The sequence below is a fragment of the Streptomyces sp. 130 genome, assembly GCF_007096885.1.
In the GTDB taxonomy this organism is placed as follows: Bacteria; Actinomycetota; Actinomycetes; order Streptomycetales; family Streptomycetaceae; genus Streptomyces.
Genome location: NZ_VJNO01000011.1, coordinates 1 through 57,671, shown reverse-complemented (window position 1 = coordinate 57,671; position 57,671 = coordinate 1). Strand labels below are relative to the sequence as shown.

Sequence of the window (57,671 nt, the reverse complement as noted above, 5' to 3'; positions counted from 1 at the left end):
GCCGCACGGCTGTGGCTGCGTATATCATCCGACGCGTATTCGCCGCGGTGTTGCTGCTGCTGGTGGTCAGCGCAGTCACGTTCGCGATCTTCTTCCTGGTGCCCCGCCTCGGCGGGCAGACCCTCGACTCCATGGCCGCCCAGTACGTGGGGAAGAGCCCCGACCCCGACGTCATCGCCGCGGTCAAGAAGAACCTGGGGCTGGACCAGCCCCTGTACCTCCAGTACTGGCACTTCATCAAGGGCATCGTGGCCGGCGCCGAGTACCAGTTCGGCCCGGACCCGGTCACCTGCAACGCCCCGTGCTTCGGTTACTCGTTCAAGACCCACACCGAGATCTGGCCGCAGCTCGTGGACCGGGTCCCGGTCACGCTCTCGCTGGCCGTCGGTGCCGCCGTCATCTGGGTCGTCTCCGGTGTCGCGATCGGCGTCGTCTCCGCGCTGAAGCGGGGCTCGCTCTTCGACCGCCTCTCCATGGGCGTCGCCCTCGCCGGCGTCTCCCTCCCGATGTTCTTCACCGGCCTGGTGGTCCTGGCGCTCTTCGGCAACGGGGAGTACGTGCCCATCACCGAGGACCCGGTCGCCTGGGCGGGCAGCCTGGTCCTGCCCTGGTGCACGCTCGCCCTGCTGTACTCCGCGCTCTACGCCCGGCTCACCCGGGCCGGGATGCTGGAGACCATGGGCGAGGACTACATCCGCACCGCGCGCGCCAAGGGTCTCCAGGAACGCAAGGTGGTCGTCAAGCACGGACTGCGGTCCGCGCTCACCCCGCTGGTCACGATCTTCGGCATGGACTTCGCGCTGCTCCTCGGCGGCGCGGTCATCACCGAACGCGTCTTCTCCTTCCAGGGGCTCGGCGCCTTCGCGATCCAGGGCGTGACCACCGCCGACCTGCCCAAGGTGATGGGCGTGACCCTGGTCGCGGCCTTCTTCATCGTCATCTGCAACCTGCTGGTGGACCTCGTGTACGCCGCGATCGACCCCCGGGTGAGGCTCTCATGAGCGGCGCGACCAAGAAGGACTCCCAGCAGGCCGGGACCGTGCCGGCCCCGCGCGAGGGCGACGGCCGCCCGTTCCTCTCCGTACGCGACCTCAGCGTCCACTTCGACACCGACGACGGCCTCGTCAAGTCCGTGGACGGCGTCAGCTTCGACCTGGAGGCCGGCCAGACCCTCGGCATCGTCGGCGAGTCCGGCTCCGGCAAGTCCGTGACCTCGCTGGGGATCATGGGCCTGCACACCTCGGAGCGGGCCCGGATCGGCGGCGAGATCTGGCTGGACGGCGAGGAGCTGATCGGCTCGGGCGGCGATCGCGTGCGCAGGCTGCGCGGCCAGAAGATGGCCATGATCTTCCAGGACCCGCTGTCCGCCCTGCACCCGTACTACACGATCGGCGCGCAGATCGTGGAGGCCCACCGGGTCCACCACAAGGTCGACAAGAAGACCGCGAAGAAGCGGGCCATCGAGATGCTGGACCGGGTCGGCATCCCCGAACCGCACCGCCGGTACGACGACTACCCGCACCAGTTCTCCGGCGGCATGCGCCAGCGCGCGATGATCGCGATGGCCCTGGTCAACAACCCGCAGCTGCTCATCGCCGACGAGCCGACGACCGCCCTCGACGTCACCGTCCAGGCGCAGATCCTCGACCTGATCCGCGATCTGCAGAAGGAGTTCGGCTCCGCGGTCATCATGATCACCCACGACCTCGGTGTCGTCGCCGAGATCGCGGACGAGATCCTCGTGATGTACGCGGGCCGGTGCGTCGAGCGCGGCTCCGCCGAGAAGGTGTTCTACGAGCCCCAGCACCCGTACACCTGGGGCCTGCTCGGCTCGATGCCGCGGATCGACCGGGAGCAGACCGAGCGGCTGATCCCCGTCAAGGGCTCGCCGCCCAGTCTCATCAACGTCCCGTCGGGCTGCGCCTTCCACCCGCGCTGCCCGTACGCCGACGTCCCGCCCGACAACATCACCCGCACCGAGCGTCCGGAGCTGCAGCAGGTCGGCGACGGGCACTACTCCGCGTGCCACATGTCGCGCGAGCAGCGGGAACGGATCTGGACCGAAGAGATTGCGCCGAAGCTGTGACTGAGCTGAACAAGAAGACTCCCGCGCCGGCCGCGGCCGGGTCGGACGGGTCCGGCCCCGAGCCGCTCCTCAAGGTGGACGGCCTGGTCAAGCACTTCCCGATCACCAAGGGCGTCCTGAAGCGCAAGGTCGGCGCGGTCCAGGCGGTCGACGGGCTCACCTTCGACGTGCGCCCCGGGGAGACCCTGGGCGTCGTCGGCGAGTCGGGCTGCGGCAAGTCGACCATGGGCCGGCTGGTGACCCGGCTGCTGGAGCCGACCGGCGGCAAGGTCGAATTCCAGGGCCGCGACATCACCCACCTGTCCGCCGGACGGCTGCGGCCGATGCGGCGCGACATCCAGATGATCTTCCAGGACCCGTACGGCTCGCTGAACCCGCGCCACACGGTCGGCGGCATCGTCTCCACCCCCTTCCGGCTCCAGGGCGTCAAGCCCGAGGGAGGCGTGAAGGCGGAGGTCCAGCGGCTGCTGGAGCTGGTCGGGCTCAACCCCGAGCACTACAACCGCTACCCGCACGAGTTCTCCGGCGGCCAGCGCCAGCGCATCGGCATCGCCCGGGCGCTCGCGCTCAAGCCGAAGCTGGTCGTCGCGGACGAGCCGGTCTCCGCGCTGGACGTGTCGATCCAGGCGCAGGTGGTGAACCTGCTGGACGACCTCCAGGACGAGCTCGGGCTCACGTACATGATCATCGCGCACGACCTGTCGGTGATCCGCCACGTCTCGGACCGGATCGCGGTCATGTACCTCGGCAAGATCGTCGAACTGGCGGACCGCAAGTCGCTGTACGAGGCGCCGATGCACCCGTACACCAAGGCGCTGATGTCCGCGGTGCCGGTGCCGGACCCGCGCCGGCGCGGTGCCAAGAGCGACCGCATCCTGCTCAAGGGCGATGTGCCGTCACCGATCTCGCCGCCCGCCGGCTGCCGGTTCCACACCCGCTGCTGGAAGGCGACGAAGGTCTGCGGGACGACCGAGCCGCCGCTGCTCCAGCTGAAGACCGGGCACCAGGTGGCCTGCCACCACCCGGAGAACGGCGAGGACCAGGTGCCGGGCGACGCGCCGCTGGCCACGGACGTCATCACGGTCAGGTCGGCGCCCGCGGAGCCGTCCGCCAAGCCCGCGGAGGCGGCCCAGCCCGCCCCGGACGGTACGAAGGAGCAGTAAGGGCACAATTGCCCGGTGCTCAACGAACTGTTCACGCCCTCCGTCCAGCACGCGCTCGACATCGTGGGGATCTTCGTCTTCGCGATCTCGGGCGCCCTGCTCGCCGTACGCAAGAACTTCGATGTCTTCGGCATCGCGGTGCTCGCCGAGGTGACCGCGCTGGGCGGAGGGCTGTTCCGTGACCTGATCATCGGAGCGGTGCCGCCCGCGGCCTTCACCGATCTGGGGTACTTCACCACCCCGCTGCTCGCCGCCGGACTGGTCTTCTTCCTCCACCCGCACGTGGAGCGCATCCAGGTCGGCGTGAACGTCTTCGACGCGGCCGGTCTCGGGCTGTTCTGCGTGGCCGGCACGGTGAAGGCGTACGACTACGGGCTCGGCCTCACCTCGTCGGCGGCGCTCGGCCTGGCCACGGCGGTCGGCGGCGGTGTCCTGCGGGACGTCCTGGCCAACGAGGTGCCGTCGCTGCTGCGCTGGGACCGGGACCTGTACGCGGTGCCCGCCATGGTGGGCGCCACCATGATCGTGCTCTGCATCCGCTTCGACGCGCTCAACGCCCTGACCAGCGGCGCGGCCGTGATCACCGCGTTCGTCCTGCGGCTGCTCGCGCTCCGCTTCCACTGGCGGGCGCCGCGCGCCTACAACCGGCGCTCGGCACGGGCGGACGAGGCGTGACCCACTCGGGGCCGCAAAAAGCTACCGCTCAGTAATACAATCGGTGTACGGTGCCCCCATGGCACAGGCAACCATCGGGGACAGCGAGTTCGACCGGGACACCGCGGTCACCCTGCGCGAAGAGGGCGTCTACGACGCGGAGCTCTCGGCGGGCTGGACGATCATCCAGGCCGTCAACGGCGGCTATCTGCTGGCGATGCTGGGCCGCGCGCTCGGCGAGGCCCTGCCGCACGCGGACCCGTTCTCCGTCTCCGCGCACTACCTCACCGCGTCCGTGCCCGGCCCGGCGGTGATCCGGACCCAGACCGTCCGCACCGGCCGGACCCTCTCCACCGGTCAGGCGTCCCTCTTCCAGTACGCCGAGGACGGCACCGAGGTCGAGCGCATCCGGGTCCTCGCCACCTACGGCGACCTCGACGCGCTCAGCGACGACGTCCGCACCTCCGCCAAGCCGCCGGCCATTCCGCCGCGCGAGCACTGCCTCGGCCCCGCCGACGGACCGGCGCCGATCCCGGGCAGCTCCGCGATCACCGACCGGCTCGACATCAAGCTGGACCCGGCGACCATCGGCTGGGCGATCGGGCAGCCCTCCGGCAAGGGCGAGATGCGCGGCTGGTTCGGGCTGGCCGACGGCCGCGACCCCGACCCGCTCTCCCTGCTGCTCACCGTGGACGCCCTCCCGCCGACCTCGTTCGAGCTCGGGCTCAAGGGCTGGACGCCCACCATCGAGCTCACCACGCACATCCGCTGCCGCCCGGCCCCGGGCCCGCTCCGCGTCTCCATCACCACCCGCAACCTGGCGGGCGGCTTCCTGGAGGAGGACGCGGACGTGTGGGACAGCGCCGACCGCCTGGTCGCCCAGTCCCGCCAGCTCGCCCGGGCCCCGCGCGGCTGACGTATCCCCTTCCCTTCCTCAGGCGCCCTGGGCCGGCTCGTCGAGCCAGTGCAGGGCGCCCAGTGCGATGAGCCGGAGCCGGCGCCCCGCCGTCCGGGCCACCCGCTCGTCGTCCGCCGGACCCGCGTCCAGCAGCGCCGACGCGGTGATCACCATGTGGTCCACATAGAGGCCGCCCAGCATCAGCAGGTCCTCCTCGGCCCAGCCCTCCGCCCCCGGCTCCGCCGCGAGGGCCGCCGCCACCTCCTCGGCGAACAGCCGCAGCTGCGCCGCGATGGCCTCCCGGACGGGGCCGACCCCGCCGTGCCGCTCCCGCGCGATGAAGCGGAAGTGCGCGGGCTGCTCCCGCACATGACGCCGTATCAGCTCCACGCTGCGGTCGAGCCGGACCTCACTGTCGCCCGTCCCGGCGAGTATCGCGCCGATCATGCCGTGCAGGCTGCCCAGGGTCTGTTCGACCAGGGCCACCCCGAGCGCGGGCACGTTCTCGAAGTGCCGGTAGAAGGCCGTGGGCGCCAGGCCGGCCGCCCGGGTCACCTCGCGCAGCCCGAGGCTGCTCAGGCTCTGCTCATCGAGCAGCCCGAGGGCCGCGTCCAGCAGCGCCTGGCGCGTGCGCAGCTTCTGGTTCTGGCGGACCCCCGCGGTGTGACTCATGCCATTCAGTAAACAACTGTTCTCCGAGGCGGGGAAGAGCCGCACGGGTTTAGACTCGTGAGTCAGTGAACAGTCGTACTCCCAATGGTCCTCCCGCACACGGAAAGGCCGAACATGATCGTCCTCGTCGCCGCCCTGCTCCTGCTGGGGATCGTGCTGGGAGTGGTGGCCCAGATCCCACTTCCCCTGTCGCTGGCCCTCGGCGCCCTCATCGGCTGCTGGCTGCTCGTCTTCGCCGTACGCGAGCGGGCGCGGGGTTCCCGATGAGCGCGCCGGCCCCCGCCGCCCCGCGCTCCCGCCGGGACGCCGACGGGCTCGCCGTCGCCTCGTTCGTGCTCGGGCTCGTCGGGCTGCTGGTGATGAACCTCCTGCTGGGCCCCACCGCCATCGTGATGGCGCTCGTCGCCCTGGCCCGCTCCACCGCCCGGCGCGCCCGCGCCCTTCTCGGCCTCGCGCTCGGCGTCGCCGACCTGGTGGTCCTCGCCTGCCTGGTCACCGCGGACGACACCGTCTCCTGGGGCTTCGGCGGCTGACCGGCGCGGCGGAGCGCGGTGCGCGGGGCCCCGTGCGCCCGCCGTACGTCTCCGGCCTGATCCAGACGTCGGGCCCGGGCCCGGGGCTCGTAGAATCGAGCCCACCATGGCTTACCTCGACCACGCCGCGACCACGCCGATGCTTCCCGAGGCGATCGCGGCGATGACCGCGCAGCTCGCCGTCACGGGCAACGCGTCCTCACTCCACGCCGCCGGGCGCCGGGCCCGCCGTACCGTCGAGGAGTCCCGGGAATCCCTCGCCGACGCCCTCGGCGCGCGCCCCAGCGAGGTGGTCTTCACCTCCGGCGGCACGGAGTCGGACAACCTCGCGGTGAAGGGCCTCTACTGGGCCCGCCGCGACGCCGACCCCCGCCGCACCCGGGTCCTCGCCAGCCCCGTCGAGCACCACGCCGTGCTCGACGCCGTCGACTGGCTCGCCACCCACGAGGGCGCCACCGTCGAATACCTCCCCGTCGACCGGTACGGGCGCGTCCACCCCGAGGCGCTGCGCGAGGCGGTCCTGCGCGACCCCGGCGACGTCGCGCTGATCACCGTCATGTGGGCCAACAACGAGATCGGCACGATCCTGCCGGTACGCGAACTGGCCGAGGTGGCCCGGGAGTTCGACATCCCGATGCACGCCGACGCGGTCCAGGCCTTCGGCCAGCTCGACGTGGACTTCGCCGCGTCCGGGCTCGCCGCGATGACCGTCAGCGCGCACAAGATCGGCGGGCCCACCGGTGTCGGCGCGCTGCTGCTCGGCCGCGAGTACGCCCCGGTGCCCGTGCTGCACGGCGGCGGGCAGGAGCGCCATGTGCGCTCGGGCACCCTCGACGTGCCGGGCATCGCCGCGTTCGCCGTCGCCGGACGGATCGCCGCCGACCGGCGCGAGGACTTCGCCCGGGAGACCGGCGCGCTCCGCGACGAGCTGGCCGCCGCCGTCCTGGCGGAGGTGCCCGACGCCCTCCTGGGCGGCGATCCGGCACCGGGCGGCCGTCTCCCGGCCAACGCGCACTTCACCTTCCCCGGCTGCGAGGGCGACTCGCTCCTGCTGCTGCTGGACGCCCAGGGCATCGAATGCTCCACCGGCTCCGCCTGCACCGCCGGGATCGCCCAGCCCAGCCACGTGCTGCTGGCCACGGGCACCGATCCGGACCTGGCCCGGGGCACCCTGCGCTTCTCGCTCGGCCACACCTCCACCGGGCAGGACGTCGAGGACGTGGCCCGCGCGATCGGCCCGGCGGTGGAACGGGCGCGGTCGGCGGGGCTCAGCTGAGGGGTGCCCCGCGATCACCGGGGGCGGGCGGCGCCACTCCCGCCTCGCCCCCTACCCCCGCTCCCCGGACGTGACCGCGCGGCGGACCAGCTCCATGTAGCGGTCCCAGTCCCAGCCGCGGCCCGGGTCCGTGTGGTCGGCGCCAGGCACCTCCACGTGCCCGATGATGTGCTCGCGGTCCACCGGGATGTCGTACCGCCCGCATATCGCCGCGGTGAGCTTCGCCGACGCCCCGTACATCGCGGCGGTGAAGTCCTGCGGGCGCTCCACGAAGCCCTCGTGCTCGATGCCCACACTGCGTTCGTTGTACGAGCGGTTGCCCGCGTGGAACGCCACGTCCAGCTCGCGGATCATCTGCGTCACATGCCCGTCCCGGCGCACCACGTAATGCGCCGCCGCCCGGTGCCCGGGGTCCTGGAAGGCGCGGACCGCGCTGCTGAAGCTGCCCTGGGTGACATGGACGACCACCCGGTCGATGCCGTAGTCGTCGGGGCGGTCGGCCCGCCGCCAGTTCGCCTCCGCCGCCGCCACCCACGTCGCCCCCGCGTAGTCCACCGCGCCGGGGGTGCGCGGCTTCTCCACGCCCGGCAGCCGCCACCAGGCCCGCTTCAGCTGGTCCCGGGCCAGCGCGGCGGTGCCCACGGCCGTGACGGCACCGCCGATCAGCACCGAACGCCGGCTGATCCCGGTCCCGGTGCCACCGCCGTCCGTCCCCTTGGTCCCCATGTGGTGGACAACGCTTGTCCGCGAGCTTTCGGTTCCCGCCCCCACGTACTCTGGTGGGGCTATGACTGAGACTCCCCAGCGCCCCCTCCGCGTCCTCGCCGCCATGTCCGGCGGTGTCGATTCCGCCGTCGCCGCGGCCCGTGCCGCCGAGGCGGGGCACGACGTGACCGGTGTGCACCTCGCCCTCTCCGCGAACCCGCAGTCCTTCCGGACCGGCGCCCGGGGCTGTTGCACCATCGAGGACTCCCGCGACGCCCGCCGCGCCGCGGACGTCATCGGCATCCCCTTCTACGTCTGGGACCTGGCGGAACGCTTCCGCGAGGACGTCGTGGAGGACTTCGTCGCCGAGTACGAGGCCGGGCGCACCCCCAACCCGTGCCTGCGCTGCAACGAGAAGATCAAGTTCGCCGCGCTGCTCGACAAGGCGCTCGCGCTCGGCTTCGACGCCGTGTGCACCGGCCACTACGCCACCGTCGTCACCGGCGCGGACGGCAGCCGCGAGCTGCACCGCGCCTCGGACATGGCCAAGGACCAGAGCTACGTGCTCGGCGTCCTGGACGAACGCCAGCTCGCCCACGCGATGTTCCCGCTCGGCGACACCCTCACCACCAAGGACGAGATCCGCGCCGAGGCCGAGCGCCGGGGCCTCGCCGTCGCCAAGAAGCCCGACAGCCACGACATCTGCTTCATCGCGGACGGCGACACCCAGGGCTTCCTCGCGGACCGCCTCGGCGGCAGGGCGGAGGGCGACATCCTGGACGAGTCCGGCACGAAGCTGGGCACCCACGACGGCGCCTTCGGCTTCACCATCGGCCAGCGCAAGGGCCTGCGCATCGGCCACCCGGCCCCCGACGGCAAGCCGCGCTACGTCCTGGACATCTCGCCGGTGAACAACACGGTGACCGTCGGCCCCGCCGAGGCCCTGGACGTCACCGCGCTCACCGCGATCAAGCCCCGCTGGTGCGGAACGCCCCCGTCCGGCCCGGGGGCGTACACCGCGCAGCTCCGCGCCCACGGCGGCGAGACCGAGGTCACCGCCGAGCTGACCGGCGACACCCTGCGGGTGGCGTTCGCCGAGCCGGTGCGCGGGGTCGCCCCCGGCCAGGCGGTCGTGCTGTACGACGGCACCCGCGTGGTCGGCTCCGCGACGATCGCGACGACGGTGCGCCGGGAGCGCGCGGCGGCGGGCTGAGCCCCGTACGGCAGCGAACCCCGCGCCGCCACGCCCGACCCCAGTACGGGCGTGGCCGCGCGGGGCGCACCGGAGCGCGCCGCGGGTTCCAGGGTCCGCCGCAGCGGCTCTCGCCGCATCCCGGCGGCCATGGCCCCCTGTCGGTGGTCAGCGGGCGATCAGCTCCGTCTCGTAGAAGCAGAAGTGGTCCCTGACCGCCTCGACCCCGGCCTTCGGCTCCTCGTACACCCAGGCCAGGTCGGCGGCTCCGGGCAGCGACCAGTAGGACGCGTCCCCCTTGAACGGGCAGTGCGTGCGGGTGTCCGACGGCGTCAGCAGCTCCGTACGGACGTCCTCGGGCGGCAGGTAGTAGCGGACCGGACAGCCGGTCTCGCGCAGGACGAGCGGGCGCCGGCTCTCTGCGAGCAGCAGCCCGTCGTGTACGACGCGGACGTGCTCCGCGCCGGGCTCGACGGTGATGCGGTGTCCTCGGATGGAAGTCATACCTGTCACAGCCGCTCCAGGCGCGTGATTCTTCCCCCCGCCGCCGGCCCTCCGGCGGCGGGCTCTACCGTGGCAGCCATGAGAATCTGCGTCTTCCTCTCCGCCGCCGACCTCCCCGACCGCTACACCGTGCCCGCCCGCGAATTCGCCGAGCTGCTGGGGCGCGGCGGGCACACCCTGGTCTGGGGCGGCTCCGAGAGCGGCCTGATGAAAGTCGTCGCCGACGGCGTCCAGGAGTCGGGCGGCAAGCTGGTCGGGGTCTCCGTGGACTTCCTGGCGGCGAAGGCGCGGACCAACGCCGACGAGATGGTCATCGCCCGCGACCTCGCCGAGCGCAAGGCGCTCCTGCTCGCGAAGTCCGACGCGATCGTGATCATGGTCGGCGGCACCGGGACGCTGGACGAGGCGACCGAGATCCTGGAGCTGAAGAAGCACGGGAAGCACACCAAGCCGGTCGTCCTGCTCAACACCGCCGGCTTCTACGACGGCCTGCGCGAGCAGTTCCGGCGGATGGAGGACGAGGGATTCCTGCCGCTCCCGCTGACCGAGCTGGTGTTCTTCGCGGAGGACGGCGTCGGCGCCCTGGCCTACCTGGAGGAGTCGGCCGGCCTGCAGTGATGTGACGTACGGGGCCCGGGCGACGGATGCGACGATGGGGGCCATGTCCACTCACCTCATCACCGGTGCCGGCTCCGGCATCGGCGCAGCGGTCGCCCGGCGCCTCACCGAGCGCGGCGACGACCTCGTCCTGCTGGCCCGCGACGCCGGCCGGGCCAAGGAGCTCGCAGCCCTCCACCCCGGCGCCCGCACCCTCGTCGGCGACCTGTCCAACCCGGACCGGCTCTCCTGGGCCCTCGCCCAGCAGACCGTGCCGGAACGCCTCGACTCGCTGCTGCACATCGCGGGCGTGGTCGAGCTCGGCCCGGTCGGTGAGCTGACCCCCAAGGCGTGGCACCACCAGCTCAACGCCAACCTCGTCGCCCCCGCCGAGCTGACCCGGCTCACCCTGCCGCAGCTCCGCGTCGCCCAGGGCCACGTGCTGTTCGTCAACTCCGGCGCCGGGCTCTCCGCGAGCCCCGAGTGGAGCGCCTACGCCGCCAGCAAGCACGGCCTGAAGGCGCTCGCGGACTCGCTGCGCCACGAGGAGCACGGCAACGGCGTCCGCGTCACCACCGTGTATCCCGGCCGCACCGCCAGCCCCATGCAGGAGAAGGTCCACCGGCAGGAGGGCAAGGAGTACGACCCCGCCCGCTGGATCGACCCCGAGTCCGTCGCGACCACCATCCTGATGGCGCTCGACCTGCCCCGCGACGCCGAGGTCAACGACCTCACCGTCCGCCCCGGCCGCTGACCACCGGGCCTTACGGCCTCGCCCGCGGTCGTTACCCTTCTCGCGTGAGCGAGATCAGCGTGTTCAGTGACTGCCCGGCCACCGGGATCGGTTCGATGCCCGGGGGAGACGCCCGGGAGGCCGCCAAGACCGTCACCGGCTCCTTCGGCGACGGCGAGGGCATGCCGTACCTGGCGGAACTCCCGGCGCGCGGGCCGGGCGCCGACATGACCGGCCGCACCGTCGGGCTGCTCTCCGAGCTGTACGGACACGTCGAGCCGAGCGGCTGGCGGATCAGCGACCGGCCCGGCCGCGACACCCGCCGGGCCCGGTCCTGGCTGGGCGAGGACCTGGACGCCCTGGAGGAGTTCACCCAGGGCTACGAGGGCCCGCTCAAGGTCCAGGCCGTGGGGCCCTGGACCCTCGCCGCCGCCCTGGAGCGCCGGGGCGGCGAGGCGTTCCTCGGCGACCCGGGCGCCTGCCGCGACCTCGCGGACTCGCTCGCCGAGGGCCTGCGCGGCCACCTCGCCGAGGTGCGCCGCCGGGTGCCCGGGGCGCGGATCGTCCTCCAGCTGGACGAGCCCTCCCTCACCGCCGTGCTGCGCGGCCGGGTCCGGACCGCCAGCGGCTACCGCACCTACCGGGCCGTGGACCGCCAGGTCGTGGAGGCCACCCTGCGCGAGGTGCTGGCGGCGGCCGGCGGGACCGCCACGCTCGTGCACACCTGCGCCCCCGAGGTGCCGTTCGCGCTGCTGCGCCGGGCCGGGGCGGACGGCATCTCCTTCGACCTCTCCCTGCTCACCGAGCGTGAGGAGGAGGCGGTCGGGGAAGCCGTCGAAGGCGGCACCCGGATGTTCTTCGGGGTCGTACCGGGCACCGACCCGGCCTCGGGCCGATTGTCCGACCCGGGCGGTAGCGTCATGGGTGTCAGGACGCTGTGGCGCAGGCTGGGGCTGAATCCGGGGACTCTGACCGAGTCCGTGACGGTCACCCCCTCGTGCGGTCTCGCGGGTGCGTCGCCCGCGTACGCACGGGCCGCGCTCGCCCACTGCGCCCGGGCCGCGAGATCGCTCGCGGACAACCCTGAGTAGCGGGACGCTGGGTAACGGGAGGACGGGACGATGGCCGGCGAAGAGCAGACGGCGGTGCCAGCCGAGGCACGGGAGAGGCACAAGCTCCTCGCGGAGCGGATCGAGGAGCACCGCTTCCGGTATTACGTGACCGACCGGCCGGTCGTCAGCGACGCCGAGTTCGACCGGCTGCTGCGGGAGCTGGAGGCCCTGGAGGAGGCCCACCCCCCGCTGCGCACCCCGGACTCGCCGACCCAGAAGGTCGCCGGCCCGTACCGCACGGAGTTCACATCGGTCGAGCACCGCGAGCCCATGCTGTCCCTGGACAACGCCTTCGACGCCGAGGAGCTGGCCGCCTGGGGCGAGCGCGTCGCCCGGGACGCCGGCTCGCCCGGCTACCACTTCCTGTGCGAGCTGAAGATCGACGGCCTCGCCGTCAACCTCACGTACGAGCACGGCGTGCTGACCCGCGCCGCGACCCGGGGCGACGGCCGCACCGGCGAGGACATCACGCCCAACGTCCGCACCATCCCGGACATCCCGCACCGGCTCAAGGGCGACCGGGTGCCCCCGCTGGTCGAGGTGCGCGGCGAGGTCTTCTTCCCGATGGAGGCGTTCGAGGAGCTGAACGCCCGGCTGGTGGAGGCCGACGACAAGCCCTTCGCCAACCCCCGCAACGCGGCGTCCGGTTCGCTGCGCCAGAAGGACCCCAAGGTCACCGCGGTGCGCCCGCTGCACATGGTGGTGCACGGCATCGGCGCCCGCGAGGGCTTCGACATCGACTGCCTGTCGCACGCCTACGAGCTGCTGAACGAGTGGGGCCTGCCCACCGCCAAGCACAACAAGGTGGTCGACTCCCTCGACGGCGTACGGGAGTTCATCGAGTACTTCGGCGAGCACCGGCACTCCGTGGAGCACGAGATCGACGGCGTCGTCGTCAAGCTGGACGAGATCCCGCTCCAGGGCCGCCTGGGCTCCACCTCCCGCGCCCCGCGCTGGGCCATCGCCTGGAAGTACGCGCCGGAGGAGGTCAACAGCAAGCTGGTCAACATCCGGGTCGGCGTCGGCCGCACCGGCCGCGTCACCCCGTACGCCCAGGTCGAACCGGTCGTGGTGGCGGGCTCCGAGGTGGAGTTCGCCACCCTGCACAACCAGAACGTGGTGAGGGCGAAGGGCGTCCTGATCGGCGACACGGTGGTGCTGCGCAAGGCCGGCGACGTCATCCCGGAGATCCTCGGCCCGGTCGTCGACCTGCGCGACGGCACCGAGACGGCGTTCGTCATGCCGACCCACTGCCCCGAGTGCGGCACGGAGCTGAAGCCCATGAAGGAGGCGGACGTCGACGTCCGCTGCCCCAACGCCCGCTCCTGCCCCGCCCAGCTGCGCGAGCGCGTCTCCTACCTCGCCGGCCGCAAGTGCCTCGACATCGACCACTTCGGTTACGTGGCCGCCGCCGCGCTGACCGCACCGCTGGAGCCCGCCGAACCACCGCTGCGCGACGAGGGCGACCTCTTCGGACTGACCATGGACCAGCTGCTGCCGATCCGGGCCTACGTCCGCGACCCGGACAGCGGGCTGCCCAAGCGCGACCCGAAGACCGGCGAGGAGAAGATCGCCCGCGTCTTCGCCAACCAGCAGGGCGAGCCCAAGAAGAACGCCCTGGCGATGCTCGACGCCATCGCGGCGGCCAAGGAGGCCCCGCTGGCCCGCGTCCTCACCGGGCTCTCCATCCGCCACGTCGGCCCGGTCGCGGCCCGGGAGCTGGCCCGTCAGTTCCGGTCCATGGACCGCATCGAGGAGGCCACCGAGCAGGAGCTGATCGACGCCGACGGGGTCGGGCCCATCATCGCGGCCTCGGTCAAGCAGTGGCTGGCCGAGGACTGGCACCGCGAGATCCTGCGCAAGTGGCGCGAGGCCGGAGTCCGGATGGAGGACGAGGGGGCCGGTGAGGACGAGGGCCCCCGGCCGCTCGAAGGGCTCACCGTCGTCGTCACGGGCACGCTGACCGGGCACACCAGGGACGGCGCGAAAGAAGCACTCCAGAGCCGGGGTGCGAAGGTCACGGGCTCCGTCTCCAAGAAGACCTCCTTCGTGGTGGTCGGCGACAACCCCGGATCGAAGTACGACAAGGCGGTTCAGCTGAAGGTCCCGGTCCTGGACGAGACCGGTTTCGCCGTCCTCCTCACCGAGGGCCCGGACGCGGCCCGCGAGGCGGCGGTCCCCGCCGGGGAACCGGCCCCGGAGGAAGGCGGCGCCCCCGGAGAGTGAACGGCCGCCGGCGCTCGGCCGGCGTCACCCGATCGGCGGGGACACGCCCTACCAGATGCTGACGGACAGTCGGTTCGCATTCGGGCAAGAGCGGTAGACCGCTGCCCGTAGCAGCCTTCCGCGGCCTACTGTGGTCAGACGTGCCCCCGTTCCCGGCCACCGGGCGGGCCGGGGCACGTCGTGGCACGGAACGCATTCATCGGGTGACATCGGCATCGCCGGCTGTGAGAGGGACGGAATGAAACCGACCGAGAGCGCCGCACCGGTGGTACGGCTGCAAGGTTTCGTGGGACCCGCGCCCAGAGTGGGTGCCGTCCTGGTGGCCCTCGCCACGATCCAGCTCGTGACCGGTTTCTCCCACGCCCTCGGCCAGGGGCACGCCCTCTTCCCGGACGGCCGGGCCGGCTGGTCGCTGGCCGTCCTCACCGGCATCGTCGTCGGCCACCTCGTCGCGCTCGGCCGCGACCGCTGGTGGGGCGGCACCGGCTCCGGCGCCGCCCTCACCCTGGCCGTCCTGCTGCTCTACGGCTGGGTGCCCGCGGGTCTGGTCAGCCTCGTCGTGGTCGTCCTCGTCGGCGTCGCCCGCCGGCACCGCTGGTGGCAGGGGCTGCTGCACGGTGCCGTGGACATCCTCGGGATCGGCGCGGCGGCCCTGGTGCTCGCCGCGTTCGGCGAGGTGCAGTCCGTCGAGACGCCCTGGCGGCCACTCGACTGGGGCATCGACGCCGTCCCGGAAGTCCTGCTCGCCGCCTCCACCTATCTGCTCGTCACCCGGGTCCTGCTGTGGTACTCACGGGCCCAGCCCGGCGGCGGCCTGCCCACCGTCGCCCGCACCGCGATGCTGCGCCAGGGCCTCGTCGCGGTCGCCCTGCTCGGCATCGCCCCGCTGATCTGCGTCGTCGCGATGGCCCGGCCGGTCCTGCTGCCGCTCTTCGCGGTGCCGCTGATCGCGCTCGACTCCACGCTGTGGATCGCCCGCGCCCGGGCCGAGGAGCAGCTGAAGGACCCGCTGACCGGGCTGCCCAACCGGCAGTGGCTGCTGGAGCGGACCTGGACCGCGCTGGAGGAGGCGGAGAGCGTCGGCACCCGGGCCGCCCTGGTCCTCATCGACCTCGACCGCTTCCGGGCCGTCAACGACACCCTCGGCCACCTGGCCGGTGACCGGCTGCTGCTCCAGATCGCGGAGCGGCTCCGGCTCGCCCTGCCGCGCGGCGCGGAGGCGGCCCGGCTCGGCGGCGACGAGTTCGCGGTCCTGCTGCCCACCGCCGACTCCACCACCAGCGCCCAGCGCGTCGCCCGCCACCTGGTCGCCGAGCTGTCGTCCCCGCTGGACCTGGACGGGCTGACCCTGGTCCTGGAGGCCAGCGCCGGCGTCGCCGTCTTCCCGGACCACGCGGTGGACGCCGAGGGGCTGCTGCGCCGGGCCGACGTGGCGATGTACCAGGCCAAGCGGGACCGCACCGGCGTGGAGGTGTACGAGTCCAAGCGGGACAGCAACACCCCGGACCGGCTCGGCCTCCTCGGCGACCTGCGCCGCGCGCTGGACGCGGGCGAGGTGGAGCTGCACTACCAGCCCAAGGTCCGCTTCGACGGCCAGGTCGCCGGTCTCGAGGCGCTGGTGCGCTGGGTGCACCCGGAGCGCGGAAGGGTGCCCCCGGACGAGTTCATCGCCATCGCGGAGTCCTCCGGGCTGATGCCGCACCTCACGGAGTACGTCCTGGAGACGGCGCTCGCCCAGGTCGCCCGGTGGCGGGCCCAGGGCCTCTTCGTGCCCGTCGCGGTCAACGTGTCGCCGCGCGATGTGCACACCCCCGGGTTCGCCGGCGGCGTCGCGGCCCGGCTCGCCCGGCACGGCGTCCCGGCGGGCGCGCTCCAGCTGGAGATAACGGAACACGTGCTCCTGGAGGACCCGCAGCGGGCCGCGGACACGCTCGCCGGACTGACCGGGCACGGCGTGAAGATGTCCCTGGACGACTTCGGTACGGGGTACTCCTCCCTGGTCCATCTGCGCCGGCTGCCGGTCAGCGAGCTGAAGATCGACCGCTCCTTCGTGGCGCGGCTCGCCATCGACCAGGAGGACGCCGAGATCGTCCGCTGCACCATCGACCTGGCCCACTCGCTGGGCCTGCTCGTCGTGGCCGAGGGCGTCGAGGACGACGAGACCTGGGAGCGGCTGCGGGACCTGCGGTGCGACGCGGTCCAGGGCTGGCTGGTGGCGGCGGCGATGCCGCCCCAGGAGACCACCGCCTGGCTGCGGGCCCGGGGCGAGCACGGCTGGCGCCGCCCGGCCGAGCCGGCGCCGGCCGCGGCCCCGCCGTCCGAGCTGGAACAGCGCCCCTCCGGCCGCACCACGGGCCCGCGCCCGGCGACGACGTAGCGGCCTGCCGTGCGGACGGCGTAGCGGCATCCCGTACAACCGTGTCCTCCGGCGTGTGGCCGACCCCATAGGATTGGGCCAAAACCACACACCAACCCCTGAGGATCGCTGCATGCCTGGCATCACGCGCGAGGAGGTCGCCCACCTCGCCCGGCTGGCGCGTCTGGAGCTGAAGGGCGAAGAGCTCGACCACTTCGCCGGACAGCTCGACGACATCATCGGCGCGGTCGCCCGCGTCTCCGAGGTCGCCGACCAAGACGTACCGCCGACCTCCCACCCGCTGCCGCTGACGAACGTCATGCGGGCGGACGTCGTCCGTCCGTCTCTCACCCCCGAGCAGGCGCTCTCCGGCGCCCCGGCCCAGGAGCAGCAGCGTTTCAAGGTGCCGCAGATCCTGGGGGAGGACTGACAGCCATGACCGACACCAGCAGCATCATCAAGCTCACCGCGGCCGAGATCGCCGCGAAGATCGCCTCCGGCGAGCTCACCGCCGTCCAGGTCACCGAGGCCCACCTCGCGCGGATCGACGCCGTGGACGAGAAGGTGCACGCCTTCCTGCACGTCGACCGCGAGGGCGCGCTCGCCCAGGCGCGTGCCGTGGACGCCAAGAAGGCGGCCGGCGAGAAGCTGGGCCCGCTGGCCGGCGTCCCGCTCGCGCTCAAGGACATCTTCACCACGCAGGACATGCCGACCACCGTCGGCTCGAAGATCCTGGAGGGCTGGGTCCCGCCGTACGACGCGACCCTCACGCGGAAGCTGAAGGCCGCCGACGTCGTCATCCTCGGCAAGACCAACATGGACGAGTTCGCCATGGGGTCCTCCACCGAGAACAGCGCCTACGGCCCCACCGGCAACCCCTGGGACCTCACCCGCATCCCCGGCGGCTCCGGCGGCGGCTCCTCGGCCGCCCTCGCCGCCTACGAGGCCCCGCTCGCCATCGGCACGGACACCGGCGGCTCCATCCGCCAGCCCGCCGCCGTCACCGGCACGGTCGGCGTCAAGCCCACCTACGGCGGGGTCTCCCGCTACGGCATGGTCGCCTTCTCCTCCTCCCTCGACCAGGGCGGCCCCTGCGCCCGCACGGTCCTGGACGCGGCCCTGCTGCACGAGGCGATCGCCGGGCACGACCCGATGGACTCGACGTCGATCGACGCGCCGGTCCCGCCGGTCGTGGAGGCCGCGCGCAACGGCTCCGTCCAGGGCATGCGCGTCGGCGTCGTCAAGCAGTTCTCCGGCGAGGGCTACCAGGCCGGTGTCGTCCAGCGCTTCAACGAGTCGGTCGAGCTGCTGAAGTCGCTCGGCGCCACGGTCGTGGAGCTGGACTGCCCGACGTTCGACCTCGCCCTTTCGGCGTACTACCTGATCGCGCCGTCCGAGTGCTCCTCGAACCTGGCCCGGTTCGACGCCATGCGCTACGGGCTGCGCGTCGGGGACGACGGCACGAAGTCCGCCGAGGACGTCACCGCGCTCACCCGCGAGGCCGGCTTCGGCGACGAGGTCAAGCGCCGCATCATCCTCGGCACGTACGCGCTCAGCTCCGGCTACTACGACGCGTACTACGGCTCCGCGCAGAAGGTCCGCACGCTGATCACGCGCGAGTTCGAGCAGGCGTTCGAGCAGGTCGACGTGATCGTCTCGCCGACCACGCCCACCACCGCCTTCCCGATCGGCGAGCGCGCCGACGACCCGATGGCGATGTACCTGGCCGACCTGTGCACCATTCCGACCAACCTCGCCGGCAACGCCGCCATGTCGCTGCCCTGCGGCCTGGCCCCCGAGGACGGCCTGCCCGTCGGGCTCCAGATCATCGCCCCCGCGATGAAGGACGACCGGCTGTACAAGGTCGGAGCCGCCGTCGAGGCCGCTTTCGTGGAAAAGTGGGGACACCCGCTGCTCGAGGAGGCTCCGTCGCTATGAGCGCCATGACCAAGAAGGCCAAGAACTTCAAGAAGTCGAAGACCGGGCTGTACGTGTCGATGGGCACCACCGCCTTCGGCGCGCTCAGCGTCGCCAAGCAGGCGAAGCTGGCCCGCTCGGACAACGACACGCTGCGCCTCATCGACGCCGCCGTGTCCGCCGCGGCGATCGTGACCGGCCTCGCGATCCTCTATCGCGAACTGAAGCGTCTCGGCGACGACGACGTACTGCTGGGCTGAGAGGGAAAGTTTTCCGTGACTGTCATCGACCTGGAGTCGTACGAGGACGCCCTCGCGACGTACGACCCCGTCATGGGCCTTGAGGTCCATGTGGAGCTCGGCACCAAGACGAAGATGTTCTGCGGCTGCTCCACCGAGCTGGGGCAGGACGCCAACACGCAGACCTGCCCGGTCTGCCTCGGGCTGCCCGGCGCGCTGCCGGTCGTCAACGAGATCGGCGTGGAGTCCGCGATCAAGATCGGCCTCGCGCTGAACTGCGAGATCGCCGAGTGGTGCCGCTTCGCCCGGAAGAACTACTTCTATCCGGACATGCCGAAGAACTTCCAGACCTCCCAGTACGACGAGCCGATCGCCTTCAACGGCTATCTGGACGTCCAGCTGGAGGACGGCGAGGTCTTCCGGGTGCAGATCGAACGCGCCCACATGGAGGAGGACACCGGCAAGTCGACGCACGTCGGCGGCGCCACCGGCCGTATCCACGGCGCGTCCCACTCCCTGCTCGACTACAACCGCGCGGGCATCCCGCTCATCGAGATCGTCACCAAGCCGATCGAGGGAGCGGGCGCACGCGCCCCCGAGGTCGCCCGGGCCTACGTCTCCGAGCTGCGCGAGCTCATCAAGGCGCTCGGCGTCTCCGAGGCCCGCATGGAGATGGGCCAGATGCGCTGCGACGTCAACCTGTCGCTGCGCCCGCACGGCACCGAGACCTTCGGTACGCGCTCCGAGACGAAGAACGTGAACTCGCTGCGTTCCGTCGAGCGCGCCGCCCGCTTCGAGATCCAGCGCCACGCCGCGGTGCTGAACTCCGGCGGCACGGTCGTCCAGGAGACCCGGCACTTCCACGAGGAGGACGGCTCCACCACGGCCGGCCGCATCAAGGACAACGCCGAGGACTACCGCTACTTCCCCGAGCCCGACCTCGTGCCGGTCGCCCCGGCCCGCGAATGGGTCGAGGAGCTGCGGGGCGGCCTCCCGGAGCTGCCGCGGGTCCGCCGCGCCCGGCTCAAGGAGGAGTGGGGCGTCTCCGAGCACGACATGCAGTCCATCCTCAACGCGGGCGCGGTCGACCTGATCGTCGCCACGATCGAGGCGGGCGCCCCCTCGGACCAGGCCCGGAAGTGGTGGATGGGCGAGCTGGCCCGCAACGCCAACGAGACCGGCCGCGGCCTGGACGAGCTGCCCGTCACCCCGGCGCAGGTCGCCCGGGTCGCCGAGCTCGTCGCCGCGGGCGACCTCAACGACAAGCTGGCCCGCCAGGTCCTGGAGGGCGTGCTCGCCGGCGAGGGCGACCCGGACACCGTGGTCGAGAAGCGCGGCCTGAAGGTCGTCTCCGACGAGGGCGCGCTGTCCACCGCCGTGGACGAGGCCATCGCGGGCAACGCGGCCATCGCGGACAAGATCCGCGGCGGCAAGGTCGCGGCGGCCGGCGCGCTGGTCGGCGCGGTCATGAAGGCGACCCGGGGCCAGGCGGACGCGGCCCGGGTCCGCGAGCTGATCCTGGAGAAGCTCGGCGTCGAGGGCTGACCCCCCGCACGGCCCGAAGGGGCGGGGCCGCCGGTCGGGAGACCGCCGGCCCCGCCCCTTCGGCGTGCTTGGACTTTCGGGCGGACCTGTTGGACGTTAACCACCGGTCCGCGCGCAGTCCTTCCCCGCGCCACCCGGCCTGCATAGCTTCCCCGCTGTAACCACCGGAATGGGGAGGCTCTTTTGACCACGGACATGTCACGGCGACGGCTCTTCGCGCTGGGCGGCGGCGCACTCGGCGTCGCCGCGGCGGGATCGTTCCTGCCGCCGTCCCTCCAGGCCGCCATCGCCGCGCAGCCCGCCCACCCGGGGCCCGGCGGCGGAGGGCTGCGGGACATCAGGCACGTGGTGATCCTGATGCAGGAGAATCGTTCCTTCGACCACTACTTCGGCACCCTGCGCGGTGTGCGCGGCTTCGGCGACCGCAACGCCGTCGAACTGCCCGGCGGCACATCGGTGTTCGAGCAGCCCGGCGCGGCCGGCTCCACCGTGCTGCCCTTCCCGGTCCGCGAGGCCGCCGCGGAGCAGCAGAAGGACCTCCAGTACATCGGCGCCCTCGACCACTCCTGGAACGGCGGTGCGAAGGCGTGGGCCGGCGGCTGGATGAACGGCTGGATCAGCGCCAAGACCGCGGCCACGATGGCGTACTACGACCGCCGCGACATCCCGCTGCACTACGAACTGGCCGACACCTTCACCGTCTGCGACGCGTACCACTCCTCGATCCACAGCTCCACCAGCCCCAACCGCAACCATCTGTGGAGCGGGAAGACCGGCTTCGAGCCGAACGGCAAGCGGGCCGTCGGCAATGACGCGTACAGCGAGGGCACGCACCCCGGATACGACTGGTCGACCTATGCCGAGCGGCTGGAGAAGGCCGGGCGCAGCTGGCGCACGTACACCGAGTGGGAGAACTTCACCGACAATCAGATCGAGTTCTACGCCACCTTCAAGGCGGTCGCCCGCAAGGCCCTGTCGAAGACCGGCGGCCATACCTACATGGAGTCCTTCTACGCGCAGGTCCGGGGCGCCTCGGAGACCGAACGGGAGCGGCTTCTCGGGCTGCTGGAGGAGGGCGTGGCCACGCTCACCCGGCAGGAGCGCAGCCTCTTCGAGCGGGGACTGCGCCGGGTGCCGACCGGGAAGCTGGCCGAGGAGTTCGCCAAGGACGTGGCGGCCGGAACGCTGCCCGAGGTCTCCTACCTGGTCCCGTCGGCGATCGACTCCGAGCACCCGAGCGTCTCCTCGCCGGTGCACAGCGCCACCGTCGTCTACAAGATCCTCGACGCGCTCGGCAAGCACCCGGACGTCTGGCGGCACACCGCCGTGCTGATCAACTACGACGAGAACGACGGCTTCTTCGACCACGTCCCGCCGCCCGTCGCGCCTCCCGGCGTGACCGACGAGCAGTGGGAGGGCCGTCCGACCGGCCTCGGCGTCCGGGTGCCGATGCTCGTCGTCTCGCCGTGGACCGTGGGCGGCTACGTCTGCTCCGAGGTCTTCGACCACACCTCCGTCATCCGCTTCCTGGAGCGCTGGACGGGCGTCGAGGAGCCCAACATCGGCGACTGGCGGCGGCAGGTCACCGGCGACCTCACCTCCGCGTTCGACTTCACCCGCAAGCGGCGGCAGCCGGCCGTGCAGCGGCCCGGGGCGATCCCGCCGCTCAGCGGCCGCTGGTCGCCGAAGCCGCCCGCCGTGCAGCGGCTGCCCGAGCAGGAGCCCGGCGTACGCCCGGCGCGCCCGCTGCCCTACCAGCCCGACGCCCAGGTCCGGCGGACCGGCGGCGGTCTGCGGGTGGAGCTCGCCAACAGCGGCCGGTCGTCCGTGCACTTCGCGCTGTACCCGTACGCGGGTGAGTTCACCGCCCCGCAGCACCAGGACGTCCGGCGCGACGGACACTGGACCGTACCGGTCGCGGGGGAGGCGTACCGCTTCACGGTCACCGGGCCGAACGGCTTCCGGCGCGAGTTCGAGGGGGCGGCCGACGGCGGGGCGGAGGTCACCAGCCGGGTCGACGGCCGCGACCGCGATCTGCACCTCACCCTGAGCAACAACGGCCGCCGGGCCCTGACCTTCCTGGTCCGGCCGCTCGGTTACGTGGACGAGGCCGACCTGAGGGGCTGGACCCGCCGCATCACCGTCAAGCCGGGCCGCAGCCGTACGGTCGTGCACTCGGCGGCCGACGCGCACGGCTGGTACGACCTGGTGGTCACCGCCGAGGGCGAGAGCGGCTTCCGGCGGCGGCTCATGGGGCACATCGAGAACGGCCGGGCGAGCGTCTCCGGCTGACGGGCGCAGGTCACAGGGTCTGATCCATCCCGGTGCGGTTGCGGACCGGACCCTGTGACCATGGCCACGAAAGGGACAAAGATCCCGGTCGGCCGGATGTACGAGGAGTGGCCGGAGACCCGTGACAACCGGCGGGCGGTCCGGGTGGGCCTCGCCGAGACCAGCCGGGTGATCAACTCGGCCGCTGTGATCATGATCTCGGTGTTCCTCGCCTTCGTCCTGAGCGGCGACCGCGTGATCGCGATGTTCGGCATCGCCCTCGCGGCGGCCGTCGCCCTGGACGCCTTCGTCCTGCGCACCCTGCTCGTCCCGGCCCTCATGCACCTGCTGGGCGGCGCCAACTGGTGGCTCCCCGGCCGGCTGGAGGGCCGTCTGCCCCGGCTGAGCATCGAACCGCCGGACCGCCCGGCGGCACGGGTGCCGGTGCCCGGCGTGCGGACGTACGAAAGCGAGCCGGCCGAGCGTGTCCACTGAGCCCCGCCGGGGCGACCGGAGGCGTTAAGGGGCCTCTCATCTGCGGCACCTAGCGTGCGCCGCATGAACCGCAGCACGCCCGAGACCGTCATCGACGGCGAGAAGACGACCGACGAGACCGACCGCGCCGCGGCGCGGAACCCGGAACCGCAGGGCCGGGACGAGACGCGCCCCGGGGCCGAGCCGGAGGCGGTCGAGGAGACCGACGACGCGGACGACACCGACGAGCAGACCTCCGGCCGGCTCGCAGCCGCCTCCGCGGCCGTCGTCTCCGCCGGACTCGGCGTCGTCGGCCTCACCGGCGCCTGGAGCGGCCGGGTCGCCGCCGAGCGCGAGACCCTGATCGGCCAGATCAAGACCTCCTCCGGCGGCTCGGCCGCCCAGCAGATCAACGAGATATACGGCGACGCCTGGCACGCCACCGCCCTGGTCAACGGCCTCTTCGGCCTCCTCGCCCTGCTGGTCGGCAGCTACGTCCTGGTCCGGCCCGCGTTCGGCGCCCCGGCCCCGCGGCCGCAGGCCGGATGGGTCCGCGCGGTCGCCCGCGGCGGCATCGCCCTCGGCGCCCTCGGCATCCTGATCTCCCTCGCCATGTACTTCGACCTCATCGTCGCCCTGCCCACCACGACGGCCGGATGAGCCGGATAGGAGGGTTCCGCCGCCCGGACACCACGCCCTAAGGCATGCCCGGGCGGTTTCACCGGCCCTGAGCGGTGGCGGGGCCCCCGGCCTAAGGCGCCCGTACGCCACAGATGCGGAACACGCCCGATGCGGCGCACCCCCCTGGGAGACGAGAGTGGTGGCACGGCAGAGGAACTGCCGCCACCGAGGCCCGCAAGGGCCCTCACCCCAGGGGGACATGCCGTGTTCGAGTACGAACTCCACAAGGTCATGCACGCCGAACTCATCCGCCGCGCCGGCCTCCAGCGCCTCGCCCGTGAGGCGTACCGGGCCCGCCGCGCCCGCCGGAACCTCCCCGAGGAATCCGGAAGGACGGTGAGTACCAGCGGCGTACGGGACCGGTTCACGCCCGCCGCGTAACGCGGTGGCCGTGGACCGGGGGCCGCTCGCCGCACGGCTCGTTCCGTCCGCACTGTCGGACCAGTGTGCGATGCTCGCCCACGTGGAGACCAGGTCAGTCAGCCCCGTGTTCGTCGGCCGCACCGGCGAACTCAACTCGCTCACCGGCGCGCTCACCCGCGCCACCAAAGAACCCTCCGGCGCCGCCGGAGGGTTCTGCGGCGCACCGCAGGCCCTGCTCATCGGCGGCGAGGCCGGAGTCGGCAAGACCCGCCTCGTCGAGGAGTTCATCGCCGTCGCCGCCCGCCGCGACGCGGTCGTCGCCGTCGGCGGCTGCGTCGAGATCGGCGCCGAGGGACTGCCGTACGCCCCCTTCTCCACCGCCCTGCGCGCCCTGCGCCGCGCCCTGCCCGACGAGATGGCCGCCGCCTGCGCCGGCCAGGAGGGCGAACTGGCCCGGCTGCTCCCCGAGCTGGGTGAGACCGGCCGCGACGGCTCCGACGAACTCGGCACCGCCCGCCTCTTCGAACTGACCGTCCGGCTCCTGGAACGCCTCTCCGCCGACCGGGCCGTCGTCCTCGTCCTGGAGGACCTGCACTGGGCGGACTCCTCGACCCGCCACCTCCTCGCCTACCTCTTCCGCACCCTGCGCAGTGGACGCCTCGTCGTCGTCGGCACCTACCGCGCCGACGACATCCACCGCCGCCACCCCCTGCGCCCCCTCCTCGCGGAGATCGACCGGCTCCGCACCGTCCGCCGCATCGAACTGGCCCGGTTCACCCGGTCCGAGGTCCGCCGCCAGCTCGCCGGCATCCTCGCGCAGACCCCCGAACCCGCCCTGGTGGACGAGATATTCGAGCGCTCCGACGGCAACGCCTTCTTCGTGGAGGAGCTGGCCTGCATCCTGGAGTGCGGCGACGGGGACGGCGACGGCCTGCCCGAATCGCTGCGCGACCTCCTCCTCGTCCGCGTCGAGACCCTGTCCGCCGACGCCCAGAAGGTCGCCAGGATCGTCGCCGAGGGCGGCTCCGCCGTCGAGTACGAACTGCTCGCCGCCGTCGCCGGACTCAGCGAGGACGACCTCATCGCGGCGCTGCGCACCGCCGTCGGCGCCAACCTGCTCCTGACCACCCCGGACGGCGACGGCTACCGCTTCCGCCACTCCCTGGTCCGCGAGGCCGTCAGCGACGACCTGCTCCCCGGCGAGCGCTCCCGCCTCAACCGGCGGTACGCACAGGCTCTGGAGGCCGACCCCGCCCTCGTCTGCGACGACGAACGCGCGACCCGCCTGGCCAGCTACTGGTACGGCGCGCACGACCCCGCCAAGGCGCTGCCCGCCGTGCTGAAGGCATCGGTCCGGGCCCGCCACCGCAACGCCTACGCCGAGCAGCTGCGCCTCCTGGAACGCGCCCTCGAACTGTGGGACGACGCCCCCGAGGACGTCCGCCTCACCCTGCGCCCCATCGACTACGCCGAGGTCTACCCGACCTGCGGGCGGGACGCCTCGTCCCCGCTGACCTACCTCGACCTGCTGGCCGAGGCCACCGTCGCCGCCCGCCTCGGCGGGGAACGCGAACGGGCCTTCACCCTCTGCAAGAAGGCCCTGCGCAGCCTGGAGGGCGAGGACGACGCGCTGCGCACCGCCTGGTTCTGGGTCCAGCGCTCCCGCCTCGTCCAGGACCTCACGCGCGGCGACGGCTGGGAGGAGCTGGCCACCGCCGAGCGGCTGGTCCGGGGCCTGCCCCCGTCGAAGGTGCACGCGTTCGTGCTGATGCTGGTGGCCGGCTGGGGCGCCCTGCACCGCCCCGGCGCCGAGACCCTGGCCGCCGCCGAACGGGCCGTCGAGTACGCCCAGCTCGTCGGCGACGAGTACATCGAGCTGCACGCCCGGCTCACCCGCGGCTGGCTCAACGCGGACGCGGGCGCCGTGGACGAGGGCATCGCCGAGATGTACGCCGTGCGCGACCGGGCCGACGAGCTGGGCCTCATCGACATCATGGGCCGGGCGAGCATCAACCTCCCCTCCACCCTGGAGGCGATGGGCCGCTCCCGGGAAGCGGTGACCGCCGCCGACCACGGCATCCGCGTCTGCCACGAGCACGGCGTCGCGGACATGGAGGCGTGGGTCCGTACCAACCAGGCGATGTCGCTGTTCTCGCTGGGCCGCTGGGACGAGGCCGAGGCCACCACGGAGGCCGCCGCCCGCAAATCGCTGTCCCGCAAGTCCCAGGGCCTGGTCGCCTCACGCCGCACCGAACTCGCCCTCGCCCGGGGCGATCTCGCCGAGGCCGAGAGGCAACTCGCGGTGACCCGGCGCTGCTTCGGCTCCAGCGACCCCCAGCCCCAGCACTTCATCAACCCCGTGCGCCACACCATCCAGATCGCCGCGGCGCAGGGCCGGCTGCCCGAGGCGCGCGCCGCCTTCGAGGCGCAGGCCGCCGAGGGCTTCCCCACCGGCACCCAGCGCTACGCCTTCCCGCTGCTGCACGCCGTCGCGGCGGCCGAGGCCGACGCCCGGGGCCTGCCCGCCACCGAACCGGGCCGCCCCGCCGTCCTCGACCTGGTCCGGGGCCACCTCAAGCGGCTGCCGGTCCTCGTCCCGGTCTGGTCCGCCTACGCCCTCCTGGTCGAGGCGGAGCTGGCCAGGGCCGAGGGCGTCGACACCCCGGACCACTGGCAGGGCGCCGCCCGGGCGTTCACCCCGCTGCACCGCCCGTACGAGCTGGCGCAGATCCACCACCGCTGGGCGGAGGCCCTCCTCGTCGCCTCCCACGACCGGGCCGCCGCCACCAACCTGCTGCGCGACGCGCACACCACCGCCGTCCGGCTCCGGGCCCGCCCGCTCGCCGAGACCATCGAGCTGCTGGCCGGCCGTGCCCGCCTCGACCTGGCCGGCGCGGGCGGCGAGGCCGGGGAGACACCGGCCGCGGCCGTCGTCCCGGACGGGTCCGGGCCCGTCCGGGACCCCTCCGAGGAGCAGCTGCGCGCCGCCGCTGCCGCGGTGGAGTCCTTCGGGCTGACCCCGCGCGAGCAGGACGTGCACCGGCTGGTGGCGGCGGGCCTCACCAACCGCCGGATCGCCGAGGAGCTGTACATCTCGCCCAAGACCGCGAGCGTCCACGTCTCCAACATCCTGGCCAAGCTGGGCGTGACGGGCCGCGGCGAGGCCGCCGCCCTGGCCCACCGGCTGCGGCTCTACCCGGTGCCGGAGCAGCGGACCGGCCCTACGTGACCCGCACCAGCAGAATCCTGTCGTCGCCCGGCTTCGGAGTGCCCCGGCCGTCCGTCTCGCTCGTCACCAGCCACAGCTTGTCGCCGCCCGCCGCGAGCACCGTGCGCAGCCGGCCGTGGTCGCCCTCCAGGAACGCCTGCGGACCGGCCAGGGGCTCCTGCGCGGCCCCGCCCTCGCGGGAGAGCGGGATGCGCCACAGCCGTTCGCCCCGCAGCCCGGCCATCCAGATGGAGCCCTTGACGTACGCGATGCCGCTCGGCGACGCCTCGGAGGTCTTCCACTGGGCGACCGGGTCGCGGAAGCCCTCCTCGTGCGCGGTGCCCTCGACGTCCGGCCAGCCGTAGTTGCCGCCCGGCTCGATCAGGTTCAGCTCGTCCCAGGTGTCCTGGCCGAACTCGGAGGCCCACAGCCGCTTCTCCGCGTCCCAGGCGAGGCCCTGCACGTTGCGGTGCCCGTACGAATACACCACGGAGTCGCCCTCCGGGTTGCCGTGCAGCGGCTCGCCGTCGGGCGTCATCCGCAGGATCTTGCCCGCCAGCGACTCCTTGTCCTGGGCGCGTCCGTCGTCGCCCGTCTCACCCGTGCCCGCGTACAGCGCCCGGTCGGGGCCGAAGGCGATCCGGCCGCCGTTGTGGATCTGGCCCTTGGGGATGCCGCGCAGGATGGTGTCCGGCGCGCCGAGCAGCCGGCCGGGCGAGCCGTTCTCGTCGTAGATCATCCGGGCGATGCGGTTGTCCGAGGCGGTGGTGAAGTACGCGTACACCTGGTGGTCCGTGGCGAAGTCGGGCGACACGGCGAGGCCGAGCAGTCCGCCCTCACCGGCCGGGGCGACCCCCGGGACCGTGCCCAGCAGCTTCTTCTCGCCGGTCTCCGCGTCGATCCGGGTGATCGTGCCCTTGTCCCGGGAGCCCACCAGGAGGTCGCCGCCGGGGAGCGCGGCCAGTCCCCACGGGGAGTCCAGCCCCTCGGTGAGCGTCGACACCACCTCGGCCGAGCCCTTGGCCGGGGGCCGGCCGGCCGGGGGGCGCGAGACGGACGGCGACGGGGACCCGGCGGCCGACGCGGTGGGGGAGTGGGCCGGCGGACTCGCGCCCCGGCCCGCCGAACTCTCCATGCCCTCCTGGGAGCTGCACCCGGCGGCCATCAGCAGGGCTCCGGCCGCCAGCACGGCCACCGCACCCCGCCGTGCCCCCGGGCCGCCCCCGCCGTGCCCCGCCCGACGCCCCCCGGGGCCCTGCACTGATCCCAACACCGCACCTGATCCCTTCAACGGCCGCCTGTCCCCCGTTCTTACACCGAGCCGGCCCGGACCGTGGCGCTTTCGGGACCGCGCGACACGCCCCGAGGGGTGTCCCGCCACCCCCGGCGGGCGCCCGACGACGGCCACGGCACCTCGCCGCGTTGTCGAAACGCCCGCATACGTCCGGTGAGCGGGCGCCCCTCCGCCTCGCGACGCACGGCATCCGACGCCGCGCGCCGATCCACCGGTGATGACGGGAGGGAACCCCTAGTCCCAGGACTCGCGCGGCGGCGGCAGCCGGTCGATCTCCGCCAGGTCGCGTTCCGTCAGGGTCAGCCCGGCCGCCCCCGCGTTCTCCACCGCCCACTCCGCCCGCTTCGTGCCGGGCACCGGCACCACCTGGGGCCCCTGGCGCAGCACCCAGGCCAGGGCCACCTGCGCGGGCGTCGCCCCGTGCCGCTCGGCGACCCGGCGCAGCCCCACCACCAGCGGCTGGTTCGCCGCCATCATCTCGGCCGTGAACCGGGGGTGCCGGGCCCGCAGATCGTCCGGCTCGAACCCCTGCCCCGGAGTCAGCGTCCCCGTGAGGAAGCCGTTGCCCAGCGGCATCGCGGCCAGAAAGCCCACCCCCCGGGCCGCGCACCACGGCAGCAGCGACTCCAGCGCCTGCGGCGACCACACCGAGAGCTCCGCCTGCACCGCGCTGACCGGGAACACCTGCTGCACCCGCTCCAGCTGCCGGATCGTTCCGTCGTGCGTCCGGGAGCCCGTCCGCCGCGACGCCCGCGCACCGACCGCGCACAGGCCCAGCGCCCGTACCTTGCCCGCGCTCACCAGCTCCGCCATCGCGCCCCACGTCTCCTCGACGGGCACCTCCGGGTCGGCGCGGTGGAGCTGGTAGAGGTCGATCACATCGGTCTGGAGCCGCCGCAGCGAGGCGTCGCAGGCCCGGCGTACGTAACCGGGCCGGCCGTTGGCCACGATGTGCTGGTCGCCCACCAGGAGCCCGCACTTGGTGGACACGAAAGCCTCGGCCCGACGGCCCTTCAGCGCCCGCCCCACCAGCAGCTCATTGGTGAAGGGGCCGTACATGTCCGCGGTGTCGAGCAGACCGACGCCCGCGTCCAGGGCCGCGTGCACCGCCCGCAGCGCACGGTCGCCCCGCTGCTGCGAGGCGCTGTACGCCCAGCTCATCGGCATGCAGCCGAGACCGACCGCACCCACGGCGAGCGCCGCCGCACCGAGACTCCTGCGCTCCAACTCCCGTACCCCTCTCGCACCGCCCAACAACCTAACCTCTGCCTCCCGGAGGGCTTCGCATAGCCTCCTGGCCATGACTTCCACCACGCACCCCGCCCCCGCCCCCGAGGTCTGGCTGCCCCTCCCGGCCGACGGGATCGAGGGCCTTCCCGAGGGCCTGACCTACCACTTCTGGGACGGCGGGGAGGACTACCCGGCCGACCCCGCCGACTGCGCCTACTACGTCGTCCCCTACATGAAGGGCATGGAGGTCGCGGTCCGGCCGCTCGGCGCGATGAGCCGCGTCCAGGTCGTGCAGACCCTCTCGGCGGGCACCGACCACGTCGAGCCCGGCCTCGCCGGACTCCACGCCGGCGTACGGGTGTGCAACGCCAAGGGCGTCCACGAGGCGTCCACCGCCGAGCTGACCCTCGCGCTGATCCTGGCCTCGCTGCGCGGGTTCCCCGGCTTCGTGCGCGGCCAGGACGACGAGGAGTGGCGGTCCGGCTTCTACCCGGCCCTCGCCGACAAGTCCGTGCTGATCGTGGGGTACGGGTCGATCGGCGCGGCCATCGAGGACCGGCTCGCGCCGTTCGAGTGCGCGCGGGTCGCACGCGTCGCGCGCTCCGCACGGACAACCGCACGCGGCCCCGTACACACGCTCGACGATCTGCCGGCCCTGCTGCCCGAGGCCGATGTGGTCGTCCTCTCCACCCCGTTGAACGCCTCCACGCAGGGGCTGGCCGGTGCCGAGTTCCTCGCCGCGATGCGCGACGGGGCGCTCCTGGTCAACGTCGCCCGGGGCCAAGTGGTCGACACCAAAGCCCTGTTGGCCGAACTCGAGTCCGGCCGGCTGCGTGCCGCTCTCGACGTCACCGACCCGGAACCGCTGCCTTCCGGCCATCCCCTCTGGCATGCTCCGAACGTCCTCATCACCCCGCACGTGGGCGGCAGCACCTCCGCGTTCCTGCCGCGCGCCAAGCGGCTGATCGCCGGACAGCTCACGCGGTTCGCCGCAGGAGAGCCGCTGGACAACGTCGTACGCACCACCGGCTGACCACCCAGCGAGCACGTCCGGCTTCCCTCCGTGGCCACAACACCGCAGGTCGTCACGGAGAGTAGAGGAACTATGTCCCTGAGTGACGAGTCTGGTGTATCGTCCCGAAAGGGGTGTCGCGCCGTGGCAGGAACGGCGCCGGGGAGCCAGCCACACGCGAGGGGGCGACGGGCGATGGACGGCCGATGGGCGAACGATCCGACACGGCAGGGCCGGAGACGGCGCGCGGAGGGCCCGGTGAGCCGGCGCCGCAGCCGGCCGGGGACCTCGGGAGAGCCGCGGTGAGCGCCCCGGTGAGCACCCGCGGAGCGTTCCTCGCCCGGCGGTCCGGGACGGGCCGCACCTCCGCGCTGCTCCCGCAGCTCGTCCTCGGCCTCGTCTGCGGCGGTTACGCGGCGGGCGCGGCCACCGGCTGGGGCTCGACCCGGGTCGCCCTGTTCATGGGGGACTTCGGCCTCAGTGCCGCCGCCCTCGCCGCCGCCGTCTCCTGCCTCCTCTTCGCCCGCGTCGCCGACCCGCGATTCCGCCCGGCCTGGCTGCTGTTCGCGCTCTCCTCGCTGATGGCCTCGGGCGGCAACGCCGTCTGGGGCTGGTACGAGTGCGTGCGCGAGGTCCGGGTCCCGAGCCCGTCCCTCGCCGACGTCTTCTTCCTCTGCTTCGCACCGCCCGCGATCGTCGGACTCCTCGTCCTCGCCAAGCGGCCCGTCACCCGGGCCGGCTGGGTCTGCCTGGCCCTCGACTCGTGGCTGATCGGCGGCTCGCTGCTCACCCTGTCCTGGAGCCTGGCCCTCGCCCACACCGCGCACGTCGCGGACATCGAGGGCGACAGCGTGGCCCGTGCCGCGCTCTCGCTGGCCTACCCGCTGCTCGACATCGTGCTCGTCTCGATGGTCCTCGCCCTGCACTTCCGGCGGTCCAGCGTCAACCGCGCCGCGGTGAACACCGCCATCGCCGCGCTCGCCCTGACCGTGCTCTGCGACGCCCTGTTCACCTCGCCGCTGCTGCGCCAGTCCTACCACTCCGGCCAGTTGCTCGACGCCGGCTGGTTCGCCGGCTCGCTGCTCCTCGCGTACGCCCCCTGGGGCGCCGCGCGCGACGCGGACACCGCCGTCCGGGACGAGGACGAGGACCCGGCCGCCACGCCCACCACCAGCCGCCCCATCGCCGGCTCCCTGGCCGCGCTGACGCCGTACCTCGCCGCGGCGGTCTGCACCCTGGGCATCCTGTACAACGTCATCGAGGGCCGCCGGGTGGACCGCGTCGTCGTCCTCACCGGGTGCACGGTGGTCCTCGCGCTCGTCGTCCGCCAGGGCATCATGCTCCTCGACAACATCGCCCTCACCCAGGAACTGGCCCAGAAGGAGAACCACTTCCGCTCCCTGGTGCAGGGCTCCAGCGACGTCATCATGATCGCCGCCCCCAGCGGCGTCCTGCGCTACGTCAGCCCCGCCGCCGCCGGGGTCTACGGGCGCGACGCGGACGAGCTGGTCGGCGCCGAGCTGTCCTCGATCATCCACCCCGACGACCTCGGCCGCGTCGTCCACGAGGTCCGCCGCTTCCTCGCAGCCCCGCCCGGCGAGGAGCCCGCCACGCGCATCGAGTGCCGCATCCGGTCCGGCTCCGGCGACTGGCTCAACGTCGAGTCCACCGTCAACCGCCACCAGGGCGGCCTGCTCCTCAACAGCCGGGACGTCACCGAACGCGTACGCCTCCAGGCCCAGTTGCAGCACAACGCCGAGCACGACCCGCTCACCGACCTGCCCAACCGGGCGCTGTTCACCGCCCGGGTCCGCCAGGCGCTGTCCGGCCGCCGCGCCGGGGACGCGGGCACCGCGGTCCTCTTCATCGACCTGGACGGCTTCAAGGCGGCCAACGACCGGCTCGGCCACCAGGCGGGCGACGAACTCCTCGTCCAGGCCGCCCGCCGCCTCCACGAGTCCGTCCGCTCCGGGGACACCGCAGCCCGCCTCGGGGGCGACGAGTTCGCCGCGCTCATCGTCGGCGACGCCGGCCGGGAGCAGGACGCCCGCGAGTGCCAGGTCCACGAGATCGCCGACCGGCTCCGCCTCACGCTCTCCGACCCCTACCGCGTCGGCGACGGCGAGGTCCGGGTCACCGCCTCCATCGGCGTCGCCTTCGCCGAGCCCGGCATCACCCCCACCGACCTCATGCGCAACGCCGACCTCGCCATGTACCGCGCCAAGGCCGGCGGCAAGAACCGCGTCGAGCTGTACGCCCCGCAGATGCAGGCCGACGTGGTCCGCCGCTCCGAGCTGGCGACCCGGCTGCGCGGCGCCCTGCGCGACGGCGAGTTCGCGCTCCTCCACCAGCCCGTGGTGCACCTCGCCACCGGCCGGATCGCCGCCGTCGCCGCCCAGGCCCGCTGGCGCTCCGCCCAGGGCATCCTGTTCACGCCCGCCGAGTTCCTGCGGATCTCCGAGGACGGCGACCGCACCGCGGAGCTGGGCCGCTGGCTCCTCGAAGAGGCCGTCGAGCAGGCCGCCGACCGGGCCGCGGCGGGCCACCGGACCGCGGTGTCCGTCCGCCTCCCGGCCCGCCGGCTCCTCGACCGGGGCTTCCCGTCCGGCTCCGTCGAGGCGCTGCTCACGCGGCACGGGCTGCCCCCCGGGGCGCTCGTGATCGAGGTCTCGGACAGTGACCCCCGGGTCCCCTTCGAGGACCTGGAGCAGCGCCTGGCCGCCCTGCGCCGCCTGGGCGTCCGCATCGCGCTGGACGGCTTCGGCAGCGGCTACGCCGCGATCAACGCCCTGCGCCGCCTCCCCATCGACGTGCTCAAGCTGGACCGGGGCCTGGTGGAGGGCGTCGTGGAGTCGGCCCGGCTGCACAAGATCACCAGCGGGCTGCTCCGGATCGCGTGCGACCTCGGCATGCAGTCCGTGGCCGACGGCGTGGACGTCCCGGAGCAGGTCCTCGCCCTGCGCGCGATGGGCTGTACGCACGGCCAGGGCGCCGCGTTCTCGGGGCCGCTGGACGAGTACCGGCTGCGCCGCGCCCTGGTCCGCGGGACGTTCCCGGTGCCCGGCGGGGCGCCCGCGCAGCCGGTCCTGACGGGCGGCGCGGCCCCCACCTTCATCCGCTCACATGGTGAGACACCCGTCCCACCCACTTGACACTTCGCGTGCGTCGGAGAGAGGGTCAATGCCATGCGCACCCGAATTCTCGTACTTGGAAAGCGCGTCGGCTGAAGCAGGGTCCACCATGACACTCTGCGGACCACACCGACGCGCTCCCCTCGCTTGCCTCACGGCACGAGGGGTTTTTTGTTGCACCGGACCAGGCAAAACGTCGTAAAACACTCGCAAACCTCAGCTTCGAGAAGAGAATGCCGATGACCGAGCAGGCCACCGGGGCCCACCATCCCCAGCCGCGGGCCCGTAGCGGCGGATCGCCCTCCGCCACCGTTGAGCACCTCACGGGTGCGCAGTCCCTCATCCGCTCCCTCGAGGAGGTGGGGGCCGACACGGTATTCGGCATTCCGGGCGGCGCGATCCTTCCGGCGTACGACCCGATGATGGACTCCCAGCGCGTCCGTCACGTCCTGGTCCGCCACGAGCAGGGCGCCGGCCACGCGGCCACCGGCTACGCGCAGGCCACCGGCAAGGTCGGTATCTGCATGGCCACCTCGGGCCCCGGCGCCACCAACCTGGTCACCCCGATCGCCGACGCGTACCTGGACTCGGTGCCGATCGTCGCGATCACCGGCCAGGTGGCCTCCGCCGCCATCGGCACGGACGCCTTCCAGGAGGCGGACATCTGCGGCATCACGATGCCGGTCACCAAGCACAACTTCCTGGTCACCAAGGCCGAGGACATCCCGCACACCATCGCCGAGGCCTTCCACATCGCCGCCTCCGGCCGCCCGGGCCCGGTCCTCGTCGACATCGCCAAGGACGCGCTCCAGGCGAAGACCACCTTCAGCTGGCCGCCGGTCATGGACCTGCCCGGCTACCGCCCGGTGACCAAGCCGCACGCCAAGCAGATCCGCGAGGCCGCCAAGCTCATCACCCAGGCCAGGCGCCCGGTGCTCTACGTGGGCGGCGGCGTCATGAAGTCCGGGGCCACCGCCGAACTCAAGGTGCTGGCCGAGCTGACCGGAGCGCCCGTCACCACCACCCTGATGGCGCTCGGCTCCTTCCCCGACAGCCACCCGCTGCACGTGGGAATGCCCGGCATGCACGGTTCGGTCACCGCCGTCACCGCGCTGCAGAAGGCCGATCTGATCGTCGCCCTCGGCGCCCGCTTCGACGACCGCGTCACCGGCAAGCTCGACAGCTTCGCCCCGTACGCCAAGGTCGTCCACGCGGACATCGACCCGGCGGAGATCGGCAAGAACCGCGCCGCCGACGTCCCGATCGTGGGCGACGCCCGCGAGGTCATCGCCGACCTCGTCCAGGCCGTCCAGGCCGAGCACACCGAGGGCAACACCGGCGATTACAGCGCCTGGTGGAAGGACCTCGACCGCTGGCGCGAGACCTACCCGCTCGGCTACGACCTCCCCGAGGACGGCAGCCTCTCGCCGCAGCAGGTCATCCAGCGCATCGGCGAGCTCGCCCCGCCGGACACGATCTTCGCCGCGGGCGTCGGCCAGCACCAGATGTGGGCCTCGCACTTCATCCAGTACGAGCAGCCCGCCACCTGGCTCAACTCCGGCGGCGCCGGGACCATGGGCTACGCGGTCCCCGCCGCGATGGGCGCCAAGGCCGGCATGCCCGACCGCACGGTCTGGGCGATCGACGGCGACGGCTGCTTCCAGATGACCAATCAGGAGCTCACCACCTGCGCCCTGAACAACATCCCGGTCAAGGTCGCGATCATCAACAACGGCGCGCTCGGCATGGTCCGCCAGTGGCAGACCCTGTTCTACAACCAGCGGTACTCCAACACCGTGCTGCACTCCGGCGCCGACACGGAGGGCAACGAGGCGAAGGGCACCCGGGTGCCCGACTTCGTGAAGCTCTCCGAGGCCATGGGCTGCCACGCGATCCGCTGCGAGGACCCGGCCGACCTGGACAAGGTCATCGCCGAGGCGAACGCGATCAACGACCGTCCGGTCGTCATCGACTTCATCGTCCACGAGGACGCCATGGTGTGGCCGATGGTCGCCGCCGGCACCTCCAACGACGAGGTCATGGCCGCCCGGGGCGTCCGCCCCGACTTCGGCGACAACGAAGACGACTGAGAGACAGAGAGAGACCGACTGCCATGTCCACCAAGCACACGCTCTCCGTCCTGGTCGAGAACAAGCCCGGTGTCCTCGCCCGGATCACCGCCCTGTTCTCCCGCCGCGGCTTCAACATCGACTCGCTCGCGGTCGGCACCACCGAACACCCCGACATCTCCCGCATCACCATCGTCGTGAATGTCGAGGACCTGCCCCTGGAGCAGGTCACCAAGCAGCTCAACAAGCTGGTCAACGTCCTCAAGATCGTCGAACTCGAGCCGTCCGCTGCGATCCAGCGCGAGCTCGTCCTGGTGAAGGTCCGCGCCGACAACGAGACCCGCTCCCAGATCGTCGAGATCGTCCAGCTGTTCCGCGCCAAGACCGTCGACGTCTCGCCCGAGGCCGTCACGATCGAGGCGACCGGCGGCGCCGACAAGCTGGAGGCGATGCTCAAGATGCTGGAGCAGTACGGCATCAAGGAGCTCGTCCAGTCCGGCACCATCGCCATAGGGCGCGGCGCGCGCTCGATCACCGACCGGTCCCTGCGCGCCCTCGACCGCACGGCGTGACAGCCGCGGGCCCCGCCGCCGCGCTCGCATGGCGAGACCCGAAACCTTCATCGACGCACCCCGCCGTACGGTGGGACGCAAAACCTGCACACCAAGGAGAAGACCCAGTGGCCGAGCTGTTCTACGACGACGATGCCGACCTGTCCATCATCCAGGGCCGCAAGGTCGCGGTCATCGGCTACGGCAGCCAGGGCCACGCCCACGCGCTGTCGCTGCGTGACTCGGGTGTCGACGTCCGTGTCGGTCTGCACGAGGGCTCCAAGTCCAAGGCCAAGGCCGAGGAGCAGGGCCTGCGCGTGGTGACCCCGTCCGAGGCCGCCGCCGAGGCCGACGTCATCATGATCCTCGTCCCGGACCCGATCCAGGCCCAGGTCTACGAGGAGTCCATCAAGGACAACCTGAAGAAGGGCGACGCGCTGTTCTTCGGCCACGGCCTGAACATCCGCTTCGACTTCATCAAGCCGCCGGCCGACGTCGACGTCTGCATGGTCGCCCCCAAGGGCCCGGGCCACCTGGTCCGCCGTCAGTACGAGGAGGGCCGCGGCGTCCCGTGCATCGTGGCCGTCGAGCAGGACGCCTCGGGCAACGGCCTGGCGCTCGCCCTGTCGTACGCGAAGGGCATCGGCGGCACCCGCGCCGGCGTCATCAAGACGACCTTCACCGAGGAGACCGAGACCGACCTCTTCGGCGAGCAGGCCGTCCTCTGCGGTGGCACCGCCGCCCTGGTCAAGGCCGGCTTCGAGACCCTGACCGAGGCCGGTTACCAGCCGGAGATCGCCTACTTCGAGTGCCTGCACGAGCTGAAGCTCATCGTGGACCTCATGTACGAGGGCGGCCTGGAGAAGATGCGCTGGTCCATCTCGGAGACCGCCGAGTGGGGCGACTACGTCACCGGCCCGCGCATCATCACGGACGCCACCAAGGCCGAGATGAAGAAGGTCCTCGCCGAGATCCAGGACGGCACCTTCGCCAAGAACTGGATGGCCGAGTACCACAACGGTCTGCCCAAGTACAACGAGTACAAGAAGGCCGACGGCGACCACCTGCTGGAGACCACCGGCCGTGAGCTGCGCAAGCTCATGAGCTGGGTCAACGACGAGGACGCGTAACACCCGGCGCCGGGGGCGGGTCAGGCCCGCCCCCGGCACCCACGCACTCGTGCGGGTGATCCTTCCGAAGGGGCGCTGACCGGGGTCCCACGCATGACTACACTGCTCCACATACACGCGTCAGGCCCACAGTGTCGTGCGTCTTCCACGCGGCAAGCCCCTCCACGCCTGCGGCCGTCGGGACGGCCGTCCGCACTGGATCTGTGAGGACTCACGTGAGCTCGAAACCTGTCGTACTCATCGCTGAAGAGCTGTCGCCCGCCACGGTGGACGCCCTGGGCCCGGACTTCGAGATCCGGCACTGCAACGGCGCGGACCGCGCCGAGCTCATCCCCGCCATCGCCGATGTCGACGCCATCCTGGTGCGCTCCGCCACCAAGGTCGACGCCGAGGCCATCGCCGCCGCGCACAAGCTGAAGGTCGTCGCCCGCGCGGGCGTCGGTCTGGACAACGTCGACGTCTCCGCCGCCACCAAGGCCGGCGTCATGGTCGTGAACGCCCCGACCTCCAACATCGTCACCGCCGCCGAGCTGGCCTGCGGTCTGCTCGTGGCCACCGCGCGCCACATCCCGCAGGCCAACACCGCGCTGAAGAACGGCGAGTGGAAGCGCTCGAAGTACACCGGCGTCGAGCTGAGCGAGAAGACCCTCGGCGTCGTCGGCCTCGGCCGCATCGGCGTCCTGGTCGCCCAGCGCATGTCCGCCTTCGGCATGAAGATCGTCGCCTACGACCCCTATGTGCAGCCCGCGCGCGCCGCGCAGATGGGCGTCAAGCTCCTCTCGCTGGACGAGCTCCTCGAGGTCTCCGACTTCATCACCGTGCACCTCCCGAAGACCCCGGAGACGCTGGGCCTGATCGGCGACGAGGCGCTGCACAAGGTGAAGCCCACCGTGCGCATCGTCAACGCCGCGCGCGGCGGCATCGTGGACGAGGAGGCGCTGGCCTCCGCGCTCAAGGAGGGCCGCGTCGCCGGCGCCGGTCTCGACGTGTACGCGAAGGAGCCCTGCACGGACTCCCCGCTCTTCCAGTTCGACCAGGTCGTCTGCACCCCGCACCTCGGCGCCTCCACCGACGAGGCCCAGGAGAAGGCGGGCATCGCGGTCGCCAAGTCCGTGCGCCTCGCGCTCGCCGGCGAGCTCGTCCCGGACGCGGTCAACGTCCAGGGCGGCGTCATCGCCGAGGACGTGCGCCCCGGCCTGCCGCTCGCCGAGAAGCTGGGCCGGATCTTCACCGCGCTGGCCGGCGAGGTCGCCGCCCGCCTCGATGTCGAGGTCTACGGCGAGATCACCCAGCACGACGTCAAGGTGCTCGAACTCTCCGCGCTCAAGGGCGTGTTCGAGGACGTCGTGGACGAGACGGTGTCGTATGTGAACGCCCCGCTGTTCGCCCAGGAGCGCGGTGTCGAGGTGCGCCTCACCACCAGCTCCGAGTCGGCCGAGCACCGCAACGTGGTCACCGTCCGGGGCACCCTGGCCGACGGCCAGGAGGTCGCCGTCTCCGGCACGCTGGCCGGCCCCAAGCACCTCCAGAAGATCGTCGCCATCGGTGAGCACGACGTGGACCTGGCGCTCGCCGACCACATGATCGTCCTCCGCTACGAGGACCGTCCCGGCGTCGTCGGCACGGTCGGCCGGATTCTCGGCGAGGCCGGGCTCAACATCGCGGGCATGCAGGTCTCCCGCGCCGACGTGGGCGGCGAGGCGCTGGTCGTCCTCACCGTGGACGACGACGTCCCGGCGGCCGTGCTGACCGAGATCTCCTCGGAGATCGGCGCCGCCTCGGCCCGCTCGGTGAACCTCACCGACTGACCTCCCGGGCTCACCGGCCGCGTGAGTCCCACCCGTACCCGGCATGCGGACGCGCGTCTCGCGCAAGCGTCTGTGTGCCGGGTACGCCGCTGTCCCGGGCCACCGTGAGGGTCTGCTCGAAGGGGCCCCTTCTCCAAGGGGCTGCTGCTCGAAGGCGCCGAGCCATGCCTGCTGGAGAAGGCCCGGCGCCGTCACCGCAGCCGGGCCGCCTTCAGGGCCATGTGGAGCAGCAGGCGGTCCTCGCCGTCGTTCAGGTCGAGGCCGGTGAGCTGCTGGACGCGGGAGAGGCGGTAGTACAGCGTCTGGCGGTGGATGCCCAGCTCGGCGGCGGTCCGGGAGGCCTGGCCCGCGCGGTCCAGGAACACCTCCGCGGTGCGGGCCAGGTCCCGCTGGGCCGGCGCCAGCAGGGGGCGCACGGCCGGGTCGGGCGGGGCGTCCGGGGCGAGCGCGGTCAGCGTGCGGTACGGGCCGATGGCCGGCCAGTCGGCGACCGGGCCGTAGCGGGTCTCGGCCGCCGCCGCCCGGGCCGCCGCCGCCGCCTCCTGCCAGGCGTCCGCCAGCTCCGTGAGGCCCCGGCGGGGGACCGCGATCCCGGCGGTGGCCGTCTCCCCGGCGGTGCCGCGCAGCCGGTCGGCGGCGCCGAGCGCGGGGTCCAGGACCTCCGGCGACCGCAGCCGGATCAGCGCGGCCAGGCCCGGCGCGCCGGACCGGCCCGGCACCTCCGCCCCGGTCAGCGCCGCGGCGGAGGGAATGGTGCGCACGGCGGGCGAGCCGTCCGGCCACGGGGCCACGCACACCACGGTGTGCAGCCCGTCCGCGTCGGGCCCCAGCGCGTCGGCGAGCGCGGCCACCGCCATGTCCCGCTGCCAGCCGCGCCCGGCGGCCAGCACCGCGCCGAACTCCCGGGACAGGTCGGTGCCCGCCCGCTCCTCGTCGGCCAGCAGCGCGCCGATCCGGGCGGCGACGTCCATCGCCGCGTCGAGCTGGCGGTCGGTCGGCCCCGGTTCGGCGTCCAGCAGCCATACGTAACCGAGGACGACCCCCCGATGGCGTACCGGCAGGCAGATGCGGTCGCGGTAGACGCCGGCCTCGGGGGCGGCGGGGATGCGCAGGGGGCCGGTGGCGCGGGTGATGCCGAAGTTCTCGAACCAGGCGCGGACCGCCGGGGTGGAGCGGCGGGTGAGGATCGACCGGGTGCGGACCGGGTCCATCGCCGTGGTGTCGTCGCTGTCGTGGGCCCCGAAGGCGACCAGGCCGAAGTCCCGGTTCTCCAGCGTCGCGGGGACGCCGAGCAACGCGGAGATCTCGTCCACCAGCTCCTGGTAATCGCCCTTCACCCGGCCATTCTCGCACCCCTTCAGACATATGTCTGAGATCCGGCGCACGGATGTGTGGCAGCTGTCGATGGCAGGGATGCGGCGCGATCCTTAGATTTCACGGTGGTTCTCCGTGCTGTACCGCTTATGTTCGTTACGGGGCATATACGGCGGTGTGGCTTCGTTCGTACTTTCCGTGGAGGTGCCCCGTGCTGGGTCCCGTGATTCTCGCCGCGTCGCGAAGCGACAAGATGCGCCGGTTCATCTCGGCCGCGCCCGGCACCAAGCAGGTCGTCGACCGCTTCATCGCCGGTGAGACCGTCGACCAGGTCGTCCCGGTCATCGAGGACGCCGCCGACAAGGGCCTGGAGGTCACCCTCGACGTCGTCGGCGAGGACATCACCACGCCCGAGCAGGCCGCCGCCGCGCGCGACGCCTATCTGGAGCTCATCGAGCGCCTCAAGGACCTCGGCCTTGGCACCCGGGCGGAGATGTCCGTCAAGCTCTCCATGTTCGGCCAGTCCCTGGACGGCGGCCACGAGCTCGCCCTCGCCAACGTGCGCCCGGTCGTGGAGGCCGCCGCCGCGATCGGCACCACGGTCACCCTGGACGCCGAGGACCACACCACCCTCGACTCGATGTTCGCCATCCACGAGGAGCTGCGGAAGGACTTCCCGCAGACCGGCTGCGTCATCCAGGCGTACCTCTTCCGCACCGAGGAGGACGCCCGCCGCCTCGCCGCCGCCGGCAGCCGGGTGCGCATCGTGAAGGGCGCCTACAAGGAGCCCGCCTCCGTCGCGTACCAGGACAAGGCCGAGATCGACAAGGCGTACGTCCGCATCCTGAAGACCCTGATGCAGGGCGAGGGCTACCCGATGATCGGGTCCCACGACCCCCGCCTGATCGCCATCGCCCAGGAGCTGGGCCGCAAGGCCGGCCGCAAGCTGGACGAGTACGAGTTCCAGATGCTGTACGGCATCCGCAGCGACGAGCACATCCGGCTCGCCGCCGAGGGCCACCGCATGCGCGTCTACACCGCGTACGGCACCGACTGGTACGGGTACTTCATGCGCCGCCTCGCCGAGAAGCCGGCCAACCTGCTGTTCTTCGGCCGCTCCATCCTCACCAAGGGCTGAGCACCCCCTCCACCCTCCCAACGACTGACTGAAGGAGCATCGGAACCCATGGACGCTGTGACCCAGGTCCCCGCGCCGGTCAACGAGCCGGTCCACTCCTACGCCCCGGGCTCCCCGGAGCGCGCCCGCCTGGAGGCCAAGCTCAAGGAGCTCAGCGAGAACCCCATCGACCTGCCGATGACCATCGGCGGCGAGAAGCGGATGGGTGGCGGCGAGCGCGTCGACGTCGTGCAGCCCCACAACCACAAGGCCGTCATCGGCACCTTCGCCGGCGCCACCGAGCAGGACGCCCAGGACGCGATCGACGCCGCCCTGGCCGCCGCGCCGGCCTGGCGCGCGATGTCCTTCGACGACCGCGCCGCGATCATCCTGCGCGCCGCCGAGCTGCTGTCCGGCCCGTGGCGCGAGACGCTGGCCGCCTCCACCATGCTCGGCCAGGGCAAGACCGCCCAGCAGGCCGAGATCGACTGCCCCTGCGAGCTGGTCGACTTCTGGCGCTTCAACGTGCACTACGCGCGCCAGATCCTCGCCGAGCAGCCCCCGGCCAACTCCCCGGGCGTGTGGAACCGCATGGACCACCGCCCGCTGGAGGGCTTCGTCTACGCGATCACGCCGTTCAACTTCTCGGCCATCGCCGCCAACCTGCCGACCGCGCCCGCCCTCATGGGCAACGTCGTCGTGTGGAAGCCGTCCCCGACGCAGACCCACGCCGCCGTGCTGCTGATGCAGCTCCTGGAGGAGGCCGGTCTGCCCAAGGGCGTCATCAACCTGGTGACCGGCGACGGCATCGCCGTCTCCGAGGTGGCCCTGAACCACCGCGACCTGGCCGGCATCCACTTCACCGGCTCCACCCCGACCTTCCAGCACCTGTGGAAGACCGTCGGCAACAACATCGCCAACTACCGCACCTACCCGCGGCTCGTCGGCGAGACCGGCGGCAAGGACTTCGTCGTCGCCCACCCGTCGGCCGACCGGGCGGTCCTGAAGACCGCGCTGACCCGCGGCGCCTTCGAGTACCAGGGCCAGAAGTGCTCGGCGACCTCACGCGCCTACATCCCGGCCTCCATCTGGAACTCGGGCTTCAAGGAGGAGTTCGCGGCCGAGGTCGACTCCATCACCATGGGCGACGTCACCGACCTGTCGCACTTCATGGGCGCCGTCATCGACGACCGCTCCTTCGCGAAGAACAAGGCCGCGATCGACCGCGCCGCCGCCGACCCGGCGTGCACGATCGTCGCGGGCGGCACCTACGACGACTCGGTGGGCTACTTCGTCCGCCCGACCGTCATCGAGTGCACCGACCCTTCGAACGAGGTCTTCACGACCGAGTACTTCGGCCCGATCCTCGCCGTGTACGTGTACGAGGACGACCAGTACGACGCGATGCTGGATCAGATGGAGTCGGTCTCCGACTATGCCCTGACCGGTTCCGTCATCGCGAACGACCGCGCGGCGGCCGCGTACACGATGGAGAAGCTGCGGTACGCCGCGGGCAACTTCTACATCAACGACAAGTCGACCGGTGCCGTCGTCGGCCAGCAGCCCTTCGGCGGCGGCCGTGCCTCGGGTACGAACGACAAGGCAGGCGCCCCCCAGAACCTCCAGCGCTGGACCCTCACCCGGGCCATCAAGGAGACCCTGGTCCCGCCGACCGAGTACACCTACCCCCACCAGGGCTGACGCCCTCCGGGGCGCCCCGCGGCGCCCCGCCCCGATTCCCGCCCCCCGTCCGGTTCCCCTGCCGGACGGGGGGCGGTTTCCATGCGCCCGGTCCGCCGCGGCCCCCTGCGCGGCGGCCCCCGCGCAGGGGGCCGTCTCAGATAGTAGGAAGCCCGAGTAATTGTGGAGACAGACCGGCCGGGCTGCTCTAAATTTGTAGAAGCCGAACGTCTCGCTAGATCAAGCGACTGGCGGTCGAGAGCGCACGCCTCCGCGCAGGCAACCCCTGCGGCGCCCGTTCCCCGCCCCTTCCGGCGCCTCGAAATCACTGATCTCGACATCACCCCACGCTGTTCGATCTCGAAATCCGCGCGATCTCAAGGAGTCGATCCACCATGGCCGAGACCATCACCCGCCGCCGTGTCCGTCACGCCCACCGCCCGACCGAGTCGGAGCGGCAGGCTGCCGCCGCCGCCCTCCAGCGCGCCCTCGACCGCCGCGACAACGGCGGCTCCACCGGCCACTGACCGGGAAGCGCGCCGCGCCGGCCGGCCGGCGCCCCCTCGAACGAAAGACCGATACACGTACAGCTGCCCCCACGTCCGCATGGTGGACGTGACGTGTCATGGGGTGGGACGAGCAGTAGGGTGCCACCATGTCTCGCAGCATCAATCTCGCAGTGATCCCCGGTGACGGTATCGGCCAGGAGGTCGTGGCCCAGGGCCTCAAGGTCCTCAACGCTGTTCTCCCGCAGGATGTGAAGCTGGAGACCAAGGAGTACGACCTTGGCGCCCAGCGCTGGCACCGCACCGGTGAGACCCTCCCCGACGCGGAGCTCGACGCCCTCAAGGGGCACGACGCCATCCTGCTCGGCGCCATCGGCGACCCGTCCGTGCCCTCCGGCGTCCTGGAACGGGGGCTGCTGCTGAAGCTGCGCTTCGCCTTCGACCACTTCATCAACCTGCGGCCGTCGAAGCTCTTCCCGAACACCGAGACGCCCCTCGCCGGCCGTCCGGACATCGACTTCGTCGTCGTCCGCGAGGGCACCGAGGGCCCCTACACCGGCAACGGCGGCTCGCTGCGCACCGGCACCGAGCACGAGGTCGCCACCGAGGTCAGCCTCAACACCGCCCACGGTGTCGAGCGGGTCGTCCGGGACGCCTTCGAGCGCGCCGCCGCCCGCCCCCGCAAGAAGCTGACGCTGGTCCACAAGAACAACGTCCTGGTGTACGCGGGCCACCTCTGGAAGAACATCTTCGACAAGGTCGCCGCGGAGTACCCGCAGGTCACCACCGACTACCTGCACGTCGACGCCGCGACGATCTTCTTCGTCACGCAGCCGGAGCGCTTCGACGTCATCGTCACCGACAACCTCTTCGGCGACATCCTCACCGACCTCGCCGCGGCCGTCTCCGGCGGCATCGGCCTGGCCGCCTCCGGCAACATCAACCCGACGGGCGCCTTCCCGTCGATGTTCGAGCCGGTCCACGGCTCCGCCCCCGACATCGCGGGGCAGGGCAAGGCCGACCCGACCGCCACGATCCTCTCCGTCGCCCTCCTGCTGCGCCACCTCGGCTACGAGGCCGAGGCCGTGCGCATCGAGGACGCCGTCTCCGCCGACCTCGCGGAGCGCGACAGTGCCCGTACGACCGATGAGATCGGCGACGCCCTCGCGGTACGCGTAGCGGGCTGACCCGACGACTCCCACAGAAGCCGCCGGGTCGCAGAGGCACCCGGCGGCTTCACCTGCGCGGCCCCGGGTGTCACCATCGAACCCTGGACCGCATTCACGTCATTTCGTGCACGGCAGCCTTCGAGCGATAATCGAACGGGGCCGTGGCTCGCTGCGAAGCTCGGACGTCCTAGCACTTGAAGGCGTGCACGCGGTCCCACACACACATCACGGTGAAGGACACGCACTCATGACGACCACGATCGAGCTCAAGCCCTCCTCGAACCCGCTGTCCGACGCGGAGCGCGAGGCGATCCTGGCCAAGCCGGGATTCGGCCGCTACTTCACCGACCACATGGTGACGATCAAGTGGACCGAAGGCCGCGGCTGGCACGACGCCCAGCTCGTGCCGTACGCGCCGCTGTCGATCGACCCGGCCAACATGACGCTCCACTACGGCCAGGAGATCTTCGAGGGCCTGAAGGCGTACCGCCAGCCCGACGGCTCCGTCGCCACCTTCCGCCCCGAGGCCAACGGCGAGCGCTTCCGTGCCTCCGCCCGCCGCCTCGCCATGCCCGAGCTGCCCGTCGAGACGTTCGTGGCGGCCTGCGACGCGCTCGTCCAGCAGGACGCGGCGTGGGTCCCGGCCCACGGCGGCGAGGAGTCCCTCTACCTGCGCCCCTTCATGATCGCGACCGAGGTCGGCCTCGGCGTGCGCCCGTCCAACGAGTACCTGTTCCTGGTCATCGCCTCGCCGGCCGGCGCCTACTTCCCCGGCGGTGTGAAGCCCGTCTCCATCTGGCTCTCCGAGGACCGGGTCCGCGCCGTCCCCGGCGGCATGGGCGACGCCAAGACCGGCGGCAACTACGCCGCCTCCCTCCTCGCCCAGGCCGAGGCCGCCGCCAAGGGCTGCGACCAGGTCGCCTACCTCGACGCCGTCGAGCACAAGTGGGTGGAGGAGCTGGGCGGCATGAACCTCTACTTCGTGTACGGGGACCGGATCGTCACCCCGTCCCTCACCGGCTCCCTGCTCGCCGGCATCACCCGGGACTCGCTCCTCACGCTGGCCGGCGACCTCGGCTACACCTCCGAGGAGGCCCGCGTCTCCATCGACCAGTGGCGCGAGGACACCGCAGCCGGCACCCTCACCGAGGTCTTCGCCTGCGGCACCGCCGCCGTCATCACCCCCGTCGGTACGGTCAAGAGCGCGGGCGGCGAGTGGACCCAGGGCGACGGCACCCCCGGCCCGGTCACCCTCAAGCTGCGCGAGCGCCTGCTCGACATCCAGCGCGGCACCGCCGAGGACACCCACGGCTGGATGCACTCCCTGGCGTGAGCACCCGTACGAAGAGCCCCCGGTGTCTCGCCGGGGGCTCTTCGCGCGCCCGAATCCTGAGACGGGCGGTTCACGGCGGCGGTCCTGTGCCAGACTGCTGCCGTGCCCTCGTCCGTCATGATTATTGGCAGCAGGCGCGCCGGTCCGCAGTGACCGTCCCGTACCACCACGTGCGGAACGGCCACCGTGCCCCAGACCCGCGCGCAGACCTCTCGCACCCGCGAGGGGTTTTTTGTTTTCCGGCCTCCACCCCGGCCGGGAACGCGGCGCACGGGATGATGGGGGCAAGTGGAGCCAGACCGTCAGGATCCACTCATCCGACAGGAGTCAGACCAGCAATGACCACCAAGGCCAAGCCCACCGACGACAGCTTCCATGTCTTCGACACCACGCTGCGCGACGGTTCACAGCGTGAAGGCATCAACCTGACGGTCGCCGACAAGCTGACCATCGCCCGGCACCTGGACGAGTTCGGCGTCGGCTTCATCGAGGGCGGCTGGCCCGGCGCCAACCCCCGCGACACCGAGTTCTTCGCCCGCGCCCGCCAGGAGATCGAGTTCAAGAACGCCGAGCTGGTCGCCTTCGGCGCGACCCGCAGGGCGGGCGGCACCGCCGCGGAGGACCCCCAGGTCAAGGCGCTGCTGGAGTCCGGCGCCCCGGTGATCACGCTGGTCGCCAAGTCCCACGACCGCCACGTGGAGCTCGCGCTGCGCACCACGCTGGAGGAGAACCTGGAGATGGTCCGCGACACCGTCGCCCACCTCCGCGAGCAGGGCCGCCGGGTCTTCGTGGACTGCGAGCACTTCTTCGACGGCTACCGCGCCAACCCCGAGTACGCCAAGGCCGTCGTCAAGGCCGCCGCCGAGGCCGGCGCCGACGTGGTCATCCTCTGCGACACCAACGGCGGCATGCTCCCCGCCCAGATCCAGGCCGTCGTCTCCACGGTCCTCGCGGACACCGGCGCCCGGCTCGGCATCCACGCCCAGGACGACACGGGCTGCGCCGTCGCCAACACCCTCGCCGCCGTCGACGCGGGCGCCACGCACGTCCAGTGCACCGCCAACGGCTACGGCGAGCGCGTCGGCAACGCCAACCTCTTCCCGGTCGTCGCCGCGCTGGAGCTCAAGTACGGCAAGCGGGTCCTCCCCGAGGGCGCCCTCGCCGACATGACCCGGGTCTCGCACGCCATCGCCGAGGTGGTCAACCTCACCCCCTCCACGCACCAGCCGTACGTCGGCGTCTCGGCCTTCGCCCACAAGGCCGGGCTGCACGCCTCCGCGATCAAGGTCGACCCGGACCTCTACCAGCACATCGACCCCGCCCTGGTCGGCAACACCATGCGGATGCTGGTCTCCGACATGGCCGGGCGGGCCTCCATCGAGCTGAAGAGCGACGAGCTCGGCATCGACCTCGGCGGCGACCGGGAGCTGGTCGCCCGGGTCGTCGCCCGGGTCAAGGAGCGCGAGCTCAGGGGCTACACCTACGAGGCCGCCGACGCCTCCTTCGAGCTGCTGCTGCGCGCCGAGGCGGAGGGCCGGGTACGCCGCTACTTCCGTACCGAGTCCTGGCGGGCCATCGTGGAGGACCGCCCCGACGGCAGCCACGCCAACGAGGCGACCGTGAAGCTGTGGGCCAAGGGCGAGCGGATCGTCGCCACCGCCGAGGGCAACGGGCCGGTCAACGCCCTGGACCGGGCGCTGCGCGTGGCCCTGGAACGGATCTACCCGCAGCTGGCCAAGCTGGAGCTGACCGACTACAAGGTCCGCATCCTGGAGGGCCGCACCGGCACCGACTCCACCACCCGCGTCCTGATCACCACCGGCGACGGGACCGCCGAGTGGTCGACCGTCGGGGTCGCCGAGAACATCATCTCCGCGTCCTGGCAGGCACTGGAGGACGCGTACACCTACGGCCTGCTGCGCGCAGGCGTCGAACCGACGGACTGACGCCCCGCCCGGACCGGCACCCGCCCGCCCCCGTCCGCCCGCCTCAACAGGCAGGGCGGGCGGGGGCGTTCGCGTGTACGACCCCGTACGGGCACCGAGTGAACGGGATGCGGGACGCCCGCGTCAAGAGGTCTGCGCGTTCAGGAATTGAACGAATGGACCGTGTTCTCCTCGTTATCAGATGGGTACGGACCAATCTCGACGTGAAGTATTGACCGCCGTGTTCCAGCGGGGTTAACTCACGCCACCAACGCCGGTACCGGTTCCGGAACCGGTTGCGGTACCGGTTCCACCGCCGGCCGTTGCGGCCGTTCCCACTGTCCCGTCGTGTCCTGGAGGCCCCCGATGCGCGTCACCATCGCTGATGTCGCCCGCGAGGCCGGCGTCAGCAAGACGACCGTCTCCCGGGTCATCAACACCAAGGGCGAGGTGGACGGTTCGACGGCCGCGCGGGTCCGTGAAGTGATCGCGCAGCTCGGCTATGTGCCCAGCTCGGGCGCCGTCGGACTGGCCCGCGGCAGCAGCCGTACGGTCGGCATGCTGGTGCCCTCGCTGACCTGGCCCTGGATGGGCGAGCTGCTCCAGGGCGTGGTCGACACCGTCGAGGCCGCCGATTACGGGCTGCTGCTGTTCACCTGCAACCGCGGGGCCGAGTCCGTGGAGCGCTTCACCAGCCAGGTGTCGGCGCGGGCCTTCGACGGCCTGGTGGTGGTGGAACCCGAGAACACCCTGGAGCACCTCACGGAGCTGCACCGCGGCGGCCTGCCGATCGTGCTCATCGACGACCGCGGCCACCACCCCGAATTCCCCTCCGTCGTGACCACCAACCACGAAGGAGGCGCGTCGGCCGCCCGCCATCTGCGGGACGCCGGCCGCACCAGGCCCGTCGTGATCACCGGCCCCCCGCACTTCGGCTGCGTACGCGACCGGACGGCCGGATTCGTCTCGGTCCTCCCCACGGACCTCGTCGTCCCGGGTGACTTCACCGAACGCTCCGGCCGCCTCGCGGTGGAGGAACTCCTCGCCTCGGGCACGGAGTTCGACTCGGTCTTCGCGCACAACGACATCACCGCGGCGGGTGTGCTGCGGGCGTTGCGCGCCGCGGGGAAGACCGTGCCCGGGGACATCGCGATCGTCGGCTTCGACGACATCCCGATGGCCGAGCACACCGAACCGCCCCTGACCACCGTGCGCCAGCCCACCCGGCAGATGGGTGAGACGGCCGCACGGATGCTCCTCTCCCACCTCGGCGGCACGCCCGCACCGGAAACCCCGGTCGTGCTCCCCACCACACTGGTCGTGCGCCACTCGGCGCCCTAGCGGACAACGGCACCCCCCAGGCCCACACCCCGCACCCGCACCACCGCACGCGCAACGCCCGCACCAAGGCGCGCCCAGCGCTGCCCGTTTCCGGAATCCACAGACCCGCCAGTCCCTCCTGGAGTCGTTATGTCCGCACGCCGTCACACGCTGAGAGCCGCCGCGCTCGCCACCGCCGTGGTCGCACTCGCCGCAGGCTGCTCCTCGGCCAACTCGAACCACAACAAGAACAACGGCGGTGCCGCCACGGGCGTCCTGAACATCGGCAAGCCGGACGGGCCGCAGACGAACAACAGCAACCCGTTCCTCAACACCTCGGCCGGCGCCACCCTCGGCTACCGCTGGATGATCTACGAGCCGCTGGCGATGGTGAGCCAGATCCGGCCCGCCGACAAGCCCGACCCGTGGCTGGCGACCGACTGGAAGTGGGACCTCAACTTCACGAAGGTCACCCTCACCATCGACGAGCGCGCCAAGTGGGCCGACGGCAAGCCGCTGACCGCCGACGACGTGGCGTTCACCTTCGACCTGCTGAAGAAGCACCCGGCCCTCAACGCCGACGGCATCCAGTGGGGCGGGGTCGAGGTGAAGGACAAGAAGGTCGTCCTGACCTTCAACGCCTCGCAGTACGTCAACCAGAACAAGATCCTCCAGCAGTTCATCGTGCCCAAGCACATCTGGGAGAAGGTCGACAACCCGGAGACCTGGCCGAACCGGGCGCCCGTCGGCTCCGGCCCGTACAAGCTGAAGACCTTCACACCGCAGACCACCACGCTGACCGCGACGCCCACCTACTGGAAGGGCTCGACCAAGGTCAAGGAGCTGCGCTACAGCACGTACAACGACAACAACGCGGCGACCACCGCGCTGGCCAGCGGCAAGCTGGAGTGGTCGTTCGTCTTCATGCCGGACTTCAAGAAGCTGTTCATCGACAAGGACCCGAAGAACCACAAGCTGTGGTTCCCCTCCGGCCTCGGCATCCACGGCCTCTGGTTCAACACCACCCGCAAGCCGTTCGACGACCCGGCGCTCCGCAAGGCCATGGCGATGGTCATCGACCGCAAGGCCATCTACACCCAGGCCGAGGCGACGCTCTACCCGGAGATCACCAACCCCACCGGCATCCCGCTGCCGGCCGGTGAGTCCTTCATCGCCCCGGACTACAAGAACGCCACCACCACGCCGGACGTGGAGGGCGCCAAGAAGGTCCTGGAGAAGGCCGGCTTCACGCTCAGCGGCGGCGTCCTCAAGGACCCGGACGGCAAGCCGGTGAAGCTCACGTTCACCGACCCGGCCGGCTGGAACGACTACATCACGGGCCTGTCGATCATCAAGGACAACATCAAGAAGATCGGCATCGACGCCAAGGTCAAGACGCAGACCGCGGACGCCTGGGGCGCGGACGTCGCCAACGGCAACTTCGACGCCACCCTGCACTGGACCAACAGCGGCGCCACCCCGTACGACATGTACCAGAACATCATGGACGGCGCCCTGCTCCAGCCCATCGGCAAGCCCTCCCAGTCCGGCAACTTCGGCCGCTTCAAGAGCACCGAGGCGACCGAGGCGCTGAAGGACTTCGCGCAGGCCACCACGGACACCGCCCGCACCGAGGCGATGAACACCCTCCAGAAGATCATGGTCGAGCAGGTGCCGATGGTCCCGACCGCTGCCGCGCCCATCGGGGCGGAGTACTCCACGAAGAACTGGGTGGGCTGGCCCACCGAGGACGACCCGTACGCGGACCCGCAGCACACCCAGCGCACCTCGCTGGAAGTCGTGCTGAATCTCAAGCCCGCCAAGTAGTACGCAGGGATCAGGTACCGGCCATGTCTGAACAGCCAGCGAACAACCACATCGTGCTCGAAGCACGCGGAGTCACCAAGCACTTCGCCGTGCGGCGCAACGCCCGCGACCTCCTCGCGCGCACCCGCCGTACCGTCCACGCCGTGGACGACGTCTCGCTGCGACTGCGGCGCGGCAGCGTCACGGCACTGGTGGGGGAGTCGGGCTCCGGGAAGTCCACCGTCGCCAGACTGCTCGCGCAGCTGTATCCGCTCACCTCGGGCGAGATCCACCTGAACGGGCAGCCGGTGAAGGCCGGACGTGGCCGGTCCTTCCGCAGTTACGTACGCCGGGTCCAGCTCATCTTCCAGGACCCGTTCGCCTCGCTGAACCCCGTGCACACCGTGCGCTACCACCTGACCCGGTCGCTGAAGATCCACGGCCGGGCGGGCAGCGGCGAGGCGGAACTGGAACAGAACCTGACCGCTCTGCTGAACCGCGTCCAGCTGACTCCTCCTCATCAGTACCTGGACAAGTTCCCGCACGAGCTGTCGGGCGGTCAGCGCCAGCGCGTGGCCATCGCCCGCGCGCTCGGCGCCGACCCCCAGGTCCTGCTGGCCGACGAGCCGGTCTCGATGCTGGACGTGTCCATCCGGCTCGGGGTGCTCAACCTGCTCAAGGACCTCAAGGACCGGCTCCACCTCGCGATCCTCTACATCACCCACGACATCGCGTCCGCCCGCTACTTCGCGGACACCACCCTGGTGATGTACGCGGGCCGCATCGTCGAGGGCGGGGACAGCGAGACCGTCACCCAGCGCCCCGCCCATCCCTACACCCAGTTGCTCATCGCCTCGGCGCCGCACCCCGACCGGGCGGGTGACGAGGACGAGCCGGAGGACGCCGGCACCGGTGAGCCCCCGTCGCTCATCGACCCGCCCGCCGGCTGCCGCTTCCACCCCCGCTGTCCGAAGGCGATGGAGCGCTGCCGCACCGAGCTGCCGCCCCGGTTCGACCTGGCCGACGGCCAGTGGGCCGCCTGCTGGCTCTACGAGGGCACCGGCACCGCCCCCACCGACGACCACGAGAAGGAGGCTGCGAAGTGAAGTTCCTGCTCCAACGGCTCGCCTTCTACCTGGTCACGGCCTGGGCCGCGATCACGATCAACTTCCTCATCCCGCGCCTGATGCCCGGCGACCCGGTCCAGGCGCTCATGGCCCGCTTCCAGGGCCAGCTGGACACCAGCGCCATCGACTCGCTGAAGGCCCTCTTCGGCCTCGACGAGAAGCAGTCGATCTGGGAGCAGTACACCGACTACTGGGCGCACCTGTTCCAGGGCGACCTCGGCCTGTCGTTCACCTTCTTCCCGACCCCGGTCAGCGAGGTCATCGCGCAGTCGCTGCCCTGGACGCTGGCGCTCGTCGGCATCACCACGCTGATCAGCTTCCTGCTGGGCACCGGCATCGGGGTCTTCACGGGCTGGCGGCGCGGCTCCTGGATGGACAGCCTGCTGCCCGTCACCACCTTCATCTCGTCCATCCCGTACTTCTGGCTCGGGCTCATCGCGATCTCGCTGTTCGCCGTGAAGTGGCCGCTCTTCCCGGCCGACGGCGGCTACGACAACTCGCTGGTGCCCGCCTTCGACTGGCCGTTCATCTCCAGCGCGCTCTACCACGGGGTGCTGCCCGGCTTCACGATCGTCCTCAGCGCGGTCGCCGGCTGGATCCTCGGCATGCGGAACATGATGGTGACGGTGTCCAGCGAGGACTACGTCATGGTCGCCCAGGCCAAGGGCCTCTCCGAGCGCCGGGTGATGTTCGGTTACGCGGCACGCAACGCGATCCTGCCCAACATCTCCGGCTTCGCCCTCTCGCTCGGCTTCATCGTCGGCGGCACCCTCCTGGTGGAGATGGTCTTCTCCTACCCGGGCATCGGCTACCAGCTCTTCCAGGGCGTGGGCGCCAAGGACTACCCCCTCATGCAGGGCATCTTCCTCATCATCACGCTCTCCGTCCTGGCGGCGAACCTCCTCGCCGACATCCTCTACATGCTCCTCGACCCCCGTACCCGAAGGGAGGCGTAGGGCTGTGGCCGTCACCGCATCCGAGGTCGCCGTACTCGACGCCGCCGAAACCCCGGCAGCGAGCAAACGCAAGTTCCGCTTCCTGCGCGGCCGGAAGACCGTCGTCGGACTGGGCATCCTGCTCTTCTTCGTGCTGATCGCGGTCATAGGCCCGTGGATCGCCCCGTACGACCCCGACACGATGAGCCAGGACCTGTTGCAGCCGCCCTCCGGTTCGCACTGGTTCGGCACCACGCAGACCGGCCAGGACGTGCTCTCGCAGATTCTCGTCGGCACCCGGGGCGTGCTCGTCGTCGGCTTCGTCGCGGGCATCCTCGCCACCGCCCTGTCCGTGCTGATCGGTGTGACCGCGGGCTTCCTCGGCGGGCTGGCCGACGAGGCGCTGTCGCTGCTGTCCAACGTCTTCCTGGTCATCCCCGGACTGCCGCTGATCATCATCATCGCCAGCTTCGTCACGGACGCCGGCGACCTGCTCATCGCCTTCGTCATCGCCCTCACCTCCTGGGCCTGGGGCGCCCGCGTCCTGCGCGCCCAGACCCTGTCGCTGCGCCGCCGCGACTACGTGGAGGCGGCCCGCGCCACGGGCGAGCCGACCTGGCGGATCATCATCTTCGAGGTGATGCCGAACCTCACCGCCGTCATCGCCTCCGGCTTCGTCGGCACGGTCATCTTCGCGATCCTCTCCGAGATCACCCTCGCCTTCATCGGCGTCGCCGACATCTCCAACTGGAACTGGGGGACCGTCCTGTTCTGGGCGCAGTCCAGCCAGGCACTGGCCCAGGGCGCCTGGTGGTGGTTCGTCCCGGCCGGGCTCTGCATCGCCCTGCTCGGCATGTCCCTCGCGCTGATCAACTTCGGCATCGACGAGTTCGTCAACCCGCGACTGCGCACCGAGACCGGCGGCTCCCGCAAGGTCAGGATGCGCGTCGGCTTCACCCCGGTGGCCCGCGCCGGCACCGGCACCGCACCGCACAAGGAGACCCGCCCATGAGCGAGCCCGTCCTCACCATCAGCGGCCTCAACGTGGACTACGGGACCGGCACCGACGCCGTGCACGCCCTGCGCGACATCGACCTCACCCTGCACCGCGGCGAGGTGCTCGGGCTCGCCGGCGAATCCGGCTCCGGCAAGTCCACCCTGGCCTACGCGGTCACCCGGCTCCTCTCCCCGCCCGGCGTCATCACCGGCGGCGAGGTCCACTACCACGGGCGCGACGGCCAGGCCATGGACCTGCTCGCGATGTCGGCGGCCCAGCTGCGCGCCTTCCGCTGGCAGGAGCTGTCCCTCGTCTTCCAGGGCGCGATGAACTCGCTGAACCCCGTCTACACGGTCCACGCCCAGCTCACCGACGTACTCCAGGCACACCGCCCGGAGATGAGGAAGGCCGACCGCACCGCCCGGGCCCGCGAACTCCTCAGCCTGGTGGGGATCTCCCCGGACCGGCTCGGCGCCTACCCGCACCAGCTCTCCGGCGGCATGCGGCAGCGCGTGATGATCGCGATGGCGCTCGCCCTGGAACCCGAGATCGTCATCATGGACGAGCCGACGACCGCGCTCGACGTCGTCATGCAGCGCCAGATCCTGCGCCAGCTGGTCCGCCTCCGCGAGGAGCTGGGGTTCTCCGTCGTCTTCATCACCCACGACATCTCGCTGCTGATCGAGTTCTCCGACCGGATCGCGATCATGTACGGCGGCCGGATCGTGGAGGAGGCCGGCGCCACCGAGATCTACCGCGACCCCCACCACCCGTACAGCGCCGGGCTGCTGCACTCCTTCCCCGCGCTGCACGGACCCCGCCGCGAACTCAGCGGCATCCCCGGCTCGCCCCCGCACCTCTCGGCGATGCCCGCCGGCTGCGCCTTCCACCCCCGCTGCGCCAAGAAGACCGAGGGCTGCGACACCCACGTCCCGGTGCTCACGGCGACCGGGGCGGACGGCTCCCGCTCGGTGGCCTGCTGGCTCCACCACGAGGTCCCGGCCACCGCCCGCGCATAGGCAGCCCGGGCCACGCACACCACAGGAGAACCATGAACCTCGTCACCCCCCGGGCATACGCCCGCGAGATCACCGCCCGGGCCGTGCCCGGCCTGCCCGCCGGCTTCCGCTGGGGCGTCGCCACAGCCGCGTACCAGATCGAGGGCGCGGCGGCCGAGGACGGCAGGACGCCGTCCATCTGGGACACGTACTGCCGGGTGCCGGGCATGGTCGTGCGCGGTGAGAACGGTGACGTGGCGTGCGACCACTACCACCGGATGCCCGAGGACGTGCGGCTCATCGCGGACCTCGGCGTCGACACCTACCGCTTCTCGCTGGCCTGGCCGCGCGTCCAGCCGGGCGGCCGGGGCCCGGCCAATCCGAAGGGGCTGGACTTCTACAAGCGCCTGCTGGACGAGCTGGAGGCCAAGGGCGTCACCCCCTGGGTCACCCTCTACCACTGGGACCTGCCGCAGGAGCTGGAGGACGCGGGCGGCTGGCCGGTGCGCGACACCGCGTACCGCTTCGCCGAGTACGCCGCGCTCGCCTACGACGCGCTGGGCGACCGGGTCACGCACTGGACGACGCTCAACGAGCCCTGGTGCTCCGCGATGCTCGGGTACGCCTACGGGAGCCAGGCGCCGGGCCGGCGGAACTTCGGCGAGGCGATCCACGCCGTGCACCACCTGCTCCTCGGCCACGGACTCGCCTCCCGGTACCTCCGCGAGCAGTCCGCCGCCCGGGGCGACGGCCTCGAACTCGGCATCACCCTCAACCTGGGCACCGCGACCCCGGAGACCGGCAGCCACGAGGACGCCGAGGCGTGCCGCCGCGCCGACGGCCTGGGCGCCCGGCTCTACCTCGACCCGCTCGTCAAGGGCGCCTACCCCGAGGACGTGGTCGCCGACCTCGCCGCCCAGGGCATCGAACTGCCCGTCCAGGACGGCGACCTGGCCGCGATCTCGACGCCGCTGGACGTGCTCGGGGTCAACTTCTACCGGGGCTCGCTGTTCTCCGGCGTCACGGAGGACGGCGCGACCACCGACGCGGACGGGCTGCCCGTCACCCGGCAGGTCGAGCGGGACCTGCCGCGCACCGCCATGGACTGGGAGATCACGCCCACCGCCCTCACCGACCTGCTCGTCCGCCTGGAGGAGGACTACGGCCTGCCGACGGTCGTCACGGAGAACGGCGCCGCCTTCGACGACACCGTCTCCGAGGACGGCGGGATTCACGACGCCGACCGCACCACCTACCTCGCCGACCACATCGCCGCCGTGGCCGCCGCCCGCGCCCGGGGTGCGGACGTGCGGGGCTACTTCGCCTGGTCGCTGATGGACAATTTCGAGTGGTCCTACGGCTACGACAAGCGGTTCGGCATCGTCCGCGTCGACTACGACACGCAGGTGCGGACGCTCAAGGACAGCGCCAAGTGGTACCGCGACACCATCAGGCTCACCCGCGACGCCTGACCCCGACACCCCCCGCAGGACGGCAAGACAGCAGGACGGCAAGACAGCAGGACGGCAAGACAGCAGGACGGCAAGACAGCACGACAGCAGCACCGGCGCGGGGGCCCCCGGGCCCCCCCCCCCCCCCCCCCCCCCCCCCCCCCCCCCCCCCCCCCCGCCCCCCCCCCCCCCCCCCCCCCCCCCCACCCCCCCCCCCCCCCCGGCCCCCCCCCCCCCCCCCCCCCCCCCCCCCCGGCCCGCCCCCCCCCCCCCCCCCCGGCGGCCGCCCCCCCCCCCCCGCGTCCGCCGTGACGCACGGCACCGCCCCCGGTCCGTGCCGCCCGCGGTTAGCGCCGGTTAACC

Annotated in this window: 47 protein-coding genes and 1 pseudogene; 42 read left to right on the top strand and 6 right to left on the bottom strand. The window is 71.9% G+C overall.

Features of this window, described 5'->3' with window-relative positions; genetic code table 11:
- Positions 1–11: 11 nt before the first annotated feature.
- Genes FKN01_RS12360 through FKN01_RS12340 form a run of 5 tightly spaced genes read left to right on the top strand, consistent with a single transcriptional unit; the run spans position 12 to position 4,819 of the window.
- On the top strand, positions 12–1,001 hold the full coding sequence (locus FKN01_RS12360) for an ABC transporter permease (protein WP_143619584.1): 990 nt from the start codon (positions 12–14) through the stop codon (positions 999–1,001).
- On the top strand, positions 998–2,086 hold the full coding sequence (locus FKN01_RS12355) for an ABC transporter ATP-binding protein (protein WP_143619582.1): 1,089 nt from the start codon (positions 998–1,000) through the stop codon (positions 2,084–2,086). Before FKN01_RS12360 ends, FKN01_RS12355 begins: the two co-directional genes overlap by 4 nt.
- Positions 2,083–3,249 carry an ABC transporter ATP-binding protein gene (locus tag FKN01_RS12350; RefSeq protein ID WP_143619580.1) on the top strand — a complete coding sequence of 389 codons (1,167 nt, stop codon included), beginning with the start codon at positions 2,083–2,085 and terminating at the stop codon, positions 3,247–3,249. Before FKN01_RS12355 ends, FKN01_RS12350 begins: the two co-directional genes overlap by 4 nt.
- A gap of 15 nt (positions 3,250–3,264) precedes the next feature.
- Entirely contained in the window at positions 3,265–3,924 is a 660-nt protein-coding gene (locus tag FKN01_RS12345; RefSeq protein ID WP_143619578.1) for a trimeric intracellular cation channel family protein, read from the top strand.
- Between the two features lie 58 nt (positions 3,925–3,982).
- Positions 3,983–4,819 carry a thioesterase family protein gene (locus FKN01_RS12340; protein ID WP_143619576.1) on the top strand — a complete coding sequence of 279 codons (837 nt, stop codon included), beginning with the start codon at positions 3,983–3,985 and terminating at the stop codon, positions 4,817–4,819.
- Between the two features lie 18 nt (positions 4,820–4,837).
- Here FKN01_RS12340 and FKN01_RS12335 read toward each other — a convergent pair whose 3' ends face one another.
- The gene (locus FKN01_RS12335; protein WP_143619574.1) at positions 4,838–5,473 is read right to left on the bottom strand and encodes a TetR family transcriptional regulator; all 636 of its coding nucleotides are present in this window, start codon (positions 5,471–5,473) and stop codon (positions 4,838–4,840) included.
- 114 nt (positions 5,474–5,587) lie between these two features.
- Between FKN01_RS12335 and FKN01_RS32515 the strand changes: the two genes are divergently transcribed.
- From FKN01_RS32515 to FKN01_RS12325, 3 genes are all read left to right on the top strand, one after another.
- Positions 5,588–5,740: a hypothetical protein gene (locus FKN01_RS32515; RefSeq protein WP_185992825.1), complete on the top strand. Its 153-nt coding sequence runs from the start codon at positions 5,588–5,590 to the stop codon at positions 5,738–5,740.
- A complete protein-coding gene (locus tag FKN01_RS12330; RefSeq protein WP_143619573.1) occupies positions 5,737–6,006 on the top strand; it encodes a DUF4190 domain-containing protein in 270 nt (89 codons plus the stop codon). Before FKN01_RS32515 ends, FKN01_RS12330 begins: the two co-directional genes overlap by 4 nt.
- A 106-nt stretch (positions 6,007–6,112) precedes the next feature.
- Positions 6,113–7,282: a cysteine desulfurase family protein gene (locus tag FKN01_RS12325; protein ID WP_143619571.1), complete on the top strand. Its 1,170-nt coding sequence runs from the start codon at positions 6,113–6,115 to the stop codon at positions 7,280–7,282.
- Between the two features lie 51 nt (positions 7,283–7,333).
- Here the strand turns inward: FKN01_RS12325 and FKN01_RS12320 are convergent, their stop codons facing one another.
- Positions 7,334–8,008: an N-acetylmuramoyl-L-alanine amidase gene (locus tag FKN01_RS12320; protein WP_143619570.1), complete on the bottom strand. Its 675-nt coding sequence runs from the start codon at positions 8,006–8,008 to the stop codon at positions 7,334–7,336.
- A 61-nt stretch (positions 8,009–8,069) separates the two neighbouring features.
- Here FKN01_RS12320 and mnmA point away from each other — a divergent pair, with 61 nt between their 5' ends.
- A complete protein-coding gene (gene mnmA, locus FKN01_RS12315; protein WP_143619568.1) occupies positions 8,070–9,200 on the top strand; it encodes a tRNA 2-thiouridine(34) synthase MnmA in 1,131 nt (376 codons plus the stop codon).
- Positions 9,201–9,347: 147 nt separating this feature from the next.
- Here mnmA and FKN01_RS12310 read toward each other — a convergent pair whose 3' ends face one another.
- Positions 9,348–9,683 carry a DUF427 domain-containing protein gene (locus FKN01_RS12310; protein ID WP_143619566.1) on the bottom strand — a complete coding sequence of 112 codons (336 nt, stop codon included), beginning with the start codon at positions 9,681–9,683 and terminating at the stop codon, positions 9,348–9,350.
- 78 nt (positions 9,684–9,761) lie between these two features.
- Between FKN01_RS12310 and FKN01_RS12305 the strand changes: the two genes are divergently transcribed.
- The 14 genes and pseudogenes from FKN01_RS12305 to FKN01_RS12245 all read left to right on the top strand — a co-directional run bounded on the left by FKN01_RS12305 (position 9,762) and on the right by FKN01_RS12245 (position 27,426).
- Positions 9,762–10,301, top strand: coding sequence for a TIGR00730 family Rossman fold protein (locus tag FKN01_RS12305; RefSeq protein WP_143619564.1), 540 nt, complete (start codon positions 9,762–9,764; stop codon positions 10,299–10,301).
- 43 nt (positions 10,302–10,344) lie between these two features.
- Positions 10,345–11,034 (top strand): SDR family oxidoreductase, encoded by a 690-nt coding sequence (locus FKN01_RS12300; RefSeq protein WP_143619562.1) that lies wholly within the window; start codon positions 10,345–10,347, stop codon positions 11,032–11,034.
- A gap of 44 nt (positions 11,035–11,078) precedes the next feature.
- Complete coding sequence (locus FKN01_RS12295; protein WP_143619560.1) at positions 11,079–12,104, top strand: methionine synthase; 1,026 nt, start codon at positions 11,079–11,081, stop codon at positions 12,102–12,104.
- Between the two features lie 30 nt (positions 12,105–12,134).
- Positions 12,135–14,351 (top strand): NAD-dependent DNA ligase LigA, encoded by a 2,217-nt coding sequence (gene ligA, locus FKN01_RS12290; RefSeq protein WP_143619558.1) that lies wholly within the window; start codon positions 12,135–12,137, stop codon positions 14,349–14,351.
- Between the two features lie 238 nt (positions 14,352–14,589).
- Positions 14,590–16,728, top strand: coding sequence for a bifunctional diguanylate cyclase/phosphodiesterase (locus FKN01_RS12285; protein ID WP_143619556.1), 2,139 nt, complete (start codon positions 14,590–14,592; stop codon positions 16,726–16,728).
- A gap of 112 nt (positions 16,729–16,840) precedes the next feature.
- Positions 16,841–17,137 (top strand): Asp-tRNA(Asn)/Glu-tRNA(Gln) amidotransferase subunit GatC, encoded by a 297-nt coding sequence (gene gatC, locus FKN01_RS12280; protein WP_018102521.1) that lies wholly within the window; start codon positions 16,841–16,843, stop codon positions 17,135–17,137.
- Positions 17,138–17,142: 5 nt separating this feature from the next.
- A complete protein-coding gene (gene gatA / locus FKN01_RS12275; RefSeq protein ID WP_143619554.1) occupies positions 17,143–18,645 on the top strand; it encodes an Asp-tRNA(Asn)/Glu-tRNA(Gln) amidotransferase subunit GatA in 1,503 nt (500 codons plus the stop codon).
- Entirely contained in the window at positions 18,642–18,884 is a 243-nt protein-coding gene (locus FKN01_RS12270; protein ID WP_143619552.1) for a hypothetical protein, read from the top strand. The genes gatA and FKN01_RS12270 overlap by 4 nt, the downstream gene beginning before the upstream one ends.
- 15 nt (positions 18,885–18,899) lie before the next feature.
- Positions 18,900–20,408 (top strand): Asp-tRNA(Asn)/Glu-tRNA(Gln) amidotransferase subunit GatB, encoded by a 1,509-nt coding sequence (gatB, locus tag FKN01_RS12265; protein WP_143619550.1) that lies wholly within the window; start codon positions 18,900–18,902, stop codon positions 20,406–20,408.
- 183 nt (positions 20,409–20,591) lie between these two features.
- The gene (locus tag FKN01_RS12260; RefSeq protein ID WP_143619548.1) at positions 20,592–22,700 is read left to right on the top strand and encodes a phosphocholine-specific phospholipase C; all 2,109 of its coding nucleotides are present in this window, start codon (positions 20,592–20,594) and stop codon (positions 22,698–22,700) included.
- A gap of 87 nt (positions 22,701–22,787) precedes the next feature.
- Positions 22,788–23,174: pseudogene (locus tag FKN01_RS12255) on the top strand (MMPL family transporter); the annotation flags it as partial.
- Between the two features lie 63 nt (positions 23,175–23,237).
- Complete coding sequence (locus tag FKN01_RS12250; RefSeq protein ID WP_143619546.1) at positions 23,238–23,813, top strand: hypothetical protein; 576 nt, start codon at positions 23,238–23,240, stop codon at positions 23,811–23,813.
- Between the two features lie 225 nt (positions 23,814–24,038).
- Positions 24,039–24,215, top strand: coding sequence for a hypothetical protein (locus tag FKN01_RS32510; protein ID WP_185992824.1), 177 nt, complete (start codon positions 24,039–24,041; stop codon positions 24,213–24,215).
- A 70-nt stretch (positions 24,216–24,285) separates the two neighbouring features.
- A complete protein-coding gene (locus FKN01_RS12245; RefSeq protein ID WP_260696859.1) occupies positions 24,286–27,426 on the top strand; it encodes a helix-turn-helix transcriptional regulator in 3,141 nt (1,046 codons plus the stop codon).
- On the opposite strand, the gene FKN01_RS12240 is transcribed toward FKN01_RS12245, so the two are convergent.
- Entirely contained in the window at positions 27,419–28,600 is a 1,182-nt protein-coding gene (locus FKN01_RS12240) for a sorbosone dehydrogenase family protein (protein ID WP_143619543.1), read from the bottom strand. The two genes, FKN01_RS12245 and FKN01_RS12240, sit on opposite strands and share 8 nt — an antisense overlap.
- Positions 28,601–28,933: 333 nt before the next feature.
- Positions 28,934–29,926: an aldo/keto reductase gene (locus tag FKN01_RS12235; RefSeq protein ID WP_143619541.1), complete on the bottom strand. Its 993-nt coding sequence runs from the start codon at positions 29,924–29,926 to the stop codon at positions 28,934–28,936.
- A gap of 73 nt (positions 29,927–29,999) precedes the next feature.
- Here FKN01_RS12235 and FKN01_RS12230 point away from each other — a divergent pair, with 73 nt between their 5' ends.
- The 6 genes from FKN01_RS12230 to serA all read left to right on the top strand — a co-directional run bounded on the left by FKN01_RS12230 (position 30,000) and on the right by serA (position 39,630).
- Entirely contained in the window at positions 30,000–30,962 is a 963-nt protein-coding gene (locus FKN01_RS12230) for a 2-hydroxyacid dehydrogenase (protein ID WP_143619539.1), read from the top strand.
- A 293-nt stretch (positions 30,963–31,255) separates the two neighbouring features.
- Positions 31,256–34,093 (top strand): bifunctional diguanylate cyclase/phosphodiesterase, encoded by a 2,838-nt coding sequence (locus FKN01_RS12225; protein WP_185992823.1) that lies wholly within the window; start codon positions 31,256–31,258, stop codon positions 34,091–34,093.
- Positions 34,094–34,305: 212 nt separating this feature from the next.
- On the top strand, positions 34,306–36,162 hold the full coding sequence (locus FKN01_RS12220) for an acetolactate synthase large subunit (RefSeq protein WP_143619535.1): 1,857 nt from the start codon (positions 34,306–34,308) through the stop codon (positions 36,160–36,162).
- Between the two features lie 23 nt (positions 36,163–36,185).
- On the top strand, positions 36,186–36,713 hold the full coding sequence (ilvN, locus tag FKN01_RS12215; protein ID WP_018553223.1) for an acetolactate synthase small subunit: 528 nt from the start codon (positions 36,186–36,188) through the stop codon (positions 36,711–36,713).
- A gap of 107 nt (positions 36,714–36,820) precedes the next feature.
- A complete protein-coding gene (gene ilvC / locus FKN01_RS12210; RefSeq protein ID WP_143619533.1) occupies positions 36,821–37,822 on the top strand; it encodes a ketol-acid reductoisomerase in 1,002 nt (333 codons plus the stop codon).
- A gap of 215 nt (positions 37,823–38,037) precedes the next feature.
- Complete coding sequence (serA, locus tag FKN01_RS12205) at positions 38,038–39,630, top strand: phosphoglycerate dehydrogenase (RefSeq protein WP_143619531.1); 1,593 nt, start codon at positions 38,038–38,040, stop codon at positions 39,628–39,630.
- Positions 39,631–39,821: 191 nt separating this feature from the next.
- Here the strand turns inward: serA and FKN01_RS12200 are convergent, their stop codons facing one another.
- Positions 39,822–40,967 carry a CdaR family transcriptional regulator gene (locus FKN01_RS12200; protein WP_143619529.1) on the bottom strand — a complete coding sequence of 382 codons (1,146 nt, stop codon included), beginning with the start codon at positions 40,965–40,967 and terminating at the stop codon, positions 39,822–39,824.
- 188 nt (positions 40,968–41,155) lie between these two features.
- Between FKN01_RS12200 and FKN01_RS12195 the strand changes: the two genes are divergently transcribed.
- The 13 genes from FKN01_RS12195 to FKN01_RS12135 all read left to right on the top strand — a co-directional run bounded on the left by FKN01_RS12195 (position 41,156) and on the right by FKN01_RS12135 (position 57,329).
- Positions 41,156–42,082 carry a proline dehydrogenase family protein gene (locus tag FKN01_RS12195; RefSeq protein ID WP_143619527.1) on the top strand — a complete coding sequence of 309 codons (927 nt, stop codon included), beginning with the start codon at positions 41,156–41,158 and terminating at the stop codon, positions 42,080–42,082.
- Positions 42,083–42,130: 48 nt separating this feature from the next.
- Positions 42,131–43,762, top strand: coding sequence for an L-glutamate gamma-semialdehyde dehydrogenase (gene pruA, locus FKN01_RS12190; RefSeq protein WP_143619525.1), 1,632 nt, complete (start codon positions 42,131–42,133; stop codon positions 43,760–43,762).
- A 374-nt stretch (positions 43,763–44,136) separates the two neighbouring features.
- On the top strand, positions 44,137–44,268 hold the full coding sequence (locus tag FKN01_RS33105) for a hypothetical protein (RefSeq protein ID WP_260696858.1): 132 nt from the start codon (positions 44,137–44,139) through the stop codon (positions 44,266–44,268).
- A gap of 128 nt (positions 44,269–44,396) precedes the next feature.
- Positions 44,397–45,434 carry a 3-isopropylmalate dehydrogenase gene (locus FKN01_RS12185; protein ID WP_143619523.1) on the top strand — a complete coding sequence of 346 codons (1,038 nt, stop codon included), beginning with the start codon at positions 44,397–44,399 and terminating at the stop codon, positions 45,432–45,434.
- A gap of 229 nt (positions 45,435–45,663) precedes the next feature.
- Complete coding sequence (locus FKN01_RS12180; RefSeq protein ID WP_143619521.1) at positions 45,664–46,749, top strand: branched-chain amino acid aminotransferase; 1,086 nt, start codon at positions 45,664–45,666, stop codon at positions 46,747–46,749.
- Positions 46,750–47,087: 338 nt separating this feature from the next.
- Positions 47,088–48,695: a citramalate synthase gene (gene cimA, locus FKN01_RS12170; protein ID WP_143619517.1), complete on the top strand. Its 1,608-nt coding sequence runs from the start codon at positions 47,088–47,090 to the stop codon at positions 48,693–48,695.
- 345 nt (positions 48,696–49,040) lie between these two features.
- Positions 49,041–50,015, top strand: coding sequence for a LacI family DNA-binding transcriptional regulator (locus FKN01_RS12165; RefSeq protein WP_143619515.1), 975 nt, complete (start codon positions 49,041–49,043; stop codon positions 50,013–50,015).
- 129 nt (positions 50,016–50,144) lie between these two features.
- The gene (locus FKN01_RS12160; RefSeq protein ID WP_143619513.1) at positions 50,145–51,821 is read left to right on the top strand and encodes an ABC transporter substrate-binding protein; all 1,677 of its coding nucleotides are present in this window, start codon (positions 50,145–50,147) and stop codon (positions 51,819–51,821) included.
- A 23-nt stretch (positions 51,822–51,844) separates the two neighbouring features.
- Complete coding sequence (locus tag FKN01_RS12155) at positions 51,845–52,906, top strand: ABC transporter ATP-binding protein (protein ID WP_143619511.1); 1,062 nt, start codon at positions 51,845–51,847, stop codon at positions 52,904–52,906.
- Positions 52,903–53,883, top strand: coding sequence for an ABC transporter permease (locus FKN01_RS12150; RefSeq protein ID WP_143619509.1), 981 nt, complete (start codon positions 52,903–52,905; stop codon positions 53,881–53,883). Before FKN01_RS12155 ends, FKN01_RS12150 begins: the two co-directional genes overlap by 4 nt.
- 4 nt (positions 53,884–53,887) lie before the next feature.
- Complete coding sequence (locus tag FKN01_RS12145) at positions 53,888–54,874, top strand: ABC transporter permease (RefSeq protein WP_143619507.1); 987 nt, start codon at positions 53,888–53,890, stop codon at positions 54,872–54,874.
- Positions 54,871–55,878, top strand: a complete 1,008-nt coding sequence (locus tag FKN01_RS12140; protein ID WP_143619506.1) for an ABC transporter ATP-binding protein — start codon at positions 54,871–54,873, stop codon at positions 55,876–55,878. Before FKN01_RS12145 ends, FKN01_RS12140 begins: the two co-directional genes overlap by 4 nt.
- A gap of 32 nt (positions 55,879–55,910) precedes the next feature.
- Positions 55,911–57,329 carry a GH1 family beta-glucosidase gene (locus FKN01_RS12135; protein ID WP_143619504.1) on the top strand — a complete coding sequence of 473 codons (1,419 nt, stop codon included), beginning with the start codon at positions 55,911–55,913 and terminating at the stop codon, positions 57,327–57,329.
- The last annotated feature ends 342 nt before the right edge of the window (positions 57,330–57,671 follow it).

What these genes read in the sequence shown, in the direction of transcription:
- FKN01_RS12355 (WP_143619582.1), top strand. Translation starts at nt 998, where the DNA reads ATGAGCGGCGCGACCAAGAAGGACTCCCAGCAGGCCGGGACCGTGCCG.
- FKN01_RS12340 (WP_143619576.1), top strand. Translation starts at nt 3,983, where the DNA reads ATGGCACAGGCAACCATCGGGGACAGCGAGTTCGACCGGGACACCGCG.
- FKN01_RS12335 (WP_143619574.1), bottom strand. Translation starts at nt 5,473, where the DNA reads ATGAGTCACACCGCGGGGGTCCGCCAGAACCAGAAGCTGCGCACGCGC.
- FKN01_RS32515 (WP_185992825.1), top strand. Translation starts at nt 5,588, where the DNA reads ATGATCGTCCTCGTCGCCGCCCTGCTCCTGCTGGGGATCGTGCTGGGA.
- FKN01_RS12330 (WP_143619573.1), top strand. Translation starts at nt 5,737, where the DNA reads ATGAGCGCGCCGGCCCCCGCCGCCCCGCGCTCCCGCCGGGACGCCGAC.
- FKN01_RS12325 (WP_143619571.1), top strand. Translation starts at nt 6,113, where the DNA reads ATGGCTTACCTCGACCACGCCGCGACCACGCCGATGCTTCCCGAGGCG.
- FKN01_RS12320 (WP_143619570.1), bottom strand. Translation starts at nt 8,008, where the DNA reads ATGGGGACCAAGGGGACGGACGGCGGTGGCACCGGGACCGGGATCAGC.
- mnmA (WP_143619568.1), top strand. Translation starts at nt 8,070, where the DNA reads ATGACTGAGACTCCCCAGCGCCCCCTCCGCGTCCTCGCCGCCATGTCC.
- FKN01_RS12310 (WP_143619566.1), bottom strand. Translation starts at nt 9,683, where the DNA reads ATGACTTCCATCCGAGGACACCGCATCACCGTCGAGCCCGGCGCGGAG.
- FKN01_RS12305 (WP_143619564.1), top strand. Translation starts at nt 9,762, where the DNA reads ATGAGAATCTGCGTCTTCCTCTCCGCCGCCGACCTCCCCGACCGCTAC.
- FKN01_RS12300 (WP_143619562.1), top strand. Translation starts at nt 10,345, where the DNA reads ATGTCCACTCACCTCATCACCGGTGCCGGCTCCGGCATCGGCGCAGCG.
- ligA (WP_143619558.1), top strand. Translation starts at nt 12,135, where the DNA reads ATGGCCGGCGAAGAGCAGACGGCGGTGCCAGCCGAGGCACGGGAGAGG.
- FKN01_RS12285 (WP_143619556.1), top strand. Translation starts at nt 14,590, where the DNA reads ATGAAACCGACCGAGAGCGCCGCACCGGTGGTACGGCTGCAAGGTTTC.
- gatC (WP_018102521.1), top strand. Translation starts at nt 16,841, where the DNA reads ATGCCTGGCATCACGCGCGAGGAGGTCGCCCACCTCGCCCGGCTGGCG.
- gatA (WP_143619554.1), top strand. Translation starts at nt 17,143, where the DNA reads ATGACCGACACCAGCAGCATCATCAAGCTCACCGCGGCCGAGATCGCC.
- FKN01_RS12270 (WP_143619552.1), top strand. Translation starts at nt 18,642, where the DNA reads ATGAGCGCCATGACCAAGAAGGCCAAGAACTTCAAGAAGTCGAAGACC.
- FKN01_RS12250 (WP_143619546.1), top strand. Translation starts at nt 23,238, where the DNA reads ATGAACCGCAGCACGCCCGAGACCGTCATCGACGGCGAGAAGACGACC.
- FKN01_RS12245 (WP_260696859.1), top strand. Translation starts at nt 24,286, where the DNA reads ATGCTCGCCCACGTGGAGACCAGGTCAGTCAGCCCCGTGTTCGTCGGC.
- FKN01_RS12230 (WP_143619539.1), top strand. Translation starts at nt 30,000, where the DNA reads ATGACTTCCACCACGCACCCCGCCCCCGCCCCCGAGGTCTGGCTGCCC.
- FKN01_RS12220 (WP_143619535.1), top strand. Translation starts at nt 34,306, where the DNA reads ATGCCGATGACCGAGCAGGCCACCGGGGCCCACCATCCCCAGCCGCGG.
- ilvN (WP_018553223.1), top strand. Translation starts at nt 36,186, where the DNA reads ATGTCCACCAAGCACACGCTCTCCGTCCTGGTCGAGAACAAGCCCGGT.
- pruA (WP_143619525.1), top strand. Translation starts at nt 42,131, where the DNA reads ATGGACGCTGTGACCCAGGTCCCCGCGCCGGTCAACGAGCCGGTCCAC.
- FKN01_RS33105 (WP_260696858.1), top strand. Translation starts at nt 44,137, where the DNA reads ATGGCCGAGACCATCACCCGCCGCCGTGTCCGTCACGCCCACCGCCCG.
- FKN01_RS12185 (WP_143619523.1), top strand. Translation starts at nt 44,397, where the DNA reads ATGTCTCGCAGCATCAATCTCGCAGTGATCCCCGGTGACGGTATCGGC.
- FKN01_RS12180 (WP_143619521.1), top strand. Translation starts at nt 45,664, where the DNA reads ATGACGACCACGATCGAGCTCAAGCCCTCCTCGAACCCGCTGTCCGAC.
- cimA (WP_143619517.1), top strand. Translation starts at nt 47,088, where the DNA reads ATGACCACCAAGGCCAAGCCCACCGACGACAGCTTCCATGTCTTCGAC.
- FKN01_RS12165 (WP_143619515.1), top strand. Translation starts at nt 49,041, where the DNA reads ATGCGCGTCACCATCGCTGATGTCGCCCGCGAGGCCGGCGTCAGCAAG.
- FKN01_RS12160 (WP_143619513.1), top strand. Translation starts at nt 50,145, where the DNA reads ATGTCCGCACGCCGTCACACGCTGAGAGCCGCCGCGCTCGCCACCGCC.
- FKN01_RS12155 (WP_143619511.1), top strand. Translation starts at nt 51,845, where the DNA reads ATGTCTGAACAGCCAGCGAACAACCACATCGTGCTCGAAGCACGCGGA.
- FKN01_RS12140 (WP_143619506.1), top strand. Translation starts at nt 54,871, where the DNA reads ATGAGCGAGCCCGTCCTCACCATCAGCGGCCTCAACGTGGACTACGGG.
- FKN01_RS12135 (WP_143619504.1), top strand. Translation starts at nt 55,911, where the DNA reads ATGAACCTCGTCACCCCCCGGGCATACGCCCGCGAGATCACCGCCCGG.